Below are 56431 nucleotides of genomic sequence, written 5' to 3'. Positions count from 1 at the left end.
GGAGCTGCCCCTGTTGCCAATTCCCCTCTACTTTCGTTCCATCTGCATATAGATAAGAACCTTGCCCGTGTTTTTGCCCGTTGAGGAATTCACCTTGATAGCGATCGCCATTGGCGTAAATGCAAGTACCTTTGCCCTTGAACTGACCCTCGCTAAATTCGCCTTCGCAGCGATCGCCATTCTTAAAAACGTAAACTCCTTTCCCGCTCATCTTACCCTTGACAAAAGTGCCTTTATAGCTATCTCCATTGGCGAATTCACGGACACCTTCACCACTAAATTCTCCATTGTCAAACGGCCCTTGATAACGTCCCCCTTCTTTAAAAGTAAAGAACCCCTGACCTTGAGTGTTGCCCTTGACAAACTCTCCTTCATAGCGGTTGCCGTTCGGATATTCGCGAACCCCTTTACCGTGAAACTGCCCTTCACTAAATTGCCCCTCATAACGACCTCCTTCAGCAAAGGTATAAATTCCCTGTCCGTGAGGTAGATTATTCAGCAACTCTCCTTCGTAGCGGTTCTTATTAGCATATTGACAGACGCCTTTGCCGTTAACTTTTCCTTCTTTAATATCTCCTTCGCAACGAGTGCCATTACTGAACGTAAAAGCCCCGCGACCGCTGGGGGAACTATTTGTAAAAGAGCCTTCGTAACGAATGCCGTTAGTTGAGGTAAAAGTTCCTGTACCATCGAACTCACCGTTTTTAAAACTGCCTTCGTAGCGGTTGCCGTTAGCAAATTCGCGGACACCTTGACCGTTGAATTCACCCAAAGCAAATTCTCCTTGGTATCGACCTTCTTCTTTAAAGGTATAGATGCCTTGACCGTGAGGTTTGCCGTTGAAAAATTGGCCTTCGTAGCGATCGCCGTTGGCATATTGACAGATGCCGGGGCCGCTGAGTTTTCCCTCACTCAATTCTCCCTCGCAACGTCCGCCGTCGGGTAAAGTAATTACTCCTGCCATTGCGCTGTGAGGGTTGGCAAACAACAAAGCAATTCCCAAGTTGGAACCAAGTAAGAGAGCGAGTCCCACTCGCTGAAGTTTACTTAATATTGCTGACGACATTCCCAAATTCATAATTCACAAAAAATTCAACTTTTAACTTTGCTATTCCTTGGACGGTGCTATAGAATTCCCAGCCAAATTGCTAGAGTCTCAAAAAAATCCCTAGTCATTGAGCTGGAAGGTAATGGATGCTGTTTTTCCTTGAATGCCACTCTCTGATGTGGCAAATTTCCATTTTTCTACTGTTTTAATCGCTGCGCTATCGAAGTCGTCGTGCTTGCTCGAAGTCAAGATCGTGATGTTGAATGCCTTACCGTTGGGGTCAACGTCAAACATGACTTCCACTCGGCCTTGCCGCCCTTCTTTTCTGGCTGCGCTCGGATATTCAGGTTTACCGCAGCTAATGCAAGTGCCGGGAGGCGGGCCGGAAGGGCGCGAAGGACTCCCCCCTCTTCCTGGATTTGTCGGTTTTGGCACTGGCCCCGAACCGCTACCAAATGGCCCTGACGAACCCCCGCCACCATTTCCACCTCCACCGGGTGATGAGTTCGACGCACTTCCGACTGGGCTTCCGCCTCCCGGGCCTCCACTTCCAGGGCTACCAGAGGAGGCGAGGTTTCCTAAACCTCCGCTCCCATTTCCCGAATTTCCGCCACCTCCTGGCCTGGTGGCCGTGACTGGCGAGCCCGCCGCAGGCGATCGGGCCGATCGCCCCGAACCAGCCGCAAATGGCTCATCAGAAGGTATGTCGCCATTTTCGCTGGCACCGGATGGTGAGTTCGACGCACTTCCTCCGGGGCTACCAGAGGAGGGGAGGTTTCCTACATCCCCGATCGCATTTCCAGAATTGCCGCCACCTCCTGGCCTAGTAGCTGTGACTGGCGACCCAGCCCCGGGCGATCGCTGTATGGGCCCGGAAGAAGGATTTAATGGCTCTGAGGAAGGCTCCCCGCTACCCGCCGAAGCAGATGACGAGAGCGGGCTATTTTTTTCAGGGCTGTCTGAGGAGTTGGGATTTCCAGCATCTTTTGTAAAGTCTGGGAGACTCGCAGCACCCTTGGGGCGGGAAGCGGTAACGGGTGGTTCGCTTTTTGGAGGATCGGGCGAGGGGGTTTCGGGTTCCTTGGCGATCGGGGCTTTAGGAGTTTCTGGGGAATTGAAATCCTGTTGAGGTGGGGGGGAAGGCTCGATCGGAGTTGGTGGCGAAGTTTCCGTTAATGGCAGCTCTTTCTTAATCTCTGGTGGTGGCGTTACCGCTACCGGGGGCTCCTCTGGAATCGGTGGTGGCGTTACCGCTACCGGGGGCTCCTCTGGAATCGGTGGTGGCGTTACCGCTACCGGTGGCTCCTCTGGAATCGGCGGTGGAGTTACCGCTACCGGCTGCTCCTCTGGAATCGACGGTGGAGTTACCGCTACCGGTGACTCCTCTGGGGGAGTTGGTTCTGGTGGCGGTTCGGGTTTGAACGTCTCAGGTGGGGGAGATACCTTTTCTGGAATAGCTAGCTCTGGCTTGGTTTCCTCTACTTTAGGCTCATCAAGCACAACAAATTCAATAGAATCCTCTGCAAATTCAGCAGGTTTGACCAAGTTGAGGCTCAACGGCAGCGCGACACCATGCAGGAAGGTTGAGCCTAACAGACTGAGCGCCAGAACTTTTTTGAGAGCTTCTTCTTGTTGTTGTCTTTGCGTCGCCGAAACATTTGAAAAACTCATGCCTTATCAATCTCCTTTATGGATGACAACATCCTCGCTGGCTCCCCGACATAACCCGAAACAAGCTACCAACAGCCTGTTGAGCTTGCTATCAATGATGAACCTACCCATCCTATAAGAACACTGTCACCCTGTTCAAGACTCTTGCAATTAATTTTCATTATTTAATTTTGAGATAGCCACTAGACGCTACCAATCAGCATTTCCTTTGGGGGCGTCTACGTCGCTCTCGTGGGTGCTGTCAATGTTCGGATTCTGGCAGGGCAAGGTTCAAAAATGCCTTAACTGCAATACTCTAGCCCGTAATATACCAACAAATTTCCACATTCTCAAGCTTTTCATAAAATTTTTTTAATAAGTAAACTTAATTTTATTTTTTTATTTAATAGGTAATTTTTATTTAAAAAGATGGATCAGGACTTGACAAACCCTGAATTTTGTGGAAACCTAGTTGAGAATCTTTGAAATTATTGAAGATTATTGTCAAGTCCTAACGCAAATCTTTAGCAAAGAAGCACTGGCAGAACAATCTGTCGCGATCTCGGTCGGGATCACAGTAGGAGCATTTTGGGTACAGACGAAGATAGTCACATACAGGTAGTGCGTTTGTGCGATCGCGATCGCGATCGCGCTTGAGTGAAACAATTCGCCACCTGAATCACTTGTGCCGACTTGACGCAGAAACTCTACCAGCCTTCGATCGGGCTAATTGCACCATTAGGCAGCTTGCGATCATTCAACAGAGCTAGCGAGAGTACAAATCAATGGATGCTTTCATTTACATTTTTCGCGCCGCAGGCATTGTTGCTTGGCCGCTATTGGCCTCCTCAATCGCAGCAGTCGCGCTGATCATAGAGCGTCTTGCCTTTTGGTTTAGGGTAAATCGGCGGCAGCGGCGAGTTGTGCGGGAAGTGCTACAGCTTTACAGTCAAAACCCCGATTCCGCCATCAAAAAGTTACAAGTAAACAGCGATTTGCCCCTAGCCCGGATTTTTTTAGAAGCTTTAGAATTAGACTCCCCCAACATCGAAGAATTTCGTTTGGCCTTAGAGAGTGGCGCTCAGGCAGAAATCCCCATCCTGAAGCGATTCAATACAATATTTGACACCATTATCAGCCTTTCCCCACTATTTGGGTTGCTCGGAACAGTTTTGGGGTTAATTACTACCTTTAGTTCTCTCAAACTGGGGAATGCCACGGGCACCAATGCCGCAGGCGTTACTTCTGGGATTAGCGAAGCCCTCGTTTCTACGGCAATAGGGTTAGTTGTGGCAATCTTTACACTCTTATTTGCCAATATGTTTCGCGGGTTTTACTTACAGCAGATTGCTTTTATTCAGGAAGCCGGAGGCCAACTAGAGTTATTGTACCGTCACCGCTACGAAAAACTACCAAGAGAATCTAATTATGCGCCTACCCGATGAACCGGATAGTATTCCCCAGATTAACATCGTGCCAATGATTGATGTGGTCTTCGCCATATTAACGTTTTTAATTGTTTCCTCTCTGTCTTTATCCAAATCCGAGGGTCTACCCGTAAATTTACCGAAAGCATCAACCTCTCAAGTTCAGGACTCACCTGCTAAAATTACCGTCACGATCGATGATCAGGGAAAATTAATGGTTGATAAAAAGTTAGTCAACTTAGACCAGATTGAGAGTACGGTGCGACAGGCGATGGGGTCAAATCAGAACTCATTAATTGTGTTGAATGCGGATAAAAGCGTCAATCACGGAAATGTTGTGGAAGTTATGGATCGATTACGCCGAATTAAGGGAGCTAAGTTAGGGATTGCTACCGCAAAGTAGAGAGTTCCTATAATTACTAATTTGTAATTCCCTCACACCATTAACCTGAAATTACCCGGTGCAGATTTACTAAAAAAGCCTGTAAGCCTTATTAAAAGCGACTCCTGAATAGTCTGTATGATTCAGGACTTTACTTGATATTGTTTCTGCTGGGATGGGAATGATCGAGGCTCGGTCAATAATTCCATATTCCCCCACTCCCCATCATGTATAAGTGCAACCGGAATTGATATGACTCGTCGCCAAATCGGGTAGAAACTAGGTTTCTCGCCCCCTGTATCAGCCCTGATCAAGAGGTTTTTAAGCCGGATTGGGTAGCAGTTAAAAATTAAAGTCCTTACTGCCAACAAACAGCAAGGACTTTAATTATTTATTTCTGAGTTTTAAGGACGAATGTCCTTACTACACACGTTAAATACTTGCCATCACTTCACGCGCTGCAGCCAAAGTTCGATCGATATCTTCGTCAGTATGAGCCAAAGAAGTAAATCCCGCCTCAAACTGCGAAGGAGCAAGATAAATTCCGTGCTCCAACATTCCCCGGTGAAAGCGGCTGAACTTCGTCAAATCCGACTTCTTCGCATCCTCGTAATTGTGAACCGGGCCAGCCGCAAAAAACAAGCCAAACATCCCGCTAATTTGCCCGCCCCAAACCGCGTGTCCGGCTTCCTTAGCAATTTTTAGCAATCCGTCAGACAGTTTTTTGGTAATCTTATCCAACTGTTCGTAAGTGCCGGGTTTTTGCAGCAATTCCAAAGTCTTAATCCCAGCAGTCATCGCCAAAGGATTTCCCGAAAGCGTACCCGCTTGATACATCGGCCCAGCAGGAGCCACCATCCCCATAATATCCCGCCTTCCCCCGTAAGCTCCCACCGGCAAACCGCCACCGATAACTTTACCCAAGGTAGTCAAATCCGGGGTAACGCCGAATCTTTCCTGAGCTCCGCCGTAGGCGATGCGGAAACCGGTCATTACTTCATCAAAAACTAACAAAGCACCGTTATCTTTAGTAATTTCCCGCAAACCTTCGAGAAAACCTGCATCCGGGGTAATAAAACCGGCATTCCCCACCACTGGTTCGAGAATTACGCCTGCTATCTCGCCGGGATTTTCGGCAAATAAAGCTTTGACTGCTTCTAAGTCATTGTAGGGAGCGTTGAGGGTATTGGCGGTAACGGATTTCGGGACGCCTGGGGAGTCGGGAAGGCCCAGAGTTGCCACGCCGGAACCGGCTTTTACCAAGAACATATCGGCGTGCCCGTGATAGCAGCCTTCAAATTTAATCAGTTTATCGCGTCCGGTGAAAGCTCGCATCAGCCGCAAAACGGCCATACAGGCTTCGGTGCCGGAGTTGACAAATCGCACCATTTCAATGCTGGGAACGGCATCGATGACCATTTCGGCGAGTACGTTTTCCAACAGCGATGGTGCGCCGAAACTCGTACCTTTTTCTAAAGATTCGTGCAGGGCTTTGATGACTTCCGGGTGGGCGTGGCCACAGATAGCCGGGCCCCAAGTGCCTACATAGTCAATGTATTGGTTTTCGTCAACATCCCAAATGTAGGCTCCTTTTACCCTGTCAAAGACGATGGGCTGTCCGCCTACGGATTTGAAGGCGCGCACGGGGGAACTGACGCCACCTGGCATCAACTTCTGGGCTGCAGCGAAAATTTCTTCTGATTTGGTCGTTTTCAAGGTTGTGGAAACCAATGTTTTCTCCTTAGTGAAGGTCTGTTGTTGGTAGAATAATTTTATAGCCAGTTCAACATAAAGGTTAGGTCGATTCAAGGAAACTATTCTAGTAGATTTTAGGGTATCAACCAATGAGTAGCAATACTAGCTTAGGTTTTTTAAGCTTTGTCGCACTAGCACCGTGAAGCGAAGCTATCCCGTAGGGAATCGCCCTAAGATGTAATTTTTTGTAAAATAGTTCTTGACAATTTAGCCATCACTTGCTCAATCTTCTCTCTTCCTCTGCCTCCTCTGCGTTCTCTGCGGTTAATAAAAAAACAATCTCCGACAGGAAAGCGTTAATCTATATTACAAAGTTGAAATAAAATTATGTCTACTACTGATTTATCGAGTTTGAGCCGATCGATCCCAATTGAAAAGATTCGTTACGACGATCGCGGTTTAGTGCCTGCGATCGTCCAAGATTATTTGGACGGTACGGTGTTAATGATGGCCTGGATGAATCGGGAGTCGCTGCAAAAAACGCTCTCTACCGGGCAAACTTGGTTCTGGAGTCGATCGCGCGCTGAATTGTGGCCCAAAGGGGCGACTTCGGGACACATTCAAAATGTCAAAGGGCTGCGTTACGACTGCGATAGTGATGCTTTGCTGGTAACAGTCGAACAAGTCGGAGATATTGCTTGTCACACAGGAGAAAGAAGTTGTTTTCACCAAGTTGATGGGGAAATTTCACCGCCGCCAGGGGATATGTTATCTCAATTATTTGCGGTAATTTGCGATCGCCGCGACCATCCTAACGAAAGTTCTTATACTTGCAAGTTGTTCGAGGGCGGCGACAACAAGATTCTCAAAAAGATTGGCGAAGAGTCGGCGGAAGTTGTGATGGCTTGCAAAGATGACGACAAAGAGGGGATTGCTGGGGAAGTTGCGGATTTATTTTATCACGCTTTGGTTGCTTTGGCTCACCATCAAGTTGATTTAAGAGAAGTTTACCGCAAATTGGGCGATCGACGAAAATAAATTAGTTAGTTGACGGTTAACTGTTGACTGTTGACTGTTAATGCTAACAACTACAGTCTTGGACGCACGCAGGGTCACCAACCCGGTTTCTCCGAAAAATCGTGGTATCGAACCGAGAGATATTGACGCAGAAACCGGGTTTTTTGGTCTTAGTCCTAAACGAACAACTGAATATTAGATTCTACTTTTCAACATTCGATCGAGCTTTTGTAAAATAAAAATAGCCACGCCAACACTCAAAGCCAAACCCAACCAAAAATTATCCGCCGCCCATTTACCTCTATCCAAAGCCAAACCGCCCAGCGGCGGCCCGATTAAATAGCCGATCGCCCAACACTGAGAATTAACTGCTAAATACACGCCGCGCAAAGACTCTGGCGCTAAATCCACCACCAAAGCCGAAGCAAAAGGCGTATAAGCAACAGTCGCAACCGACAAAAAGCTTAAGCCTAAAACAGCTAAAAATAGATTGCCAGTGGCAGCCATTCCCGTCCAGCCGATCGCAATAAATCCCATTCCCCACAGCAGCGCCGAAATCATCAAAGCTTTCGGGTGGGAAAACCGCCTCAAAGCTTTAACAACCGGCAGTTGCAAAGCCACAGTTAAAAACGTGCTAAAAGCAAACAAAACGGTAATTGTACCTGTTGAAAAGCCTTTTCCCGATGTTCCCACCGCGACAAACTTGCTAAAGTACAGCGGCATTGTGGTTTGGATTTGGGAAATATATAATGTGAACAGAGTATTTACTAAAGCATAAACTAGAAGACTTCGATCGCTCAGCGCCACCATCCAGCCATTTTTCCCACCTTTTTTGCCTCTATCCGCTGAATTAGCTGGTTTGTAGGTTTCGGCGATCGCGATCGCAACTACTGCAAACAGCACTAAAAACGAGATACCATCAATAATAAAGAGCGATCGATAATTCCCCGTTACAGCAATCAACAAACCGCCCAAAATAATCCCAACTTGCAAACCCAAATTATCAGCAAGCCGCGTCAAAGCAAAAGCCTCCTGTCGCTGTTCGCCCTCAGTTAAATCCGCCACCATCGTCTCGGTTGGAGGCCAATACAAACCCACGCCAAAACCCATCAGTAAATTGCCCGCAATTAAGCCGGGAAAATCATTAGTCCCCGCCAGTATAAAAGAAGCGGCAGCCGAAATAATTGTCGCCAGCAATAAAGTTCGCCGTCTTCCCCAAAATTTGGAATCGCAAAAAGAACCGCCCAAAATTCTGCCGAATATTCCTGAAACCGAACCGCTACCCAAACCAATCCCAACAGCAGTAGCAGATAAACCGACGCGATCGACAAAAAATATCGGCGCGTAAAATAAAGTAAAACCGGTGCCGCTTTGGGAAAGGAATCTGCCTGCAGCAAGAATCCAGACTTGAGGGGGGAGACGGGGCAACCAAGAGGATAATTGAAATTTAGGCATATACAGTTAAATTAGGAGTTATTTCTGGACGCAGAAACCTGGTTTTTTATAAAAAATACGTTACGGTGTTTAATCAGGGTCAAAAACAGATGCCTTTGGTCGCAGTGCATAAGTCCTGTGAGTAATTATTAATTTATTCCGTACTTTTTCCGAATTAGTATTAGTTAGCCGAGGTGATGACAAACATAAGTGAGCTTAATAATTCTTCAGGGTCTGTTACACAAAAGTTACCATTAATTTAAAAATACTTAACACGATTTGAGAAAAAAGTTAGTTAAACTCTAGAAAAGGCAGAAGAAAATTTTAGAGGGTCTAATTATATGACAGCTATTACAACATCAAGAGTGGAATCAATCAAACCGCGCTGGCAAGCAATTGTCATGGTGGCCCTAATTTTCTGGCTCAGCGGTAGCCTGATTTTGGATCTAGTAATTATGCCCAGTCTCTACGTATCTGGCATGATGACATCTCCCGAGTTTGCAACGGCCGGGAATTTAATGTTCTGGGGATTCAACCGCGTTGAGTTAATCTGTTCGGGCTTGGTGGCAACGGGTTTGATGGTTTTGAGCAATTTAGTCGGTGACTTCGGCAAGCGCAGCCGCACAGCAATCTTATTATCATTGGTACTTCTGGCGATCGCCCTGATTGACACCTACGCCCTGACACCACAAATGAGCGCCCTAGGAATCCAGCTAAATCTGTTCGCTGACGCAGCAGAAGTGCCCACCGGGATGAATCTACTGCACCAAGGCTATTTTGGATTGGAAGCGCTGAAGTTGGCTGTCGCCGGTACGCTGCTGGGCTGGTGCTACCAAAACCAAGTTTAATCGACAGAATGCTCAGATGTTGAGTGGAGAAAAAAGACTCAACCTCCAGCGGGGGGCGTGAATTCACGCCCCCCGCTAATTTTTTAAATTTTAACGCGCGCGATCGAAAACGAGGCTTGAATTGCAGCCATTCTGTATTCATCGGCGTTAATCTGTGTTTATCTGCCCTCATCTGCGGTTAAAAAAAGAGAATGTATTAACTAACCGCAGATGACAATGGATTGACCCTGATTCACGCAGATGAAGAGAATAGAGAGATGAACAATCTCCGATGCTAACAGATTTGATATAACTATATTTTCAAGTTTCCTGACCAGCCCAAAAACGGATACAAGCCCCCAAATCCTGTGGTTGAGAAATCAAAATTTTAGACTCTTGTTCAAACTCCCAGATTCATCTGTGGAGTAAATCTAAAATCTAAAATCTAAAATCTAAAATCGACTGACGCCACGCCCTACTCGGATGCTTCCGGTAAATCTGCTTTCGGCCACAGCAAGCGCAAGCCCATCACCGCAAATCCGATCGCTGCGAGCCCCTTTACCAGTCGTTCCGGCAACACCTCTGCCGTGCTGAAGCCAATGCCCACGCCGATTAAACTCGCCAGCAGCAGCGCCGACGCGGTGCCGAAAAATACAGCCCGCGGCGAGTTACAACTACTGCCCAAGGCTATCACAGCTAATTGACTTTTGTCTCCCAATTCTGACAAAAACACTGTAATAAAACTGATTCCCAAAAGTTGCCAGTCCATGTTTTTTTAGTTCTTAATTAGCTATTGTAGAAATCTACGACTTACCGACAGGCAGACAATTAACCCAGCACTTCCCACAGCAGAACCGCCGAAATCGCCAGTAAAATCCCTCCGGCTGCTCTCTCCAAAGTTCTCGGAGCAATCCGACTAGCCAGCCACCTTCCCAACAAAACTCCCAGCAAACTGGTTGCTATCAAAGCCGAACCCGCACCGGCAAACACAATCCAAGGATTCCGAGATTCAGCCGTCATCAGCAAAATCGCGAGCTGAGTTTTGTCTCCTATTTCAGCTAAAAAAATAGTTGCAAAAGTCGAAGCAAAAATTGCCCAGTGTTTCGACTTCAGTTTCTTTTGTTCCTGACAAATATCGGGATTTACAGTCACTGAGAGTTCAGCGGGCTCCGGGGTTAAAGCAGCACAAATATCAGTAACCTCTTTTATTTGTAGTTGTACCTGTTGTGGCAAATCATAATGGGGGTTTACTGAGTCAGAAGCAGACAAGCTTGGCGGAACAGAATCAAGTTTCACGGGCAATGAGTGCTAAAAGCTATTTATTTTTGACTTGTACTTTTGATTCTAACTCTCTCGGTGCCTGCTTTTACCAAACCAGGGTCATCTTTTTCGCAGAAGATTTCAGTAACTGATTCGTCAAACAACTTACCGCACCCAAAAAGGGATACAAGCCCCCACATTTATCTGTCGAGTCAATCTAAGATCTACAATCTAAAATTGACTGACTCGCTGGTTCATGTGCCGTAAGTTCGATCGCCCGCATCTCCCAAACCAGGTACAATAAAGCCCTGTTCGTTGACTATTTCGTCGATCGTTGCCGTGTAAATAATCAAACTCGGGTACTCTGCACTCAGCCTCTTCAAAGCCGGAGGAGCAGCCACCACAGAGATAATCCGAATCAAGCTCGGGTCAATTCCCCGCTTCGTCAATTCCTGCATTGTCGCCACAATCGTGCCGCCAGTCGCCAGCATCGGCTCGCTAATTATCACCCGCGTTTGCGGGATAAACTGCGCCGGCAATTTGTTCAAATAACAAGTCGGTTGCAGCGTCTCCTCATTTCTTGCCATGCCGAGGTGGTAAACCGAAGCCAGCGGCACAACCGTCTGAATTCCTTCCAGCAGTGACAAACCCGCCCGCAAAATCGGTACCACAACTAACGGAGCTTCCGGGTTGATAAAAGTCGCCGGACATTCTGCCAAAGGCGTCTGCACCGTTGTTTCCACTGTCGGCAGCCATTCTCGAATCGCCTCGTAAGCCAGCCACCTTCCCAATTCTGTCATCGCAGAACGAAAAAGTACCGAGGGGGTGGCGGCGTCGCGGGCAACAGCCAGCCAGTGTTTAATTAACGGATGCGGAGGAACGTAAACGCGCAGTTGCAGGGACATTAGGAAATTGGGGAGATTGCTAGGTTTGAGGGATTTTATGCGGTGCGATCGATCTTCTTCGAGGGCTTCGCCAACGGGCGATCTATCGCTCTGTGCAACTTATCACATCCTTGAGGGCGCATACAAGCCAGAGATTGAGTTAGAACCCATTGGCCGATCAACCTCCATCAGCTTATTGAAATATTTTTCTAATAGTATTGACATTAATTAGCAACAAGGCTATAGTAATTTTTAGTGTTCTCCTCTCAAAGGATCGGCAGACGGGGGCAGTCGGCAATGGTAGACTGTTCCCGCATTTTTTTTTGGAAAGCAGGGGCATCGGGCATTGGATATTGGGCATTGGGCATTGCCGAACTTCGGTCTCCCTGACATCCGTTACATCCGCTACATAATCCGTTGCCGAACTTCTTGCTTCGGGAGCGATCGACTGTAATATTATAAAAATATTAAGATTTTTAACCTAATGTCAGCTCCTACCCAATCCCAATTATTTTCTCCCAACTCCCGCCCTACACAGCAAGAGTTTGATGTGATTGTCATCGGTTCCGGCATTGGCGGACTCGTGACTGCAACCCAGCTAGCCGCTAAGAAAGCCAAAGTTTTAGTGATCGAAAGCTATACAATTCCGGGAGGTAGCGCTGGATATTTCGATCGAGAAGGCTACAGATTTGATGTCGGCGCCTCCATGATTTTTGGCTTCGGACAGCGTGGCACCACCAACCTCCTCACCCGCGCCCTGAAAGCAGTCAACGTCACCTTAGAAACTATTCCCGACCCCGTACAACTTCACTATCACTTACCCAGCGGCTTGGAACTTGAAGTGCCCCAGGCTTATGACAAATACTTGCAAGAATTAACAGACAGGTTCCCTCACGAACGCGAAGGAATCCACAAATTTTACGGCGAATGCTGGAACGTCTTTAACTGCCTCAACGGCATGGAATTGCTATCCCTAGAAGAACCCGGATATCTGGTTCGAGTCTTTTTTCAGAATCCTTTAGCCTGTTTGGGATTAGTAAAATATCTGCCTCAAAATACTGGCGACATTGCGCGGCGCTACATAAAAGACCCTACTTTGCTGAAATTTATCGACATGGAATGCTACTACTGGTCTGTAGTACCCGCCGACTTGACGCCGATGATTAATGCCGGAATGGTATTTTCGGATAGACATTACGGTGGCATAAATTACCCCAAAGGCGGAGTCGGTCAAATCGCCCAAAAATTAGTAGAAGGATTAGAAAAATGCGGCGGGAAAATTCAATACAAAGCTAAGGCGAAAAAAATTATTACAGAAAAGGGTCGCGCTGTCGGAGTCGAGCTAGCAACCGGCGAAGTTTACCGGGCCAAGCGCATAGTTTCTAACGCCACGCGGTGGGATACTTTTGAGAAATTGCTGCCCCCAGAAGAGATGCCCGCTAGCGAAAAGAAATGGCAGAAGCGCTATCAAAAAGCCCCCAGTTTCTTGAGTTTGCATTTGGGAGTGGAAGCAAGCGTAATCCCTGCGGGTAGTGCCTGCCACCACATTTTGTTAGAAGATTGGGACAAAATGGAAGCGCCTGAGGGAACAGTTTTGGTGTCAATTCCGACCGTACTCGACCCGGATTTAGCTCCCGCAGGATATCACATCGTTCACGCTTTTACTTCGAGTTGGATGGAAGAGTGGGAAGGACTTTCGCAGCAGGAATACGAGGATAAAAAGGAAGAGGCTGCAGGGAGAATTATTGAAAGATTAGAAAAGATTTTTCCCGGTTTAGATGCCGGTTTGGATTATATGGAAGTTGGGACAGCGCGTTCTCACCGTCGCTTTTTGGGGCGCGAAGACGGAACTTATGGGCCGATTCCGCGACAGAAGTTAATGGGTTTGCTGGGAATGCCGTTTAATCGAACTTCTATGCCTGGTTTGTATTGTGTGGGTGACAGTACGTTTCCCGGACAGGGTTTAAATGCGGTGGCGTTTTCTGGGTTTGCTTGCGCGCACCGAATTGCGGTTGATTTGGGTTTTTAGTGGTAATGGTAGGGTGCGTCAGATTGTTCGCTTGAAATACGACATAAAATGTGAGGCTCCGGGGCAGCCTACAAAAAGACTAAAAACCCGGTTTCTGGGGAGAAACCGGGTTTTTAACCTCAAAATTGGTGTTTTCCATTCTTTTAACGAGTTTACTGGTCGTAGCTGCCGCCGACGCCGATTTGGGTATTGTAGATTTTCGCATCAGTGATGGTCATATCTTCCATTGATGCGCCGGATACGTCAGCGGTGTTAATGATAGCAGCGGTCAGATTTGCCCGATCGAGGTCTGCGTCATTTAAACTGGCATTAGTCAGAAAAACTGCGGTTAAGTTAGCACTCGTTAAGTTAGCACCCGTCAAGTCAGCACCTTCGAGGTTGGCATGAGATAGGTTTGCTCCTCGTAAATTTGCTTCTCTCAAATCAGCACCAATTAAATGAGCTCCCGTTAAATCTGCTCCTGACAAGTCGCACTTAAAACATTGCCCGGTTGACAATAACTGTTTGACGTGAACGGGATTTTCAGCGCGAGCCGGGCCAGCCAACAGTAGGGGAGTAATTAAAAAAGTAGCGGCTAATAGATTGCGTTTCATAATCTCTTTTCCTCACAGACTCTGTATTCAAGTTCTTGTCTTGATATCTACAATCTTACCACCGTTGTTTTCGCAAGTTGCGATCTAATTCACACATTGGCTGTGATATCGATTGCCCTCAACAACGCATACATGGTCTCGATCAGCTTGCAAAACTTTATTTCGCAAAACTTAACACTGCCGAACTTAATACAGTGCCTTTTTGTAGTAACCTTTTCTAGGTTAGCCCGGATAGGCAACAGATGCGTCTTTCTGAAGATGGAGATGATTCGCAATGCTGTGGATGATTTTAGCTGCGATCTTATCGCAAAAAGCTTACAAAAAATACTTTGTTTTTAATAAAAGTGTCACGAGACAGAAAATTTAATTTAAAATAAAGATAAGCTTATAACTTTATAGGTAGAGGAAAAGCAGTCACTGGCTTGATCCCCAGTCCAAGCTCGGCTGCATTTTTAACAATAAATTTTAATTAGGTCTCAGCAGCGCAGTAAAAATCCACCTAGTGCTTGGAAATCAGCACTTTTTTGGAATGTCGCAGAGTCCACGCGATCGCAAAACTCAATTAAATATGCTCAAAAACGATTCATCCAAGTATTTGCCAACCTTAGCTCAAGTAATTGACCGCTACCCCTTGACAGTGGCGCCCGATACCCCACTAGCAGAAGTAATTACCCTGATGGGCCAACGGCGCGGAAGTTGCTCTCTAAACGCAGCCATTCCACCAACGGATATCTATCAGCAACTAACAGAAATCGCAAATCCCCCCACCTCAAGCGCATTCAGAGACGCGACAGGTATCTGCGTCTTTGTCGTGGAAAAATCACTCTTAAAATTATCTTCGCACTCTGCTCCACCTTCTCAATTGCAAGGAATCTTCACCGAGAGGGATCTTGTCGATTTGATTGCCTCGGGCAAAAACTTAAAAGGTGTCACCATCGCAGAAGTCATGAAGCAGCCGGCAGCAACTCTGACCAAATCCGAGACTCAAGACATTTTCAGCGCCCTAATTTTGCTGGGCCAGCGAAGAATTAAGCATTTGCCAATATTGGACACTGACGGTCAACTATTAGGAGTAATTACGCCGGAAAGCATTCGCCAAGTCATGCTGAAACCGGCAAATATCTTAAAAATGCGCTGCGTGAAAGAAGTAATGACCGTACAAGTCATTCAAGCACCTCGCTCCGCGTCAGTTAGGAGTTTAGCCGAGTTGATGGCGCAGCACCGCGTTAGCTGCGTAGTAATTACCGAATCAACAGAATTATCGATGGATTTACCGTTCCCCATTCCAGTAGGTATAGTCACAGAACGGGATATTGTCGAATTTCAAGCTTTAGATATAGATTTGTCGCAAACGATCGCCGAAACTGTGATGAGTACCCCTTTATTTAGCCTCAAGCAAGAAGACTCGCTGTGGGTAGCTCATCAGGAAATGCACGAGCGTTTAGTCCGCAGGTTGGTAGTAACGGGGGAACGCGGAGAACTCCTGGGAATAGTTACTCAAACCAACATACTGCGCGTACTTGACCCGATGGAAATGTCCGGGGCGATCGATGTTCTGCACGATTCAGTGGCAGAAAGGACTAAGGAATTGCAAAAAGCGATCGCATCGCTCAGCTTGACTAACGCCAGACTACAAAGCGAAATTGCTACCCGCGTGCGGGCCGAGGCCAGGCTCCACCTTTTAGAATCTGCTGTAGTGAACGCTAACGACGCAATCGTGATTATGGATGCGGGAGACAGCGATATCTCCGACCCCACCATCATCTACGCCAACGAAGCTTTTACCCAAATGACGGGCTACCTACCCGAAGAAATCATCGGACAAACCCCCAGTTGCTTGCGCGGCCCAGAAAGCGACCCAACCCAAGTCGCTAAAATTCGCCGTACTTTCTCTCGCCGAGAACCCCTACGCCTGGAATTGATTAACTACCGCAAAGACGGTTCAACATATTGGGTGGAACTCAACAGCGTACCCATTACCGACACCTCCGGGAACGTTACCCACTGGGTGTCGGTGCAGCGAGATATTACTGATCGCAAGCGCATGGAACAAGCATTTTTTGAAGAAAAAGAACTCGCTCAGGTTACTCTACAATCGATCGGCGATGGCGTCATCACTACTGACGCCGACGGCTACATTTCCACCCTTAATCCAGTTGCTGAACAACTCACGGGTTGGTCTACCTCGGAAGCTAAGGGTTTGCCCCTCGCCAGCGTGCTGAGAATAGTTGACGAAACTACCAGGCGGCCGACCGAAAATATCGCCGACATCGCTTTGTGCGAAGGTCGGATTGTTGACCAAGGACACAACAGCTTGCTGATTGACCGCAACAACACCGAATTTGCGATCGACCACTGCGTCGCCCCCATCCACGCTAGCAGCGGCGAAATTGTCGGCGCCGTGGTTGTGTTCCGAGATGTCACGCAAGTGCGAACTCAAGCGCGGCAACTCACCTGGCAGGCAACTCATGACCCCCTGACGCAATTAGTCAACCGCCGGGAATTTGAGTACCAGCTAGAGCACGCCCTGCACAGCGCTCAAGGTTACGGGCAAGAACACGTGATGCTTTACCTGGATCTTGATCGCTTCAAAATAGTTAACGATACATCCGGTCATGCTGCCGGGGACGAACTGCTGCGCCAAGTCAGCCAGCTATTTAAAAGTCATATCCGCAAAACCGATATTTTGGCACGTCTGGGTGGCGATGAGTTTGCCGTACTCCTGTACCATTGTCCCGTCGAACGAGGATTGAATGTTGCAGAAGCGCTGCTGCGAAGCATTCAGGGATTCCGGTTTGGGTGGCAGGACAAAACTTTTTCGATCGGCGTCAGTATCGGTTTGGTAGCAATCAATCCCAACACAGCATCGACATCGGCGATTTTGAGCGCGGTCGATATGGCCTGCTACGCTGCTAAAAATAAAGGTCGCAACCGGGTACAGGTTTATCAAGCCGGCGATCAAGAATTAATTAAACAGCACGGCGAAACGCAGTGGGTGGTGCAAATTAATCAAGCTTTAGAAGAGAATCGCTTTTGCTTGTACTCTCAGCCGATCGTACCTTTGCTTAACTCTCCAACCACCGGAACCCACTGCGAAATCCTACTCCGCCTCCAGCTTGAAACTGGTCAGGTGGTGTCGCCGATGGCGTTTATTCCGGCGGCCGAACGCTACAACTTGATGCACGCGATCGACCGCTGGGTGATTCGTACTTTATTTAGCAATTTATCTAAAATTTTCACGGCCAATTTATTTGTCCAAAACCCCGATGTAGACAGCGATAAAATAGTTAGCTTCCCTGCTTGCTCTCTTTTGTCTGATCTGCAATCGTCATTTGGCAAATATCCCAACCTTTATTCAATCAACCTTTCTGGGGACAGCCTCAACGAAGAAAAGTTTATCGAGTTTATTCAGGAACAGTTTTCCATCCATCAAATACCGCCACAAATAATTTGTTTTGAAATTACCGAAACCGTGGCGATCGGTAATCTCAGCAAGGCAGCCAGCTTGATTTGGCAACTCAAGGAACTAGGCTGCCAGTTTGCCTTGGACGACTTCGGCAGCGGGATGTCTTCCTTTGCTTACCTGAAAAACTTGCCGGTTGATTATCTCAAAATAGACGGCAATTTTATTAAGAATATTGTCGATAATCCTATTGATATTGCCATGGTGGAAGCTATTACAAAAATCGCTCACGTCATGGGAATTCAAACTATTGCCGAGTATGTTGAAAATCAAACAATTATGGATAAACTCAATGAACTTGGGGTAGATTACGCTCAAGGTTATCATTTGGGAAAGCCTCAACCTTGTAACTTCACATCTCCTATTTTAGAGGAAGTTTTGGGGGAGTTTCCTGTTAATTCTTTGGCTTTTGAAGCTAAGCTGGCTTGTTGAAGAAGGAAGTTTGGCAACGAGCAAGCAATGGGATTTAACGGATTTAACGGAGGGATGTTGAGGGAACAAGGAAAAGGGAGATTTTAAGTTCTCAGATCGTTTACTGTTGTTTCGGAATGATTTAACCGCAGAGACCGCAGAGGGCGCTGAGTCTCCAGAAGAGAGAGATGAATAATTCCGATACCAACGGATTTGATATCAGATCAATTCTCCATTCCCATTCCCCATTCCCCATTACCCATTACCTTCTACATTAGTTTCCGCCGCTTCAATGTACTGACTGTCTAACAAAAAAGCACCTTTTTCAAAGCGAATTCCCCAATAATTGCCGGGACGCCGATCGATCACAACACCTTCAGCGCCGATCGCAATTAAATTCGCAGGCCGCAGCATCGGCATCGGTTCGGCAGTTTTGATGTAAGGCGGCATCGCCACAACTCGGACTTTTTGACCGACAGTGAAATCTTTTTCCATGAGCTTTATTCTCTCAAAAAAAACGGCGATAAAGGAATTTTAACAAGGAATGTTTCTGTTTGATTGATTAATAGATTAGGGATGGATAAGAAAAGGGGTAATTATGAAGCGTAATTAAGGAAATCAGCCGCAAAATTATTGATATTTTAGGCTTCCATCTTCGTTGTTATATTCAAGTTCATGATATTTTCCCCCTAACCCTAAGTCATGAAGACATCGTTGGTAGTTTTTGGCTCCCATATCGAAAGGGTTAGTCCTGTTCAATCTGGCCCATTCAGCTATCTTTAGCTGGTTAGTTACCCCTGAAGCATCGGCTACGGTTTTGACAATCCAATCAAACATTTTTTTCCTCTAAGCTGTATCTCACTCTACCTCTCTACATTAGCTATATATTCACCTATAGGCAATCCAACATTTTTTTTCCTCTAAGCTGTATCTCACCCCTAACTCGGACGATCGCCCGTAACACCCCTGACCGATCGCGCTACAATTATCGATCTGGATAAAAACGGCTGATTAGGAAAGTAGAGGAGTAGGTGCTATGGCTACAAGTCGTCGAATTGAGCGTGTAGCTTCAATGATTAAACGGGAAGTCAGCCTGATGTTGCTGAATGGAATCAAGGACGACCGGGTAGGTGCGGGTATGGTTAGCGTTACCGACGTAATTGTTTCGGGAGACCTTCAGCATACAAAAATTTTTGTCAGCATCTACGGTACTGATGAGGCGAAGGCTGAAACTATGGAAGGTTTGAAATCTGCTACTAGCTACGTCCGCAACCAGTTGGGCCAACGGGTGCAACTGCGCCGGACGCCGGAAGTAGTATTTCTCGAAGACCGTTCTTTGGAACGGGGCGATAAAATGCTGATACTCCTGAATCAGCTTTCTGCCGATCGCAAACCGGGTATGTTTGATGACGAAGAATTGGCCGATGGCAATGAAAATGATGATGATGATGATGATGATCATGATTTAGAAGCAGACGAGGATTAGTGTCTGAAGGTAGTCAACAGCCCAAAGTCAACAGTCAACAGTCAACAGTCAACAGTCAACAGTCAACAAACAATTCCTAATTTCCCATGATTGACAATCTTTCCTTACCCGAACTGGTGGCCCAGATGTTCGTGGTGCGCGCTTCTGGCTGCTTGTTCGACCACCAAATTCGCTATCCCGAATGGGAACCAACTGCCAGCAAACTCCGCTATTATCTGGAAAAGTTGGGCGTCGGCGGTGTGATTTTGGTCGGGGGAAGTGCTGCGGAGTTGGCAGTTCGATCGCACCAATTGCAGTCTTGGGCCAAGTTTCCGCTACTGCTGGCGGCTGATATTGAGGAAGGTGTCGGCCAGCGGTTCGGGGGGGCGACTTGGTTCGGGCCGCCGATGGCAATTGCCGAAGTGGCGCGACAGGATGCAGGTAAAGCCGATCGATATGCTGAACAAATGGGCGCTGTGACTGCGATCGAAGCTAGGGCGATCGGTCTAAATTGGATTCTCGCACCAGTAGTTGATGTTAACAACAATCCCGACAATCCTGTGATTAACGTCCGCGCTTTTGGCGAGACACCGGAAATTGTCGGGAAATTGGCCGCTGCGTTTATTCGAGGTGCAGGTGATCACCCGGTTTTGACTACAGCTAAGCATTTTCCCGGCCACGGAGACACGGCGGTTGATTCTCACTTGGAATTGCCGGTTTTGCCGCATTCGCCAGCGAGATTGGCCCAGGTTGAGTTACCTCCTTTTGTCGAGGCGATGGCTGCTGGGGTCGATGCTGTGATGAGTGCTCACTTGCTGATTCCGGCTTGGGATGCGGAGTTTCCTGCTACTCTTTCTCGCAAAATTTTGATCGGGAAGCTGCGAGAAGAGTTGGGATTTGAAGGTTTGATTGTGACGGATGCTTTGGTGATGGGTGCGATCGCCAATAAGTACGGGGCTAATGAAGCTGCTGTTTTGGCGGCTGAGGCTGGTGCTGATGTTTTGCTGATGCCGCTTGACCCGGAAGGGGCGATTCTCGCTGTCTGCGAAGCGGTCACTCAAGGGCGGCTCTTTTTATCACAAATCAAGGAATCTGTCAAGCGAATTTGGAAAGCGAAAATAAAGGTGGGCTTGCCGATTTCTGACCCCCCCCAACCCCCCCTTGCTAAGGGGGGGAGCAAGAATTTAGCATCGATCGAGTCGATCGACTTAAATTTGCTCGCAAATCCCCAGGCAAGGGCAACTGCTGCCGATATTTTGCGAGATTCTTTGAAATTTGGGGGAAATCTACCTTTGCAGGTTCCAAAGCCCCCAGAAAACCAGCTTTTGCGGAATTTGATTGTTGTAGATGATGTTTTGGGGTGCGAGTTTTTGGGAAACCACACTCCGGCGATCGCCCTTCCCGAACAGTTTGGTTACAAATTGCAACTGATTGACGATCGCACAGGGACGATCGCTGATAATACAGGTGCAGAGCATTTTTCTCCGACACTGCTGCAAATTTTCATTCGCGGCAATTGCTTCCGAGGCAGTGCTGGTTTGACCGAAGCAGCTCAAGATTGGTTTAAGAAATTATTAAAAACGGGAGAACTGCAAGCTGTGTTAATTTACGGCAGTCCCTACGTTTTAGAGCAATTTTTGCCACACTTGCCTCCGAATATTCCTTATGTATTTTGTTTTGGGCAGATGCCGACAGCGCAATCTATCGTTCTAGAAGTGCTGTTCGGCATTGACGCAAAGGGCAATGCTTGATCTGTCGGACTCCTAAATCTTTCCTTTGCTGCTGCGTCAGGACTTAAATTCATCAACCCGGTTTCTCGCCAGAAATTTTGCCTTTGGTGGCAAAGCATCCAGAAACCGGGAATTGGACGCGGGTTCCTAAGTTCTGAATTGAGCTTTCCAGCCGATCCGCCTGCTAGTCGGGAAAATGTGCTGCGTGTCACCATCCTAAGACAGATCCCATCACTTACTGATTATTCGTATAATTTATTTTTATTTACGGCAGTGAATTGTATAGCTGTATACGGACAAAATTTAACTTACATATTCGTAAGTTTGGACTATATTATTACCAGGGCCATAAAATTTTTTAGTAAAACATTGAGGGCGCATTATGATTCACTCCACTATTCCCCAAATCCAATACTCTTTAGATGTGATCCAAGATGAAGCGCGTCACCTCGTGCATGAGGGCGTACTCAGCCGCCAACAGCCCATCTATACCCTCTGCCAATTCATTCCGCCCCGGGAATGGGCCTGTGTAGAGTGCGAATTAGAAAAATGCGACTTCTTGCTGCGCGATCGCATCGCCGACCTGATCGGTTCTGAAAAATGGGACAATGACTAAAGTTTGGTTCTCTTAAATAAGTTTGCAAGTAATTTTGCAAGTAATTTTCCAAGTAAACTCCGGCTGTGTTAAAGACTATTGATTCTTTAATGCTGGGAATTTTCGGCGCGCAAATTTTCCAACTCGGCCCTCAGCGCTGCCATGTGTGCAGTTAATTCTTGAATCTCTAGCTTTACGTTAGGCTGTACAACCGAATCGGGAGGAGCATCAGTCGCTGCATCTGATTGCTTGGGCGAGACAGATTCACTGTCTGCATTCTCCCGATCGCCCGGTTGAGAGAAAATAGTATCTACAAAATTCCGCGCTTCTCGATCGGTCATTTCTCCTTTTTCCAGCAGCTCATCGGCTAGCTGGCCAAAATCTGACTTAAGTTTGTCAAGATTTTCTTCTCGCTTCAAAGGATCTTGCAATGTCTCAATTAAAAAGGAAGTTGCACCTAAAGTTAGGTGAAATCCTGTTTGCAGCATTTGAGGCAGGTTGTCGGGATTCATCTAAAAATGCCGCTAGAACGTTTTTCTGAGTTTTTGCTTCGCTAGTTGCTCCCAAGTCGGGGGTAAAGCCGCTTTTTAGCGGGAAGATGCGAAGTTGTCGATAGCGATCGCCCCGAGTCAGGAAAGATCAGCTTTTGGGGTGGACGTTTTTCCGTTGTGCCAATACTAATCGTATCATTACTTCGTAAATTAATAAATGTCAAGTGTAAACTTTTGTAGCTACGAATCGAGACTTGCCCACTGGAAGGCTCAGTCTATTTGAGATGTGAGATGTGAGATGTGAGATTGAACAGGACTTACCCACTGCGACTAAAAAAACCTGGTTGTTGGCCAACCGTGCGTAAGTCCTGTTCCATCCAGTTAAGGATACAGCGCTTCACCGGTGGAGGGGTCAAATATAAATAGTCGATCGAAGTCAAGCTGTACCGTCAGTCGATCGCCCGATCGCAAGCGAACACTCGCAGGTATTTGTAACTGTACAGTAGTTTCAGCACTCAACAAAGGCAAACTCGCCCGAATTAAAGTTTCTCGCCCCAGAGGTTCCACTACTTTTACCTCTACATCAAGAGGGACTTTTTCTAAGGCCCAAACATCGGCTTTCAAATCATCTTCTTCTGCGTTTTGTGGCGTAAACATTTCTATATTTTCTGGACGGATGCCCAAATCAAATCCTTGTCCTTCTCTCGCCTGCAATTTTTTCTGAATCGAGGGCGGACAGGCTAAAGATTGATTTCCTACTTGAAAGGATTCGTTAGTATAAATTACAGGCAAAATGTTCATGGCGGGATTGCCTAAAAATGTGGCAACCATGCGGTTAGCTGGTTTGGCATAAATGCTTTGCGGGTCTCCAATTTGTTGAATTTTTCCTCCATTTAAGACTACAATCTTATCAGCTAAAGTCATCGCCTCCACTTGGTCGTGGGTGACGTAAATTGTGGTAATTCCCAGCCGTTGATGCAGTTGTTTGAGTTCGGCTCTCGTGTCGTCTCGCAGTTGAGCATCGAGGTTAGAAAGCGGTTCATCTAAAAGAAATACTTTCGGTTCGCGGGCGATCGCCCTTCCGAGTGCTACCCGCTGCTGCTGGCCGCCTGATAGCTGTTTGGGCTTACGCTTGAGGAGGTGGTCGATGGAGAGCGATCGGGCTACTGTTTCGATTCGTTCTTGAATTTTAGTCGGGTCAACATTCCGCATCCGTAATCCAAAAGCCAGGTTTTCGCCGACAGTCATGTGCGGATAAAGCGCGTAATTTTGAAACACCATTGCTACATCGCGCTGTCTGGCAGGAATGTTGTTAACTAAATTATCTCCGATGTAAAGATTGCCGGAAGTTGCGGTTTCTAAACCTGCAATTGTCCGCATAATTGTGGATTTCCCGCAGCCGGATGGGCCGACTAATACCCAAAATTCCCCGTCCGGGATTTTGAAGCTGATGTTTTCGATCGCGGTGACGTTTTGGTAGCGTCGGGTAATATTTTCTAAGCGAACATTGGCCATTTTTTGACTGTAATTGGTAATTGATAATTAGTGCTTTTTACCTTCAGCCTTCAGCTTTCAGAAAGCTGTTCCAATTCTAAAACTGTGCGGTCTAATTCTTCAACTATAGGCGTTAACTCAGCTTTGCGGAATGCTTCTACCACAGAACGATAATACCAGAGAGAACCGTCTTTGCCGCCTTTGAAGCGTTCCCAAATAGTATCTCCTAATTGACGGTAATCTTTCACGATCGATCGAACATTATAAAGTTTATCAGCAGCCGAGACTAATCTCACTGAGCCAGAAGCTGTAGAAATGCGATCGATATAAGCTTGTTTTCGCTGACGCCAAGGGGGTTTCGGCGTTGCGTCACTGTCGGTACAGCCGTCTACAATTGCTGTGACGGTATCCCCAAAGCGGCGGCAGATGGCTTCGCGGGTGGTTGCGCCGCCTTGATCTTCGATCGCATCGTGAAGCAAAGCTGCGATCGCCTCATCTTCATTTGCCCCATATTCTAAAGCTATACTAGCAGTGCCCAACAAATGGGCAATGTAGGGAACCCCGGAACCTTTGCGAACTTGGGTAGCGTGCAATTCGGCCGCATAGGTGAGGGCTTCAGAAAAACGGTTTGAGAGAATCATGAAAGTCACCTTTCTTAATTGCTATGATATATAAATTGTCGGGCTAAGTTGGAAAGACAAAATCTACCAAGTTCAATAAGATCATAAATATGCGATCGAGAGCGATCGCTTGTAAACTTAGAATCGTTAAACAGAGGTTGCGAGCATGACAGCTACTATAATTATACCAAAAAAAGCCGACAAAAACTCAGAGCCAGAATTACCGCAAAAATCAGAAAATATAGCAGAAGTTTCGCCAGAATCTGAGCCTAAAAAAGTCATCTCTCTTGAAGATTTTTTAGTCAGACCTGCTGATAGAATGGAATGGGTTGACGGCAACTTAGTGGAGAAAACAGGAATGACATTCAAGCACGGTCTCGCTCAAGTTAATCTAGCTACTTCCTGGAAAACTTACAAAAATTCCAGCGGACAGGGAGGAGAAGTTGTTACAGAAGTCCTTTGTCGCACTAGCAAGCAGGGTCGCCGTCCCGATGTTGCTTACATTACTCCTGAACTGCTGCCACAATCAGGCAATTTTACAGCATTTTCCCAAAGTTTTCCTTTGATAGCGGAAGTTGCTTCCCCCGAAGATAGCGGGGAAGAGTTATTTGCCAAAGCTCAGGAATATTTGGAATCGGGATGTTTAGAAGTTTGGTTGCTGTTTCCTGAAGCTAGATTAATATTTGTGAATGCAGGGCAAAGCTGGCGGTTGTTTAATGCGGATGAAGTTGTTAACACTCAAAGTGTGCTTGCAGGTTTTAGCGTAGCCGTCAGTGAATTGTTGGCTTGAGGAATTTGTTAAACGAATTTATTAAAATCCTAAAAAGAGAAACTCCAGGTGAGAAACTTTAGCTTAAGACTGGGTTGAATGAGAATGTGGGAACGCTCAAATTGAGTTTAAGATCGACCTACAGGTAACTTTAAAGTATTGATACAATTAACATCTGATTAGGGGACTGTGGCGTAGACTGAAAAGGACTGACCCTAAAGGGTAAGCAGATTCGTCCCACGAGTAGAAGCGATGGGCTTTATCTGCGATTTTCTGTAAGCGGTAGTCTTCGATTGGGATGGGGTTGAGAGATTTTTGGTGGAGTGCGATCGCCTTTAAATTTGAGCCAGAACGATCGCCTCATCTACTAAAAAAAACAGTCGGCTAACAGATCAAAGCTGATAACCGCCTCCGGGCAACTTCACCAACCAACCGCAAATCAACCAACTCAGCCATTGTCGATCTCCGTGAAAAAGAGAAAGCAACTCGCAACTTGCTAATGCGACTGGTCGTGGGAGGTAGGACATTAATTGTTAGCGTCGGTGCCTATTTCAGCTATCAAGTGGTGCGGGATTTGACGCTAGAAAACTTTAACCGCAATGCTTTTTTAGAAGTCCAACCGAAGCCGATATTTTTCCTGTTTATTGCAGATAAAATCTGGTGCCTCTAAACCAAGTTTGGGAACTCTCAGGCCTGTACCCTATCTTTACTGTTTTGAACGCTATGCTGTCGAAGTCCACAATTGCTGCTGCTAAAGGCTTTAGTAAGGTTCCCCTGCGAACCGGTTTGGTTGTTCCATTCATCCTGCAAATCTTCGCGGCCGTAGGATTAACAGGGTATCTGTCGCTGCGAAATGGACAAAAAGCAGTGAATGAACTAGCGACTAACTTGCAAACGGAGGTGAGTAACCGTGTGGATCAGCACCTCGACAGCTATGCCGCTGCAACCCGCTATTTGACCCAAATCAACGGCGAGCAAATTGACCTGGGATTGTTGAACTTACAGGATGCCGATCGCCTAGCTCAATTCTTTGCCAAGCAGGTAAAAACCTACAACGTTGGCTATATCCTCTACGGCTCTAAAACGGGGAACTTTATCGCATCGGGGTATTACCGAGAGTCAACCATTCCGAACCACGGCAACCCTGACATTAGCCTGGTGCTACCGAAGCGGTACGGCAATCCTGATTTGTACAACTACATTACGAATGACCAAAGCCAGCCAACTAAAATGTTTGAAATCACCAAAGCGTATCAGTTCCAGAAGGAAGGCTGGTACGCCAAAGGTGTCGAGACGGGCAAGCCCGGGTGGAGCGAGATATATCAATGGGAGACTAATAACTACCCGTTGTCGATCGCCACGAGTCGCCCCATCTATGGCAAGAATGGTCAGTTGATCGGCAGCGTGGGGGTAGAGCAGCGCCTTTCGCAAATTAGTGACTTTTTACGTGAAATTAAGGTTAGTCCATCCAGCAAGGTGTTCATTCTTGAGCGCAACGGATTAATCGTTGCCAGCTCTAGCGATGCGCCCGTGTTTTCAGTGACCAACGGCAAACCTCAGCGACTGCGGGGCTTTGAGAGTAAGGACGCTCTAATTCAAGCCACGTCCAAGTATCTCCGCGATCGCTTCGGCGATCTGAAAACGATTCAAACCATCCAGCGCCTAGACTTTCAGCTCCAGGATGAGCGGGAGTTTGTTCAAGTAACTCCCTGGCAGGACGAATGGGGATTGGACTGGCTCGTAGTCGTCGCCATGCCGGAATCAGATTTCATGGGACGAATTAATGCCAATACAGTCAACACGATTTGGCTGTGTTTAGGCGCATTAGGACTGGCAACCGTTTTGGGTATCTACACCTCGCGCTGGATTGCTCGACCCATTTTGCTGCTCAGTCACGCATCGGAAGCGATCGCCGAAGGAAAACTCGACCAAAACGTCGAAGCCTCTGGCGTTAAAGAACTGGGTGTACTTGCTCAATCCTTTAACCGAATGGCGCAGCAGTTGCGCGATTCCTTCACCGCCCTAGAGCAAACTAACCAGCAGCTTGAACAGCGAGTTGAAAAACGCACCGCCGAACTCAAGTATGCAAAGGAAGCTGCGGACAATGCCAACAAAGCAAAAAGCGAATTTCTCGCCAACATGAGCCACGAACTTCGCACTCCCCTCAACGGTATTTTGGGCTATGCTCAAATCCTCAACCGCAGCAGCGCATTGCCAGCGAAAGAACGTCATGGGGTAGAAATCATTCACCAGTGCGGTTCTCATTTGCTGACGCTGATTAACGATGTGTTGGACTTGTCCAAAATTGAAGCCGGCAAATTAGAACTCGCACCTAAAGCAATTCACTTTCCCTCATTCCTCCAAGGTGTCGCTGAAATCTGCGGCATTCGTGCCGACCAAAAAGGCATTGACTTCCTTTACAATCCCGATCCGCAGTTGCCTGAAGGGATTTTTGCCGATGAAAAACGGCTGCGTCAAGTGTTACTCAACTTGGTGGGAAATGCGATTAAATTCACCGACAAAGGTTCTGTCACGCTCAAGGTTGCGGTAGTTGAGAATCATTCCAATCCGTCCACTCGCTCTTTCAAATTTCAAGTTGAAGATACGGGGGTAGGAATTGCGCCCGATCAATTGGATAAAATTTTTCAGGCTTTTGAACAAGTGGGCGATCGCCAGCGCCAAGCCGAGGGCACGGGTTTAGGACTCGCGATCAGCCAAAGGATTGTCCAACTTATGAACGGACAAATCCAAGTTAAAAGCCAACCCGGAGTCGGCAGTGAGTTCTTTTTTGAGGTGGAAATGGCGATCGCCACCGATTGGGCCGAGCAAAACTCCCTCACAACTGGAAAACAAATTATTGGTTACGAAGGACAACGACGCAGCATTCTTGTTGTAGACGATCGTTGGGAAAACCGAGCAGTTCTCGTCAACTTGTTATATCCACTAGGATTCCAAGTTAGTGAGGCCGAAAATGGACAAGAAGGATTGGAAAAAATACGACAGTCTCAACCTGACTTAGTGATTACAGACTTGGCAATGCCAGTCATGGATGGCTTTGAACTGCTCAAACAGGTTCGCAGTGCAAATGATTTGGAACACCAGAAGATCCTTGTCTCTTCTGCATCAGTATCACAAGCCTATCAACAGATGAGTTTAGATGCAGGGGGAAATGATTTCCTGGCCAAGCCAGTGGAAGTCAGTGAATTATTTAACCTCTTAGCCACTCATTTAGAATTAAAATGGAAATATGAAATTACAGCCTCCAACGAGTCGGGTTCATCCATTCCAACGACTGCATTAGAAAACCCAGAAGGGAGTATTATTCCTTCCCCGGTCGAGTTAAAGACGTTACTAGAAATGGCACAAAAAAGCAACTTAAAACGGCTACGAGAACACACAGAGCATATTGCTAACTCTAACCCTGGCTACGCTGAGTTTGCCTCACAAATTCTTCAGTTGGCCAAGCAATTTAAAGCCGAAGAGATTGAAGAGTTGCTACAACACCACCTCACAGAGAAAAAAGCCGATGTCTAGTCCTGAATTAATTCTGGTGGTGGATGATACCCCTGCGAATTTAGAAGTGGTTTGTGAAACTTTAAGTGATGCGGGATACGAAGTAGCAACCGCAATCAACGGCGATCGCGCTCTTAAGAGAGTCCAAGCTTATCCTCCCGATCTGATCTTGCTGGATGTTCAAATGCCAGGAATTGACGGCTTTGAAACCTGCAAACGTCTGAAGGCAGATCCCGCCACAGCCAGCATTCCGATCATTTTTATGACTGCTCTCTCCGATGCCGACAGTAAGGTGAAAGGATTTGTCCTGGGTGCTGTGGACTACATCACCAAACCCTTTCAAGAACAGGAGGTTCTTGCACGGGTGAAAACTCATTTGCAGCTACGGCAGTTAACTAAAAATCTGGAACAGCGTGTTGCTGAGAAAACAGCTAATTTAGAAGCGACACTGACACAACTGCAACAGTCTCAGCTTCAGTTAGTCCACAGCGAAAAGATGTCTGCTTTGGGCAATTTAGTGGCGGGTGTCGCGCACGAAATTAATAACCCGCTTGGCTTTATTTCTGGTAATCTTAAACCTGCTCAGCACTATATTAAAGACCTCTTTGAACTGATCGCTCTCTACCAAAAAGAACTCCCTTATCCAAGTGCCACGCTGCAGGCTTTCGTAGAGGAAATAGACTTGGAATACTTACAAGAGGATTTACCCAAGTTAATCGATTCGATGCAAGAAGGAGTCGATCGCATTCACACAATCAGCATTAGTTTAAGAACCTTCTCGCGTTCTGATTGCGATCGCCCCATTCATTACAATATCCACGACGGCATTGACAGCACCATCTTGATTCTCAAGCATCGCCTCAAAGCCAACCAATGTCGCCCGGAAATTCAAGTCATCACAGACTATGGCGATTTGCCACAGGTAGAATGCTTTGCGGGACAGTTGAATCAGGTATTTATGAATGTGCTGGCAAATGCGATCGATGCCCTTGAGGAATCAAATAAAGGACGCAGTTTTGCTCAGATCAAAGCCAACCCCAACCAGATTACTGTCAAAACCCAATTGTCGGAATCTCAGGCAGTGATCCGAATTCAGGATAATGGGATTGGGATGACGGATGCGGTGAAGCCAAAAATTTTTGAGCATCTGTTTACCACCAAAGGCGTGGGGCAAGGAACAGGCCTAGGATTGGCGATCGCTCATCAAATCGTAGTCCAGAAACACTCTGGAACTTTAGAAGTCAACTCAACTTTAGGTCAAGGTACAGAGTTTGTGGTGTCAATTCCGCTGAAGGCGATCGCGGTAAAAGACACTCAGGCAAAGATTTGCTTTGACGCAGCATAACAAATAGTTGTAGCGGTGCCATAAAGATGATTGATAGCGCCCCTTCAAACCATCCAAACTATTGATATAGTAGTACGCGGTGCAAAAAACGGTAAACCATGACAGCTACAAATCTCGTCAAAAAATTTGAGTACAAACCCCTATACAAACCAAATCAATTAATTTGCGGAACGGGGCAGACAGCCATTGTCAGCGGCTGGACAGTCAAAAGTGCGATCGGCAAACATTTACAAGCTCAAGAATATGCTGCGATCGGACAACTATACTCTCCTACTCGCGGCATCAACTTCTTAATTAGAAACTTGCTGTGCAATCCCCACGTCCGCTTCCTAGTAATTCTCAACGCTACGAAAGAAGACCGCAACTCGGGGGCGGCCGCGTGCTTGCTTGACTTTTTTCGCAACGGCTTTGAAGCCGGCAAAAGCGATACTGGCAGAGATTGTTGGCTAATTAAATCTTCAATATTTGGCTACATCGATATTGAAATAGCAGCAGAAGCCTTAGAACTATTGCGGGATTCTATCGAATGTAAACAAGCCACTAATATAGCAGAAACAGTGACATTTGTCAAGTGTTTTGCCCAAAAAGAATCTGTTGAACCTTGGGGAGAAGCCGTAACTTTTCCGCTAGTCGAAATTGTCCCGACTGTACTCCCCGGTCAGAAATACGGACACAGAATTGAAGGCAAAACTATTGCCGAAACTTGGGTAAAAATCATCCACCGAATTAAGACCACTGGCACCTTACGGCCGACTGGTTACGACGGACAGTGGCAAGAATTAATCGACTTAATGGCAGTGATTACAGATGAACCTGCGGAGTTCTATTTTCCAGAACCGAATTACTTACCAATCGACCGCGATTTCCTCGAACAGTACAAACCCCAAATGCTCGAAGATGCCCCGTATAACGAAGGCATTAAATATACCTACGCACAGCGGATGAGGTCGTGGTTTGGACGCGATCAAATTGAAGAAGTTATTGCCAAACTAATTAAGGAAATTGACGCAGCAAGTGCTGTAATTAGTTTGTGGGATGCGGGGGGAAATATTAACAGAAGACCTGACGGGTCCTCAGACCACCAGCACAGCGGCAGTCCTTGTTTAAATCACATTTGGGTGCGAGTTGTAGACGATGAAATATCGCTAACTGCAACTCTCCGCAGCAACGATATGTTTGCGGCGTGGCCGGCCAATGCAATGGGTTTGCGGGCTTTGCAGCAGCACATTCGAGATGAAATTGCGAGGCGTTCCGATTATAATTTGACGATGGGCCCATTGGTAACGCTGAGTCAATCGGCTCACTTGTATGACGATACCTTTGAAAATGCCGATCGACTAATTCAAACCCAATATGCTAAAATCTGCGAAGATCGAGACTTTTTCGATGCAGCAGGCAATTTTTTAGTTGAAGTAGCCGACAATCAAATAGTAGTCACGCAAACCACCCCCGGCAGCGGCGAAGTTGTCACCTGTTATTCTGGAAAAAACCCTCTCAAGTTAGTGCGAGAAATTTGTGCGGCTTCCCCGGCTATCAAAGGCGAGCATATTGGTTATTTGGGAATAGAATTGCAGAAGGCTGCCGAGTGTCTGAAAACGAGCAAGCAATACATCCAGGATAGACGATGAATTTAGAAGAAGAAAGACCGAGTTGGGACGAATACTTCTTAATGTTAGCAAAATTGGCCGCTACTCGATCGACTTGTCTGGCTTTTCCTGTAGGCGCGGTGATAACTAAAAACAGGCAAGTTTTAGCAACGGGTTATAACGGTTCGCCGTCAGGTTCGGCACACTGTACTACTCAAGGCTTCTGCTATCCTGGTTTGAGCAGTTGCGACGCCAGTAAAACTTTGCCATCAAGGGCGGTTCACGCGGAAGCAAATGCGATCGCCAAAGCTGCTAAACACGGTATATCTACTGCTGGGGCTAGTATTTACGTCACTTTAGAACCCTGCATCTATTGTTTGAAATTAGTCATTGCGGCGGGCATTAGAGAAGTGTTTTACGAAACGAGTTTTAACAGCGGAGAAAAAGCTGCTTTGAGAGATACTTTTATCAGTGAAGGTATTGTTGAGTTAAAACAAATTCAGCTATCTGAAGATACAGCAAAAAAAGCGGCTTTGTTTTTGTTGAATCCTACGTCTGTGTCCCAAAATTTAGTATAGGAGGAATCCTCCCCGTGGTTGTCGCCGCCACAGGAAACAACGGTGTTGTGTTCCTATAAAGGATATTGATTTGGTGGCAATTTGTAGGGATACGGCAGTGCCTTATCCTGCATCCCGCGCGATACAAACGATATTTATTTTACGCTTTGTAAAGACACAGCACTGCCGTGTCTTTACAACAAATAGAGATGGCAATTAACCAAAAAACTGCCTTACAAATTGTGAATACCGTGTAGTTCAATCAATCAAACTCATTCACCGCTTGCAAATAGTCGATCGCCGCATCTATCCTCGAAGAATACCTAAAAGCAAACTGATCGAACCAATATCCCTCATCGGAATTTTTATCCAACTTTTTCAGCCAAACCTGAGCTTGCCTAACTTTCTGTCTGTGCGTTTGTACGTCCAACTGTGGCCCCGCGACTTTTTCTGCTGGCCGCGGTTCCAGTGAAGCTACTTCCTGAGCTTGATTTGGCGCTTCGTGCTCAGCCTTAAGCGGTTGCTGTGAAGCCACTTCCTGAGCTTGATTTTGCCCTTCGTACTCAGCCTTAATTTGAGCTAAATCCTTATCCAAAGAACCAGCATACAAATTTATATCTGATGTTTTAAATGTTTGATTTGACGGCACTGCTGCTTGTGGCAAAGGCGCTTGTGCTTGCACCGGTGCCTGACTTTTCAACTCAGCATTTTTTTGAGACGCTTGATACTCTGCCTTAAGTTCACCTAACAGGCGATCGATCGATTCCATAACTTAAACCCCCTAAAAAATGCTGCTGGGTCAACTGGCCCAAATATAATCGCGTGAACTTCGCCCGCCTCCTCAATCAGTTATTGCATTCAGCAATACCTCCGTCAGGGTCATTCCTTCAATATCATCCATCGTCACAGTATCAACGATATCGAATTTAGCCCCGGCGCTTTGCAGTTCGTCATCCAATATCTTGAGAAACTTAGTAGCTTCCGGCGCATTCCCTACTTGAATGAAAGAAATCGCCAACTCTTCATCTCGATCGAGCTTCCGGGAAGCCTCTATAATGGTTTTCATCACTTCTTTGCGATCGTCCGGTTCTCCGTCCGTCACCACTAATATTGTTTCCCCATTTTGCTTGGTCTTACCGGATGCTTTGCGCTGAAAATAACTGTTCAGAGCGTCTTGGAGAACAGCAGCTAAATTCGTAGTCCCCGAAGGTTCGTTTTCTTGGAAAATTTGCACGACTTTAGCGGCTGTTACGTTGTCGTAGCGCTTGAAGCGACCGGAAAACACATAAGCTGTTATGCCATCAGGATCGAGTTCTTCGCATTTATTCGCCAGTGCGATCGTCGATTCTTGCATGAGCGCCCACCGACTTTTACCGCCCATGTCGTCTTTCGTGTACATACTGCCACTTTTGTCAATAATGATGGTATAATCGCGGTTCTGAAGCATAGGATTTTTCCTGTTAATTAAGTTTTTCTCAAAAATATCAAAACCAGCGAGCAGAAGCTGTTGAGCTTTAGTTGCTCGCTGCGTTTTTTAGTTGATTTGCGATCGCAAATACCGGAATTTAAGCAGTAACTAAAGCATCTTTAAGTGGCTTCCAGCTAAAAGCTCGATCGCCCCCCATCTCCACTGCTATTTTAACTCGCGGTTCTAACGTCGGCAAAACAGTCAAATACTCAATTTCCTGATTCGACAAAATGTGCCCTTCAATAATCCACAGCACCAGTCCTTTTGCTTTCGGTGGCAAATTGTCTAATTGAGTTTGCAAAATCGGCGGCACGTAGTACGTATAACCCACAGCCGATTCATTGCCAGTAGTTTTTTTGCCCAAATGCGGCGGCCGCACCCCGTGAACTCCCGTCAAATACATCGCCAAATCACCCAAACCCCGCGCCGAAATCGTGTGAGCACCGTAACCCGCAGCCCTGAGCCGCCGCAGGTAGCGCCCCTCAAATCCTCCCTCTAAAGGAACGTACAGGGCCAGCGACCCCGACTTTTCCAAATCCCGAATCACATCCGAGCCCGTCGTAATCAGTCCCATAAATTTGTGTTTCCTGCTGTATCAAAATTTGGTCGATCGCTGCTTGCGAGCTGGAAATATTATAAATCCTAAAGTTGAGCCGAAAAATTCTCATCCCGGCCTTGACAAACGGCAAACACTTCATGTACTATTGTGAATTGTCGCCGTAAAGGATACTGAGTGGTTTGCTGCTCAAGTCCTGGCACAAACAAGCAAGACCGAGACAAAACTCGGAGATAAAGCCGGTAAAAAGCCGCGAATCTCAACCCTTGCAAGACTTCCACAAGCTCGCTCCCAAATTTAAAACTCAAATTTTAAACACCGAGGAAGGCTGTTGGTTGATAACAGTTAATTGCAGGAACACTGAAATAAATGTTTCTGCACAAGAGCAAGCGGATTGACGTAAATTTCGCAATCCGAAACCTCTTGCGTAAATAAAAGGAAGAAAATCCGTGTCTGTAGGCATTCTTGGCACTAAACTAGGCATGACTCAAGTGTTTGACGCCGAAGGGAGAGCCATCCCCGTCACCGTCATACAAGCAGGGCCTTGTACAGTAACTCAAATCAAAACAAAACAAACTGACGGCTACGGTGCCGTTCAAGTTGGATACAACGAAGTCAAACCAAAGGCTCTCAACAAGCCAGAACTAGGACACCTTGCCAAGTCGGGGGCGAATCCATTGCGCCACTTGCAGGAATACCGCTTGGAAGACACCAGTTCATTTGAATTAGGTCAACAACTAAAAGCAGATACCTTTACACCGGGACAAATAGTAGATGTCATCGGTACCAGCATCGGTAAAGGTTTTGCAGGTTTTCAAAAGCGCCACAACTTTAAACGAGGCCCCATGTCTCACGGTTCCAAGAACCACCGCGAGCCTGGATCGATCGGGCCTGGAACGACTCCTGGTCGCGTTTATCCCGGCAAAAGAATGGCAGGACGTATGGGCAACGTTCAAGTCACCGTCCGCAAGTTAACAATTGTCCGGGTGGATACAGAGCAGAATTTGCTGCTAATTAAGGGAGCAGTTCCCGGCAAAGCTGGCGCCTTAGTCAATGTTGTGCCTGAGAAAAAAGTAGGACGTTAGTCAGTAGTAAGTAGTCAGTAGTCAGCAGTCAGTAGATAGTGGTTGGCCGTTAGTAGCAAGCAATAACTAAGAACTAAAAGCTGAAAACTAAGAGCTGAAAACTAAGAACTGAGAACAGACAACAGACGACAGACAACAGACAACAGACAACTAACAACAGACAACTAACAACAGACAAAGGACAAAAGATATGGTTAATTGTGTAGTCCGAAATTGGCAAGGCGAAGAAGTTGGGGAAACAACTTTAGAACTGCGCGTAGCCAAAGAAGAAAATGCGTCTCACATCGTTCACAGAGCATTGACGCGGCAAATGAATAACGCCCGTCAAGGAAATGCTTCCACCAAAACTCGATCGGAAGTCAGAGGCGGTGGCCGCAAACCCTGGCGTCAAAAAGGCACCGGCCGAGCCAGAGCAGGTTCAATCCGTTCTCCGCTGTGGCGGGGCGGCGGTGTCATCTTCGGACCAAAACCGAGAGACTTTGAAGTCAAAATGAACAAAAAGGAACGCCGTCTCGCTTTGCGGACAGCATTCCAAAGTCGCACCGAAGACATCATTGTGGTTGAAGAATTTGCAGAGCAATTTCCGAGACCGAAAAGCAAAGAATTGCTGAGTGCGATCGCCCGCTGGGGCATCGAACCCGATACAAAAGTTCTGTTAATCTTGCCAGAACCGCAACCCAACGTCTACTTATCAGGACGCAACATCGAATTAGTAAACGTTATCTTGGCAACCTCCCTGAATGTTTACGACGTTCTCGCGGCTGACAAAATTATCGTCACATCTACAGCCATAGCTAAAATTCAGGAGATTTACGGTGAGTAAAATCGACCCCCGCGACTACGCAGATTTGATCCAGCGTCCGATTCTCACCGAGAAAGCTACCCGAATGATGGAATTAAATCAATTCACATTCGATGTAGCCCCCAAAGCGACCAAGCCTCAAATCAAAGCTGCAATCGAAGAACTCTTTAAGGTGAAAGTCATCGGCGTCAACACCCAAAACCCGCCGCGCAAAAAGCGTCGAGTTGGCAAATTCGTCGGCTTTAAACCTTGTTACAAGCGAGCTACCGTAACTCTGACCGACGGAGACTCGATCCGCAAACTCCTATTCCCAGAAGTTTAGCCAATTTTGGATTTTAGATTTTAGATTTTAGATTGCGGTTAACAGGTGAAAATACCAAACCAAGAAAGCTAGCAAGTTAACTGATAATCCCAAATCTAAAATCCAAAACCGCCAAGTCCTTGCATCCCAAATCTAAAATTTAAAATCTAAAATCGATTATGGGCATCCGTTCTTACCGACCTTATACCTCCAGCACCCGGGAACAGACCGTCTCGGACTTCGCTGAAATTACCAGATCAGAACCCGAAAAGTCTCTAACCAGCAATAAGCACACCAAACAAGGTCGCAACAACCGAGGCGTCATCACCTGTCGCCACCGGGGAGGCGGTCACAAACGGCTGTATAGAGACATCGACTTCCGCCGCGACAAACACAGCATTCCCGCTACCGTCAAGGCGATCGAATATGACCCCAATCGCAACGCCCGCATCGCCCTCCTGTTCTACAAAGACGGCGAAAAACGGTACATCCTTCACCCGCTCAACTTAAACGTCGGTACAGTAATTGTCTCAGGTCCAGACGCACCGATCGAAATCGGTAACGCCCTCCCCCTGAAGAACATTCCCCTTGGTACCAGCATCCACAACGTCGAGCTAGTACCCGGAAAAGGCGGACAAATCGTTCGTTCCGCGGGCTCCAGCGCTCAGCTAATGGCAAAAGAAGGTAGCTACGTCACCCTCAAACTGCCATCCGGGGAACAGCGCAAAGTCCGCGCCGACTGCTACGCCACCATCGGTCAAGTCGGCAACACAGACGCCAGAAACCTCAGCCTGGGTAAAGCCGGCCGCACCCGCTGGAAAGGTCGCAGACCCACCGTTCGCGGTAGCGTCATGAACCCGGTAGACCACCCGCACGGCGGTGGCGAAGGCAGAGCTCCCATCGGACGTCCGGGACCGGTCACTCCTTGGGGTAAACCAGCATTGGGTGCAAAAACTCGACGCAAAAACAAGCGCAGCGACGATTTAATCGTCCGGCGCCGCCGCAAATCTTCCAAGCGCGGCAAGGGCGGCAGACAAAGTTAGTCATCAGTCAGGAGTCTTCAGTCTGCCGTTGTTAACTGCTAACTAATGACTGAGGACTGATGACCAATGACTGCTGAATCCTGACTAATGACTCCTGAATCACTAAAAAAATCATGTCTCGATCTCTAAAAAAAGGCCCGTTTGTCGCAGATAATCTGATGACAAAAATCGAAAAACTGAACGCCGCTGGCCAAAAACAAGTAATTAAAACTTGGTCGCGATCTTCCACAATCCTGCCCCAAATGGTAGGTCACACGATCGCCGTTCACAACGGAAGACAGCACGTACCAGTCTACCTCACAGACCAAATGGTAGGCCACAAACTCGGAGAATTTTCCCCCACTCGTACCTTTAGAGGTCACGCTAAAAGTGGTGATAAAAAGGCAAAAAGATAGCCTAATTAGGTGACAGGTAATACGTAGTAGGAAAAAATACCAATTACCCATTACCTTTTCCCCAATTACCAATTACCAATTACCAAAATCGAAATGGTTATAGATACCACATCCGAAATTAAGGCGATCGCCCGTTACATCCGGACATCCCCCTTCAAAGTGCGCCGAGTCCTCGACCAAATTCGCGGCAAAAGCTACCAAGAAGCGCTGATTTTACTCGAATTCATGCCCTACCGCGCCTGCGAACCAATTGTCAAAGTTTTGCGATCGGCAGTAGCCAACGCCGAACACAACGCAGGATTGGATAAATCCAAGCTAGTAGTGTCTCAAGCTTACGCAGACCAAGGCCCAGTCCTCAAACGCTTTAGACCCCGCGCTCAAGGTCGCGCCTACCAAATCCGCAAGCCAACCTGTCACATTACCGTAGTAGTAGCTCCGCTCCTAGAAAACTAAACCAGGGAAAAACGTAATAGGTAATAAACAGCTTAAAGTTGAAAAAAATGGGTAATCACCAATTACCAATTACCAGTTACCAATTACCAATTACCAATTAACTCATCAACTATTATGGGCCAAAAAATACATCCAATTGGTTTTCGCCTCGGCATTACCCAAGAGCACCGCTCTCGCTGGTTTGCTGACCCCAAAAACTATCCAGAACTCTTGCAAGAAGACTATAAAATTCGCAAGTACGTTCGTAAAACCCTCAGCAATGCTGGCATTTCCTCGGTCAAAATTGAGCGGAAAGCCGATCAAATCGATCTAGAAGTGTTCACCGCCAGACCAGGAGTTGTCGTAGGCCGCGGCGGAGCAGGCATCGAAACTCTGCGCGTCGGTTTGCAGCAGCAACTCGGTAGCAACCGCCAAATCCGCATCAACGTCGTCGAAGTCCAGCGAGTAGACGCCGATGCCACACTGATCGCAGAATACATCGCTCAGCAACTAGAACGGCGCGTATCCTTCCGCCGAGTCGTCCGCCAAGCAATCACCCGCGCTCAAAAAGTCGGCATCCAAGGCATCAAAATTCAAGTCAGCGGACGCCTCAACGGCGCAGAAATCGCGCGTACCGAATGGACACGCGAAGGAAGAGTCCCCTTGCACACGCTGCGGGCAGACATCGACTACTCCTACTGCACTGCTCAAACCATCTACGGTATTCTCGGCATTAAAGTTTGGGTTTTCAAAGGCGAAATTATTCCCGGACAAGAACAAGAAGCTGCACCAAATGCCGCAGTGCCCCGCACCAAACAAAAGCGCCGTCGCCAGAACTTTGAAGATCGATCGAACGAAGGCTAACTAATTGTTAACTGTTAGTTGTCACTTGTTAAGTGTCAGTTGTTCCAAACCAATTAGCAATTAGCAATTACCAACTACCAATTACCAATTACCAATTACCCAACTCCCAAAGCCATGTTAAGCCCTAAAAGAACCAAATTCCGCAAACAACAGCGCGGGCGAATGAGCGGTATTGCCACCCGCGGCAACACAGTTAGCTTTGGCGACTTCGCGCTCCAAGCCATCGAACCCGCCTGGATCACTTCCCGCCAAATAGAAGCCGGACGCCGCGCCATGACCCGCTATATCCGCCGGGGCGGCAAAATCTGGATTCGCATTTTTCCCGACAAACCAGTCACCCAGCGCGCAGCCGAAACCCGGATGGGTTCTGGTAAAGGCGCACCAGAGTTTTGGGTTGCCGTGGTCAAACCGGGCCGGGTAATGTTTGAAATTGGCGGCGTAAGTGAAGAAACTGCCCGTGAAGCAATGCGTTTGGCATCTTTCAAATTACCAATTAAAACCAAGTTCATCACTCGCGAAGAAGACCAGTCATAGCGAAGAGCGAAGGTAGAATTAGGTGGGTATTAGTCAGGATTTTAAACGGCTACAGCAATTTAAAATCTGGTCTTCATAACTTTTCTTTCCTTCGACCTTCACCCTAAGAGACAATTCAGTCTTCTGTCATACCGCTCGCTAACGAGAAAGCACACAATTATGTCTTTGACCAAGATTAAAGAAGCTAGAGAATTAAGCGATGCTGCAGTAGCAGAGCAAATTTTAGCCGTCAAGCGCCAACTAATGGAATTGCGGCTTCAGCAAGCTACCGGCCGCATGGAAAAGCCTCACCTGTTCAAGCACGCCAAACACCGGCTAGCTCAATTGATGACAGTTGAACGCGAGCGCCAAATCGTTGCTGAGAAAGAAGCAGCAGCAGCAAAATTAGCCGCATCTAAACAGGTAGCACAGCCTGCTGCAACCGCAGCAGTCAGCCAAGAGTCTGAAGCAGCCGAGCCGACGATCGCACAGTAGCTAAAAAAAGTCAATTGCACAACAAAAATAGGTAGCTATGGCAATTAAAGAACGAGTTGGCGTAGTAGTCAGCGACAAGATGGATAAAACCGTCGTGGTAGCAATCGAAAACCGCTCCTCCCACACCAAATACGGCAAAATCGTAGTCCGCACCAAGCGGTACAAAGCTCACGACGAAGAAAATCAGTGCAAATCCGGCGATCGTGTTCGCATCACTGAAACTCGCCCACTGAGCAAAACCAAACGTTGGACGGTTGCTGAGATTTTCGGGACAAAAAACGGCTAACAGTTAATTGCGACATCGCGATCTCCCGATCAAAAATTAACAATCAACTAGCAGTCAACAGTCAACAGTCAACAGTTAACAGTTAACAGTCAACAGTTAACACTCAACAATCACCATGATTCAACCCCAGACATACCTCAATGTCGCCGACAATAGCGGAGCCCGCAAACTGATGTGCATCCGCGTATTGGGAGGCGGCAACCGTCGCTACGGCGGAGTCGGCGATGTCATCATTGCCGTCGTCAAAGACGCCATCCCCAATATGGCCGTCAAAAAATCAGATGTCGTTCGGGCCGTCATTGTCAGAACCCGCAAAGGTCTGCGCCGCGACAGTGGCATGAGCATTCGTTTTGACGATAACGCCGCCGTTATTATCAACGTAGACGGCAACCCCAAAGGCACTCGCGTCTTCGGCCCCGTCGCCCGCGAATTGCGCGACAAAAACTTTACTAAAATCGTTTCCTTAGCCCCGGAGGTACTTTAAAATGTACGGAAAAAAGGGTAAACCAACTAGCGAATCGCAGCGCTACAGAATGCACGTCAAAGCAGGCGACACCGTGCAAATAATTACTGGCAAAGAGAAAGGAAAAGTCGGAGAAATCTTAAAGACATATCCTAAAGTCAGCAAAGTAGTTGTTAAAGGTGTAAACATCAGAACCAAGCACGTCAAGCCCCAGCAAGAGGGAGAGTCCGGGAAAATACTCACGTTTGAGGCTCCCATTCACAGCTCAAATGTCATGCACTATTCCGAAAAAGAAAAAATAGCTAGCCGCGTTTGCTATACATTTAGCGAAGACGGCCGGAAACTGCGACAGCTCAAAAAAACTGGAGAAATCATCGATTAATAGTGATTTGTTATCAGTCATCGGTCATTAGTCCGCCTTCAGACCAGTGACTTTTCAACTCATAACTAACAGCTAGCATCGGTGGGACGGACAATCGACAAATTCCCTGACCAAGCCCAGGGACAGTTAACGAAACACAAAAACTATGCCGGACAAACTCAAGGTTCTTTATCAAGGAAAAATCGTTCCCACACTGATGGATCAGTTTAAATATACTAATATCCATCAGGTTCCCAAACTCGTCAAAGTCACAGTGAACCGCGGTTTGGGAGAAGCATCTCAAAACGCTAAGGCACTGGATTCGTCGATCAACGAAATTGGCCTCATCACCGGGCAAAAACCGGTGGTGACGCGGGCGAAAAAAGCGATTGCAGGCTTCAAAATCCGCAAAGGAGTACCCGTCGGCGTTATGGTGACGCTGCGCGGCGATCGGATGTACGATTTTCTCGATCGGCTGATCAACCTCGCACTCCCCCGAATCCGCGACTTCCGCGGCATCAGCCCCAAAAGCTTTGACGGGCGCGGCAACTACAGCTTGGGTCTGAGAGAACAGCTAATTTTTCCAGAAATAGAATATGACCGCATCGATCAAATTCGAGGCATGGACATTTCAATTATCACCACAGCAAACACCGACGAAGAAGGACGCGCCTTGCTTAAAGAAATGGGAATGCCGTTCCGGGACAACTAAGCACTAGAGTAAGAAGCAAAAGATGGCAGCTAACGATACCATAGCAGATATGTTGACGCGCATTCGCAATTCTTGCATGGCGCGCCACCAAACAACGCAAATTCCAGCTACAAAAATGACCCGCAGCATCGCCCAAGTCCTCAAAAGTGAAGGCTTTATCAGCGAAATTGAAGAAGCAGAACCAGAAGGGATCAAGCGACATTTAGTGCTTTCTCTAAAGTACAAAGGTAAAACTCGCAAGCCCATTATCACGGCACTTAAGCGAGTCAGCAAACCAGGACTGCGCGTTTACTCGAACCGTAAAGAATTGCCCAGAGTATTAGGCGGAATTGGCATAGCCATTATTTCTACCTCCAGCGGCATTATGACCGATCGAGAAGCTCGACGCCAAGGTTTGGGCGGTGAAGTGCTTTGTTATGTTTGGTAGTCATTAGTCATTAGTCATTAGTCACTGGTCGTTGGCAAGAGACTCAAAAATCAATAACTAAGGACTAATAACTAAAGATTAATCATCAAGGACTAATAACTAAAAACAAAGGACAAAAAACTATGTCGCGAATTGGCAAGCGTCCGATTAGCATTCCCACGAAAGTCACCATCACCCTAGACGGTCAAAAAGTAGCCGTCAAAGGCCCTAAAGGTGAACTTTCCCGAGTAATCCCAGCCGAAATCCTCATGGGAATTGAAGGCGAGACTTTACTCGTTACCCGCCGAGACGAATCTCGCGTCGCCAGACAACTGCACGGCTTGTGCCGCACCCTAGTCGCCAACATGGTCGAAGGTGTATCCCAAGGTTTTCAGCGGCGCCTCGAAATTATCGGCACAGGTTATCGGGCACAGGTTCAAGGACGGAACCTGATTTTAAACGTCGGTTACAGCAAACCCGTTGAAATGCCCCCTCCAGAAGGCATCACAATGGCAGTTGAAGGCAACACCAACGTCATTGTCTCCGGCATTGACAAAGAACTCGTAGGCAATACAGCAGCCCGCATCCGCGCGGTGCGTCCGCCTGAAGTGTACAAGGGCAAAGGCATTCGCTACAGTGGCGAAGTTGTCCGTCGCAAAGCTGGTAAAACAGGCAAAACAGGTAAGAAGTAATCATGAAGCTTACTCGCAAAGAATCAGTTCACCGCAGACACCGCCGCGTGCGGCGCAAGGTGTTCGGCACCTCCGAACGTCCCAGATTAGCGGTATTTCGATCAGAGCAGCACATCTACGCCCAAGTAATCGACGACACGACACAGCACACTTTGGCTGCCGCGTCAACCCTCGACCCGGATTTGAAGTCCGTTCTCTCTTCTGGAAGCAACTGCTCCGCGAGCGCCCAAGTCGGTCAGTTGATTGCCAAACGCTGTTCCAGCGCTGGCATAGTCAAAGTCGTATTTGATCGCGGGGGCAACCTCTATCACGGTCGCGTTAAAGCCCTCGCAGAAGCAGCTCGCGAAGCCGGGTTAGACTTTTAGGAAGAAGGAAGAAGGAAGAAGGAAGAAGGAAGAAGGAAAAAAGAATATACAACAAAATTCTTAATTCCTAATTGTTAATTTCTCATTTCCAACTACCAGTTACTAATCCCCAATTCCCAAAAAACAAAACTATGGCAGAACAAAAAGAACAGCGCAACAAGAAAAAAAGCAGCAACAACAAAACGCGCGAAAAAGAATCCGAATGGCAAGAGCGGGTCGTTCAGATCCGGCGCGTTACCAAAGTAGTCAAAGGTGGTAAAAAACTTAGCTTCCGCGCCATAGTCATTATCGGCAACGAACGCGGTCAAGTTGGAGTGGGAGTCGGCAAAGCTAGTGACGTAATCGGTGCCGTTAAAAAAGGCGTCGCTGACGGCAAAAAGCACCTAATTGAAGTCCCCCTCACCAAATCTAACTCGATCCCTCACCCCATCAACGGTGACGGTGGCGGAGCGAAAGTCATGATGCGGCCGGCCGCTCCGGGAACCGGGGTAATTGCAGGGGGAGCAGTGCGAACTGTTCTGGAACTAGCAGGAGTCCGCAACATCTTAGCCAAACAGCTAGGTTCTGGAAATCCCTTAAACAACGCCCGAGCCGCAGTCAATGCCCTCTCGACCCTCCGCACCTTGTCCGAAGTTGCTCAAGAGCGCGGAATTCCAGTAGAAAACCTCTACGGTTAGGGCACGCGAGATTGGGAAACTGTAAGTTTTGAGTGTTAAGTGCTTGTGTGGAAAATAAAAACATCCCCAACTCAAAACTCACGCACTCAAAACTACTGCGTACCCACTCTCTAAATACCAAAGACCAATTACCAATTACTAAAACTATGAGATTGCAAGACGCCCGACCCAAAGCAGGCTCCCAAAAGCGCCCCCGACGCTTGGGCAGAGGTATTTCTGCCGGTCAAGGCGCGAGCTCCGGCAAAGGGATGCGCGGTCAAAAATCTAGAGCCGGTAGCGGCACTAGACCCGGTTTTGAAGGTGGTCAAAACCCTCTTTACCGCCGCCTGCCCAAGCTGAAAAGCTTCCCTTTAGTGAACCGCAAAGAGTACACTACCATTAATGTAAGTAAATTAGCATCCCTGCCAGCAAACACAGAAGTTACTCTCACCTCTTTGATCCAAGCGAAAATTGTCAATACTGACAATGGGCCGCTGAAAATCTTAGGAGATGGCGAACTGAATGTGCCTCTGCAAGTGCGCGCCTCGGCTTTTACCGCAGGTGCTCGCACCAAAATAGAAGCTGCAGGCGGAAGTTGCGAATTAGTTGCGTGAAGATGTGAGGTTTGAGAGTCTGTCCAAATCTCAAATCCTCAAGCTTGCTATCAGAAAATGATTTAGTCGAAAATCCCAAATCTAAAATCCAAAATCGTAACTATGGACGTTAGTAGAGAGAAAGCGCCAACTGCACAAGAGACATTCATGCAGATGGCTCAAGCTGCTGGTTTGCGAGGCCGCATACTCGTAACCATTGGTTTACTGATTTTAGTACGCCTGGGTGTCCACTTGCCAGTCCCTGGCATCGATCGAGTCGCCTTTGCCCAAAACGTCGAAAATAGCCCTTTAATTGGCTTTCTGGATTTGTTCTCAGGAGGCGGCTTGTCAGCTTTGGGGATTTTCGCGCTGGGGATTTTGCCCTACATTAATGCTTCAATTATTGTGCAACTTCTAACTGCGGCTCTGCCAAGCTTAGAAGACTTGCAGAAAAATGAAGGAGAAGCAGGGCGGCGCAAGATTTCTCAAATTACTCGCTACGTTTCTTTGGGCTGGGCCATTCTGCAAAGTATTGGCATTGCGATTTGGGTCAGCCCTTTTGCTCAATCTCCATCGCCTTTATTCATAGCACAAACTGCTTTGGCTCTGACGGCCGGATCAATGTTTGTGATGTGGATATCGGAAGTGGTGACGGAGCGAGGTATCGGGAACGGAGCCTCGCTGCTGATATTTATCAACATTGTGTCGGTTTTGCCACGCTCTTTGGGACAAACTTTTGAATTGGCTCAAAGTGGGGACACGCAAGTTGTCGGCCGTGTAGTTGTTCTGCTGCTGGTCTTTTTGGTGACGATTGTCGGGATTGTTTTTGTTCAGGAAGGTACTCGCCGCATTCCGATTATTTCGGCCCGTCGCCAAGTCGGCCGCAAAGTTTATCGGGAGAGCCGGAGCTATCTGCCCCTGCGCTTGAATCAAGGTGGAGTGATGCCGATTATTTTTGCATCTTCGGTGTTGATTGTGCCTTCTTTCCTCGCTCAGTCTCTCAATAACCCGTTTTTGGTTCAAGTTGCTAATGTTTTGAGGCCGGACGGGCCAGCGCCTTGGGCTTACGCGCTGTTTTATTTGACTTTGATTCTGTTCTTCAGCTATTTCTACGCTTCGTTGATTGTCAACCCCGTAGATATGTCTCAGAACTTGAAGAAAATGGGCGCTAGCATTCCTGGAATTCGTCCGGGTCAGAAAACGAGTGATTATGTGGAGAAGGTTTTGAACCGTTTGACTTTCTTGGGAGCGATTTTTCTCGGTCTGGTGGCCATTGTACCAACTGCTGTAGAAAGCGCGATCGGGGTGCAAACTTTTAGAGGTTTTGGCGCAACTTCCTTACTGATTCTAGTAGGTGTGGCGATCGAAACTGCTAAACAAATTCAAACTTACGTCATCTCCCAGCGATATGAAGGAATGGTGAAGTAATCGTAATGCAATTTATTTTCATGGGACCTCCAGGGGCGGGAAAGGGAACTCAGGCTCAGATATTAGCCGCTCTCTGGAAAATACCCCACATTTCTACGGGCGAAATCCTGCGCGCCTGCGTGGTGGCGAAAACTGCCTTGGGCCTAAAGGCGCAAGCCTACATGGACAAGGGTGAGTTGGTTCCAGACCAATTGCTGATGGATATCGTGCAGGAACGCTTGAATGAAGCGGACGCGAATGCGGGCTGGATTCTCGACGGCTTTCCCCGCACTGTTGCCCAGGCAACTTTTTTAGACAAACTGCTGCACAAGCTTAGCGGTGCCGAGGAGAGTACATCTAACCCGAAATTTGGTGTCAAAGCTGTTAATCTCGACGTGCCTGACGACATTTTGGTGTCTCGCCTGCTGTCGCGGGGCCGGCAGGATGACAATGAGGAGACGATCCGCCGCCGGTTGCAAGTTTATCGCGAGCAAACTGAGCCTTTGATTGATTTTTACAGCGGCCGTCAACAGTTAGTTGCGGTTGATGGTGATCGACCGATGGAATTAGTCACCGCAGAACTGCAGCAAGCTCTCTCTGGCGACTCTTGAACCCTCTCAATACAGCTTGTTACTCACCAGCTTTTGCTAAGATATGTTAACTAGGAGCTTTTTGTGCTATCAGGTTTTGTGAGGGTTGCTAGAAACAGGATTGAACTCAATACTAATTGCTACAACTTTACTCAAGTAAAGCTAAAGCGAGCGGTTGGTTGAGTCCAGAAGTCGATCGAGTCGCCCTAATTATTGCCCCCCGTTCCCGTTTGACTCCTACCAGTAAATAGGTTTTGAGACCAACGCCGGGACACTCCTAGTTAATCAAATGTAGAGTTGAGGTAAATACCAAATTGTCTAAGCAAGATTTAATTGAAATGGAAGGGACAGTGACGGAATCCCTGCCCAATGCGATGTTTCGCGTTGACCTAGATAATGGGTTTAACGTGCTGGCTCACATTTCCGGCAAGATCCGCCGCAACTACATCAAAATTCTGCCTGGCGATCGCGTCAAAGTCGAATTGACTCCCTACGACTTGACCAAAGGCAGGATTACTTATCGCCTTCGGAAAAAATAGGCTTAGATAAAACTTTCTAAAAACTAATTCTAAGTTTAATTTAGAGAGAATTTGGTAAAAAGCTTCAAATTTATGCTATAATGCTACGTTTGTAGTGTTGCCGAGAAGGGCGTCAACAACCCATCGGTGTACCGGGTTAAGTCATTGTTACACCGTAAAAGTATCGCTCACAAACATTTTTGTTTTGTGCAGCCGAACTTTACCCAGCAATGGGAGTGGGTGCAAGCGGGCTCCTTCATGAAACAACCCGCACTTTATACAATTTAATCGAGGAGAGGCCTACACCTTGCCCAGCCTCTCCTCCCACCGCTCTACGGGCAGTCCCAGCGTGCCTGCTCTCCGGTAGAGCGGGGTTCTCCAGGCAGGAAGAAAGATGAAAGTTCGAGCATCTGTCAAAAAAATTTGTGAGAAATGTCGCGTCATCCGCCGTCGCGGTCGAGTGATGGTGATATGCACTAACCCGAAACACAAACAACGCCAAGGTTAGAAAAAAGGAAGATTGGGCAATGCACGCAGGTGCATCCTAATTGAACATTGTAGCCAAACAGGAAAACTAGGGAGACAAAAAGTGTGGCACGGATTGCCGGGGTAGACCTTCCACGCGATAAGCGCGTCGAAATAGGTCTGACATACATTTACGGAATAGGCTTGTCGCGAGCCCAAAAAATTATCGCTGCAACAGGCGTAAATCCTGACACTCGCGTCAAGGATTTAACAGAGGCCGACGTGACAGCTCTGCGGGCTCATGTAGAAACCACATACCAAATCGAAGGAGACCTCCGGCGCTGGGAGTCAATGAACATCAAGCGCCTGATGGACATCGGAACTTATCGCGGTCGGCGTCACCGTTTGGGTCTGCCGGTGCGGGGACAACGAACCCGTACCAACGCCAGAACCCGTCGTGGCGTCCGCCGAACAGTTGCGGGCAAGAAAAAGGCACCTTCCAAGAAGTAACATCTTTTTGGGAAAAATACGCTGGGGGCTGCGGGCTCCTAGCGCTTCGGGACATTAGTTGAGAGAAACGTTAAAGAGACTAATATGGCGCGACAACAAACAGGCAAGAAATCTGGTGCAAAAAAGCAGAAACGGAATGTACCCAATGGGGTAGGCTACATCCAGTCTACCTTTAACAACACGATTGTAACTATTACCGACCTCAACGGCGAAGTGATATCCTGGGCATCGGCAGGTTCCAGTGGTTTTAAAGGAGCTAAAAAGGGGACTCCCTTTGCAGCTCAAACAGCAGCAGAAAGTGCTGCCCGCAGAGCCAACGACCAAGGAATGCGCCAAATAGAAGTAATGGTGAGCGGGCCCGGAGCAGGTCGAGAAACTGCAATTCGGGCGCTGCAAGGGGCGGGACTGGAAATCACCCTGATTAGAGATGTTACCCCAATTCCTCACAACGGCTGTCGCCCTCCCAAGCGGCGTAGAGTCTAAAACGATTTGAGATTTTAGATTTTAGATTTTGGATAATGGCTAACTGCTTAAAGTCAAAAACTAATGGTTCTAACTGTTGCCCCGTCCATCCAAAATCCGAAATCCGTTCAGGGGTATGCTCTGCAATCTAAAATCCAAAATCAAAAATCCAAAGTGGAAAAGGGAGGTCACTCCGTGGCGCAGTTTCAAATTGAATGTATAGAGTCTAACACTGACAAAGACCGCAGTCAGTACGGAAAATTTGTCCTGGAACCGCTCGATCGCGGTCAAGGAACAACTGTTGGGAATGCGCTTCGGCGAGTTCTGCTGTCAAATTTGGAAGGAACAGCAGTAACTTCAGTCCGAATCGCGGGCGTCAATCACGAGTTTGCCACGATCGAAGGGGTACGTGAGGATGTTCTAGAAATTCTCCTGAACATGAAAGAGGTGGTCCTCAAAACTCATTCTCAGCAGCCGCAAATCGGCAGGTTGCGGATTGAGGGGCCTGTCACAGTAACGGCCGATAGATTCGATTTGCCCTCAGAGGTGGAATTGATTGATCGCTCCCAGTACATTGCCACTCTCTCGCCCGGCTCAGTTCTGGAAATGGAATTCAGAATTGAAAAAGGCATCGGATACCGAGCAGTAGACCGCAGTCGCGATGATGGGTCGGCTTTGGATTTTCTCCAAATTGACGCCATCTTTATGCCGATTCGCAGAGTTAACTATAGCGTTGAAGATGCTAGGGTAGGCGGCACGGTCGAGAAAGACCGGCTGATTATGGAAATCTGGACTGATGGCAGCGTGACTCCTCAAGAAGCTTTGAGTCAATCTGCCCACATCCTGGTAGATTTATTTGCACCTCTCAAAGACATCACCCAAGATTCTCTCAAACCAGAGTATCCCGGTGAAGCCGATCCTACCAGCCAAATTCCGATCGAAGAATTGCAGTTGTCCGTCCGGGCTTACAACTGTCTCAAGCGGGCTCAGATCAACTCAGTCGCAGACTTATTGGATTATACCCAAGAAGACTTGCTCGAGATCAAGAATTTCGGGCAGAAGTCCGCAGAAGAAGTGATTGAAGCTTTACAAAAACGCTTGGGCATTACCTTGCCACAGGAAAAATCAGCTAAAAGTTAATCAACGGGTAACGGGTAAAAAAGTTCTGAATTTTAAGTAGGTGAGTTTTTAAGTTAAAGAATTCACCGCTCAAAACTCGCGAACTATCCCGGCGCCCAATTACCAATTACCAATTACCAACTGCCATGCGTCACCGCTGTCGCGTTCCCCAACTCAGCAAACCGGCTGACCAGCGCCGCGCCCTACTGCGCTCGCTGACCACCGAATTAATCCGCCACGGTAAAATCACTACCACTCTAGCCCGCGCCAAAGCGCTGCGCTCAGAGGCGGACAGGATGATTACCCTGGCCAAAGATGGCTCCTTGGCCTCTCGCCGCCAAGCTATGGGCTATATCTACGATAAACAGTTAGTACACGCCTTGTTTGAGGCGGCACAAGAACGGTACGGCTCGCGCAACGGGGGCTACACCCGCGTAGTACGAACTGTCCCCCGTCAAGGAGACAATTCCGAAATGGCGATCGTTGAACTGGTTTAATTCAATTTTGGGTTGGAGATTTGTGATTTATGACTGACAATCCAAAATCCCCAACCGACAATCCCCAATCGATACAGCGCGTTGCTCTGGTGATCCAATACCTCGGCACTAACTTTCACGGTTGGCAGCGACAGCCGAACCAGCGTACAGTACAAGAAGAAATTGAAACAGCAATATCGACTGTTCTGGAACGCCCGGTAACGCTGCACGCTGCCGGGAGAACGGATGCGGGAGTTCACGCCGCTGCTCAAGTAGCCCATTTTGACGCCCTGGGCCCAATTCCGGCTCACCGCTGGGCAAGCGTTCTCAACTCTCGACTGGCAAAAGATATTTTAATTCGAGCTTCGGCAAAGGTGGAACCTACCTGGCACGCTCGGTTCTCAGCCAGTTGGCGGCGCTATCGCTACACCCTTTATACAGACCCGACCCCTAATTTGTTTGTGCGTCCTTTTGCTTGGCACTGCTATCACGCCCCTGTGGATGAATCTTTGATTCAGACAGCATTGACACCGCTAATCGGGCGGCATCACCTGGCTGCTTTCCACCGCGCGGGGTCTGCCCGCCCCCATTCCTGGGTGGACGTACAAGCGGCAGAGTGTCACCGTTCTGGGTCTCTTATCTATATTGAGGTTCAGGCGAGCGGGTTTCTGTACGGGATGATGCGGCTGCTGGTGGGGTTGCTGGTGCAGGTGGGTCGCGGGGAAAGGCCGATCGACAATTTCACAGATATCTGGGTCAACGAACGCCGAGAAATGGTAAAATATGCCGCTCCCGCTCAAGGTTTGTGCCTGCTGCGGGTTGGCTATTCAGAATTTCCCTTTCCCCCAGAGGTCTGGTACGACACGCAGCCAAAATTAGTCATTAGTCATTAGTCATTAGTCATTAGTCATTAGTCATTAGGTAACTACTAATAAAAAACTAAGGACAACTAACAATTAAAAACTGACAACTGACAACTGACAACTGACACCTAACAACAGTTAACAGTTAACAGACAACTAACAACAAACAATGAACAAAACTTACGTCCCTACTCAAGACTCCCTAGAGCACAAGTGGTACGTGGTCGATGCCGCTGACCAACGGCTGGGCCGTCTGGCAACTGAAGTTGCCATGTACCTCCGGGGGAAACACAAACCGACTTACACTCCTTCTATGGATACCGGCGATTTCGTAATTGTCATCAATGCGGACAAAATCGCTGTTACTGGCAAAAAACGCACCCAGAAAATCTACCGCCGCCATTCTGGAAGACCGGGCGGCATGAAAACAGAAACTTTTGCCAAATTGCAAGCACGTTTGCCCGAAAGAATCGTCGAAGAAGCTATACGGGGAATGCTGCCTCACACTTCTCTCGGCAGACAACTGTTTACTAAACTGAAGGTGTACGCTGGCCCCAACCACCCGCACCAAGCTCAAAAACCAGAAGAATTAATTGTTCACACGATTCCGGGAGGAAATGAGTAATGCAAGCAACAGATACATCCGGTCGCGCTGTGTACTGGGGTACCGGCCGCCGCAAGCGTTCCGTAGCGCGGGTGCGCTTGGTTCCCGGCACTGGCATACTGACTGTCAATGGTAAAGAGGGGGATTTGTACCTGCAATTCAACCCTACTTATTTGGCTCTCGCTAAGGCCCCTCTGGAAACTTTGGGTCTGGAAAATGAGTACGACATTTTGGTAAAAGTCGAAGGTGGTGGCTTGACAGGCCAAGCTGATTCAATTCGCTTGGGCGTCGCTAGAGCGCTGTGCCAATTAGACCCGGAGAACCGCAAACCCCTCAAAATTGAAGGCTATTTGACTCGCGACCCGCGGGCAAAAGAACGGAAAAAGTACGGTCTGCGGAAAGCTCGCAAGGCTCCTCAATACTCGAAGCGGTAATCAAGGTTCGGCAGCGGATTGTGTAACGGATGTAACGGAGAGAAGGAAGAAGGAAGAAGGCAAAATTATCCAGATTCTATCTTCCTTTTTTTTTCAAGTCTATTTCCGATTCCCGATCGCTGGTTCCACAAGATATAAGGCTAAATCGCGGCTGTTTTTGGTCCGCAAGTCCTAGGACAGCTAAAATGGTTGTACAGTCAAAAATTAGAGAGTAAAAAACAATGGCAAAAGATGGCATTCACCCTGAGTGGTATCCGGAATCTCAGGTTTATTGCAACGGAGAACTGGTAATGACTGTTGGTTCCACTAGACCAAAGCTTCAAGTTGATGTCTGGTCGGGAAATCATCCTTTTTATACTGGCACTCAGAAGATTATTGATACTGAAGGTCGTGTGGAGCGCTTTATGCGGAAATACGGCATGACCGAGGTAGAAATGCCGAAGGCAGATGCTTCCTCTGGACCGCTGAAAATGGAAGATCCGAAAGCAGATGCTTCTAAGGCTGCTGGTAAAGGCAAAAAGAAGAAGTAGCTGGATTGTCATTTGTCCGCAGTTTGTTGAGAGTAGTTTTTTCTACTGGCAACTTACCGCCCTCGGATTTTAGATTTTAGATTGAAGACTTGCTATGCAGGTAGTTTAGTTCGATCGCGTAGAGTTCGATTGACATTCTATCCTAACTGCTCTTGAGTTCTAAAATCTAAAATCTAAAATCTAACATCTCAAATCGATCCGCCCTCGGATTGGAGAGTTTAGATTGAAGACTTCGCTATGCAGGCAGTTGAGTTTGATCGAGATTCTATCCCCACTGTTCTTCAAATCTAAAATCTAAAATCTAAAATCTAAAATCGATTGAAAAAGGACAACTGACAATGGCTGAATCTTATTTGCTGGATAAATTGAAGTCGGTAGAGCAAACTTTTAATGAGTTGACTCGCCGCATGGCTGACCCGGATGTGGCTAGGGACAATCAAGAGTTTCAACGGGTAGCGAAAGCTCGATCGTCCTTGGAGGAAGTGGTCGATACTTTTGCTCTGTGGAAAACCACTCAGGAAGATTTGGTGGGCGCGCGACAGGTTCTCAAGGAAGCCGCGGGCGATCGAGATATGCAAGAAATGGCTGCGCTGGAAGTTCAGGAACTTGAGGCGAAGCTGGAGAGTTTGGAAAGTCGTTTGAAGGTTTTGCTGCTCCCCCGCGACCCGAACGATGACAAGAATATTATGCTGGAAATTCGGGCCGGTACTGGCGGTGATGAGGCTAGTATTTGGGCGGGAGATTTGCTGCGGCTGTATTCGCGCTACGCTCAAACTCAAGGCTGGCAGGTGAAGTTGGTGAGCGAGTCGCTGGCGGAAATGGGCGGGTTTAAAGAGGTGATTCTGGAAATTACAGGCGACAGCGTTTACAGCAAGCTGAAGTTTGAGGCTGGAGTACACCGGGTGCAGCGAGTGCCGGTAACTGAGGCTGGCGGCCGGGTGCATACTTCGACGGCGACGGTGGCTGTGATGCCGGAGGTGGATGATGTGGAGATTCACATCGATCCGAAGGATATTGAGATGAGTACGGCTCGATCGGGCGGTGCTGGCGGTCAAAACGTGAACAAGGTGGAAACTGCTGCGGATTTGTTTCACAAGCCGACGGGAATTCGGATTTTCTGTACTGAGGAGCGCAGTCAGTTGCAGAATAAGGAGCGGGCGATGCAGATTTTGCGGGCTAAGCTCTATGAGATGAAGTTGCGGGAGCAGCAGGATGAGGTGAAGTCGCGGCGTTTGGCTCAGGTTGGTACTGGTTCGCGATCGGAGAAGATTCGCACTTACAACTATAAGGACAATCGGGCTACCGACCACCGTTTGGGGGAGAATTTCTCGCTCAATAGTGTTTTGGAAGGGGATATTGAGGGGATTATTCAAACTTGCATTTCTCAGGATCAGCAGGAACGTTTGGCTGAGTTGGCTGCTTCTACTAATTGATGGAGTGATGGGGGGCTAGGCGCATTGTTTGCTCAGCCTCAGTTCCCTTGTTACGCGGGAGATATGGTTGAGTAGGGCTTCCCAAATTGCATCGGCGATCGCCACTGGATATTTGAAATGTTCGAGGTCGTATTGTACAATGACTTCTAGGGGTGCTAGGATTTGCTGGTTTCGACAACTGGCAATTGCTGCGATCGCCTCTTGTTGCCATCTGGCAAATAGTCGGTAGCTGAAAAAGGAACTGCATTTTTGTCCTTTCTTGTTCAGGTAAACGACTATTACTTGATGTTGTTTGGGGTAAACTTTCACTATGCGGTTGACGGGCATTCTTAGGGCTTCGGCTGCTTCTATTTTGGAGATTTGCCAGCACTGGGGTTTTAGCCAACCGGAGGCTGTCAGGCTTTGACGGGTGTTGCGTGTCTTGCGAGTCATTTTTACTGCCCCTGATTGGCTACAAATACAATTATGATTTCAAAAGTATTTACACTTTAACTGGTAAACTTTTTGCTGTCAAGCAAGAAAGACAGATTTTTTGGTAGATAAGTAAACTAGGAGTTGTGTTGATCTGGTGACTAATACTGTGGACGCAGAAGCTAGGAAGAAACTGAGCGAAGTTGTTAAGCTAGCCCGTGGCGACCTGAGTTTTAGCGCTTTTGGTAAGCTATTGGGAGTCTCTGGGTCTGCTGTTCAGTATTGGGAAAAGGGTCAGGTACTCCCGGATACGAAAAATTTGACTCAGATTGCGGCAAAAGCGGGCTTTACAATGGAAGAGTTGATGGCTCATCTCGAAGGCAAACCAATGCCGGAACCTGTCAATACCAATGAGCTGCTGAAGAAAATTCAATGTATGCCGATTAGTGACTTAGCAGTGATTGGTAGAGCAGTGATGGATAGGCTCGCTGCTGCTGCTGAGTCTTCTGGGTAAGGACAGTTGATGTAGAGCTATTTAAGGTGCTATTAAAATCCTAGTTGTTAGTGATTGGTATACTTGTAACAGTAGCAGCGATAAGTTTTATTGTCAATAACAAGTGGAAAATTCATCAATTGAGAAGTAAACTGGTTAAGTGTGGTTAAGTGGTCACTGCGATTGTGGATGCAGAAGGTAAGAGAAAACTGATCGAGATTGTTAAGTTAGCGCGTGGCGACCTCAGCCAGCGAGCTTTTGGCAAGCTTTTGGGCGTGTCATCGACTGCTGTACAGTTGTGGGAAAAAGGCCAGAGCATCCCGGATACGGAAAATTTGACTCAGATTGCTATTAGAGCTGGTTTCACGCTAGAAGAACTCATAGGTTATCTCGACGGGAAGCCGATGCGGGAACCGATGGATACGAACGATATGCTTAAAAAAATTCAATGTATGCCGATCGCAGATTTGGCAGTAATTGTCCGAGCCGGCGTGGAGAGGCTGGCTAATGCTGCTGAGTCTTCAGGGAAATATAGCTGAGCGTTGTTTGTGCGATCGCCCTTATGAAAAAACCACTCGCCCTATCCCTGACTCAATATGTCTAAAAACTCTTGGACAATGCGATCGGGTTCTTCTGTGCATCTGTTAGCGTCGCAATAGTGGATGATGCTGATACCGTGAGATGCAACCCACATTCGGCAGATGTGGGTCGGATTTTTTTATCAGTTGTGAAAACTTGGAAGCGAAACGCTTTTGGGCTGCAATTATGCAGTTTTAGCATTACAGAAGCTTGTCAAATTTACCTAAACTAAGTAGGGCTTGCTGAATAATCGATCGCTTTCCCAAGAACAGGAGCGATCCTGGGGGGGTGACAACCCCGTTAGAAGCTAGACAAGGTAAGGCGTTGACCCACTTGTGGTAAAAAAAGATAGGCCCGTTCAAAGTACCGACGACCTATCACAAATTATGTTACCTCTATTTTATCAGACGCATCTCCAGCAACACTTAACTCGTACTCAGTTTTTAGTATTAAGTATCCTGCTCAATCTACTGCAATCGGAAAGACAAGTTAAGTTGGAGCAATTAGCGCGAGTGTTTCCCTACCCGATTACCGCCGAAAGCCGGCGTCGGAAATTACAAAGGTTCTTGGATTTACCTCAATTAACCGGAACGCCAGATTTGGTATCCCCTGATAACTTATTGGTTAACCACCTATTGCCAAGTGGGCCAGACTTTATCAATTGTCATCGATCGCACCCAATGGGGATATATAAACTTGACGAGTGGTAAGCCTGGTTTGGGAGAAGAGAGCTATCCCTTTATCCTGGTCTCTGTTACCCAAGC

General features: G+C 47.4%; 64 protein-coding genes (1 of these 64 cut by a window edge). 48 read left to right on the top strand and 16 right to left on the bottom strand.

What is annotated here, in order from left to right:
* Positions 1–1078, bottom strand: partial view of a hypothetical protein gene (locus QUA70_RS04785; RefSeq protein WP_333410318.1) — the 5' portion only. It extends 8 nt beyond the left edge of the window; the window shows 1078 of its 1086 coding nt (coding positions 1–1078); the start codon lies at positions 1076–1078; its stop codon lies off the left edge, out of view.
* Between the two features lie 90 nt (positions 1079–1168).
* Entirely contained in the window at positions 1169–2719 is a 1551-nt protein-coding gene (locus QUA70_RS04780) for an energy transducer TonB (protein ID WP_333345274.1), read from the bottom strand.
* 764 nt (positions 2720–3483) lie between these two features.
* On the opposite strand from QUA70_RS04780, the gene QUA70_RS04775 reads away from it, so the two are divergent.
* Entirely contained in the window at positions 3484–4143 is a 660-nt protein-coding gene (locus QUA70_RS04775; protein ID WP_333264027.1) for a MotA/TolQ/ExbB proton channel family protein, read from the top strand.
* Positions 4127–4528: a biopolymer transporter ExbD gene (locus QUA70_RS04770; RefSeq protein ID WP_333345272.1), complete on the top strand. Its 402-nt coding sequence runs from the start codon at positions 4127–4129 to the stop codon at positions 4526–4528. Before QUA70_RS04775 ends, QUA70_RS04770 begins: the two co-directional genes overlap by 17 nt.
* 411 nt (positions 4529–4939) lie before the next feature.
* Here QUA70_RS04770 and hemL read toward each other — a convergent pair whose 3' ends face one another.
* Positions 4940–6238 (bottom strand): glutamate-1-semialdehyde 2,1-aminomutase, encoded by a 1299-nt coding sequence (hemL, locus tag QUA70_RS04765; protein ID WP_333283359.1) that lies wholly within the window; start codon positions 6236–6238, stop codon positions 4940–4942.
* A 351-nt stretch (positions 6239–6589) separates the two neighbouring features.
* On the opposite strand from hemL, the gene hisIE reads away from it, so the two are divergent.
* Entirely contained in the window at positions 6590–7240 is a 651-nt protein-coding gene (hisIE, locus tag QUA70_RS04760) for a bifunctional phosphoribosyl-AMP cyclohydrolase/phosphoribosyl-ATP diphosphatase HisIE (protein ID WP_333327659.1), read from the top strand.
* A 174-nt stretch (positions 7241–7414) separates the two neighbouring features.
* Here hisIE and QUA70_RS04755 read toward each other — a convergent pair whose 3' ends face one another.
* Complete coding sequence (locus tag QUA70_RS04755; RefSeq protein ID WP_333345270.1) at positions 7415–8674, bottom strand: MFS transporter; 1260 nt, start codon at positions 8672–8674, stop codon at positions 7415–7417.
* 320 nt (positions 8675–8994) lie between these two features.
* Between QUA70_RS04755 and QUA70_RS04750 the strand changes: the two genes are divergently transcribed.
* A complete protein-coding gene (locus tag QUA70_RS04750; protein WP_333327654.1) occupies positions 8995–9501 on the top strand; it encodes a hypothetical protein in 507 nt (168 codons plus the stop codon).
* Between the two features lie 454 nt (positions 9502–9955).
* Here QUA70_RS04750 and QUA70_RS04745 read toward each other — a convergent pair whose 3' ends face one another.
* From QUA70_RS04745 to upp, 3 genes are all read right to left on the bottom strand, one after another.
* Positions 9956–10249 carry a TMEM165/GDT1 family protein gene (locus tag QUA70_RS04745; protein WP_333327651.1) on the bottom strand — a complete coding sequence of 98 codons (294 nt, stop codon included), beginning with the start codon at positions 10247–10249 and terminating at the stop codon, positions 9956–9958.
* Between the two features lie 59 nt (positions 10250–10308).
* Positions 10309–10776: a TMEM165/GDT1 family protein gene (locus QUA70_RS04740; RefSeq protein ID WP_333327648.1), complete on the bottom strand. Its 468-nt coding sequence runs from the start codon at positions 10774–10776 to the stop codon at positions 10309–10311.
* A gap of 218 nt (positions 10777–10994) precedes the next feature.
* Positions 10995–11645, bottom strand: a complete 651-nt coding sequence (gene upp / locus QUA70_RS04735; protein WP_333345269.1) for a uracil phosphoribosyltransferase — start codon at positions 11643–11645, stop codon at positions 10995–10997.
* Between the two features lie 463 nt (positions 11646–12108).
* On the opposite strand from upp, the gene crtH reads away from it, so the two are divergent.
* Positions 12109–13653 (top strand): carotenoid isomerase, encoded by a 1545-nt coding sequence (crtH, locus tag QUA70_RS04730; RefSeq protein ID WP_333345267.1) that lies wholly within the window; start codon positions 12109–12111, stop codon positions 13651–13653.
* A 152-nt stretch (positions 13654–13805) separates the two neighbouring features.
* On the opposite strand, the gene QUA70_RS04725 is transcribed toward crtH, so the two are convergent.
* Entirely contained in the window at positions 13806–14246 is a 441-nt protein-coding gene (locus QUA70_RS04725; RefSeq protein ID WP_333327639.1) for a pentapeptide repeat-containing protein, read from the bottom strand.
* A 529-nt stretch (positions 14247–14775) separates the two neighbouring features.
* On the opposite strand from QUA70_RS04725, the gene QUA70_RS04720 reads away from it, so the two are divergent.
* Positions 14776–18141, top strand: coding sequence for an EAL domain-containing protein (locus QUA70_RS04720; protein WP_333345265.1), 3366 nt, complete (start codon positions 14776–14778; stop codon positions 18139–18141).
* Positions 18142–18375: 234 nt separating this feature from the next.
* Here the strand turns inward: QUA70_RS04720 and sipA are convergent, their stop codons facing one another.
* Positions 18376–18615, bottom strand: coding sequence for a regulatory protein SipA (gene sipA / locus QUA70_RS04715; RefSeq protein WP_333345263.1), 240 nt, complete (start codon positions 18613–18615; stop codon positions 18376–18378).
* Positions 18616–19156: 541 nt separating this feature from the next.
* Between sipA and rbfA the strand changes: the two genes are divergently transcribed.
* The 3 genes from rbfA (at position 19157) to QUA70_RS04700 (ending at position 21931) form a co-directional block, all read left to right on the top strand.
* Positions 19157–19606 carry a 30S ribosome-binding factor RbfA gene (gene rbfA, locus QUA70_RS04710; RefSeq protein WP_333345261.1) on the top strand — a complete coding sequence of 150 codons (450 nt, stop codon included), beginning with the start codon at positions 19157–19159 and terminating at the stop codon, positions 19604–19606.
* A gap of 86 nt (positions 19607–19692) precedes the next feature.
* Complete coding sequence (locus QUA70_RS04705) at positions 19693–21336, top strand: glycoside hydrolase family 3 N-terminal domain-containing protein (RefSeq protein ID WP_333345259.1); 1644 nt, start codon at positions 19693–19695, stop codon at positions 21334–21336.
* 361 nt (positions 21337–21697) lie between these two features.
* Entirely contained in the window at positions 21698–21931 is a 234-nt protein-coding gene (locus QUA70_RS04700) for a DUF4327 family protein (protein WP_333057778.1), read from the top strand.
* A gap of 86 nt (positions 21932–22017) precedes the next feature.
* Here the strand turns inward: QUA70_RS04700 and QUA70_RS04695 are convergent, their stop codons facing one another.
* The 3 genes from QUA70_RS04695 to QUA70_RS04685 form a co-directional block, all read right to left on the bottom strand.
* Positions 22018–22422, bottom strand: a complete 405-nt coding sequence (locus QUA70_RS04695; RefSeq protein ID WP_333290891.1) for a hypothetical protein — start codon at positions 22420–22422, stop codon at positions 22018–22020.
* Positions 22423–22782: 360 nt separating this feature from the next.
* Entirely contained in the window at positions 22783–23916 is a 1134-nt protein-coding gene (locus tag QUA70_RS04690; protein WP_333345257.1) for an ABC transporter ATP-binding protein, read from the bottom strand.
* A 50-nt stretch (positions 23917–23966) separates the two neighbouring features.
* Entirely contained in the window at positions 23967–24536 is a 570-nt protein-coding gene (locus QUA70_RS04685) for an HD domain-containing protein (protein ID WP_333345255.1), read from the bottom strand.
* 145 nt (positions 24537–24681) lie between these two features.
* On the opposite strand from QUA70_RS04685, the gene QUA70_RS04680 reads away from it, so the two are divergent.
* The 6 genes from QUA70_RS04680 (at position 24682) to QUA70_RS04655 (ending at position 32306) form a co-directional block, all read left to right on the top strand.
* Entirely contained in the window at positions 24682–25305 is a 624-nt protein-coding gene (locus QUA70_RS04680) for a Uma2 family endonuclease (protein WP_333345253.1), read from the top strand.
* Between the two features lie 478 nt (positions 25306–25783).
* Positions 25784–25954 (top strand): hypothetical protein, encoded by a 171-nt coding sequence (locus tag QUA70_RS04675; protein WP_333345251.1) that lies wholly within the window; start codon positions 25784–25786, stop codon positions 25952–25954.
* Positions 25955–26007: 53 nt separating this feature from the next.
* Positions 26008–28818 carry an ATP-binding protein gene (locus tag QUA70_RS04670; protein ID WP_333410324.1) on the top strand — a complete coding sequence of 937 codons (2811 nt, stop codon included), beginning with the start codon at positions 26008–26010 and terminating at the stop codon, positions 28816–28818.
* On the top strand, positions 28811–30142 hold the full coding sequence (locus QUA70_RS04665) for a response regulator (RefSeq protein WP_333345247.1): 1332 nt from the start codon (positions 28811–28813) through the stop codon (positions 30140–30142). Before QUA70_RS04670 ends, QUA70_RS04665 begins: the two co-directional genes overlap by 8 nt.
* Positions 30143–30240: 98 nt before the next feature.
* On the top strand, positions 30241–31770 hold the full coding sequence (locus QUA70_RS04660; RefSeq protein ID WP_333345245.1) for a thymidylate synthase: 1530 nt from the start codon (positions 30241–30243) through the stop codon (positions 31768–31770).
* A complete protein-coding gene (locus QUA70_RS04655; RefSeq protein ID WP_333327600.1) occupies positions 31767–32306 on the top strand; it encodes a dCMP deaminase family protein in 540 nt (179 codons plus the stop codon). Before QUA70_RS04660 ends, QUA70_RS04655 begins: the two co-directional genes overlap by 4 nt.
* Positions 32307–32547: 241 nt before the next feature.
* On the opposite strand, the gene QUA70_RS04650 is transcribed toward QUA70_RS04655, so the two are convergent.
* The 3 genes from QUA70_RS04650 to QUA70_RS04640 all read right to left on the bottom strand — a co-directional run bounded on the left by QUA70_RS04650 (position 32548) and on the right by QUA70_RS04640 (position 34327).
* On the bottom strand, positions 32548–33054 hold the full coding sequence (locus QUA70_RS04650) for a salt stress protein, Slr1339 family (RefSeq protein ID WP_333327597.1): 507 nt from the start codon (positions 33052–33054) through the stop codon (positions 32548–32550).
* 72 nt (positions 33055–33126) lie between these two features.
* On the bottom strand, positions 33127–33732 hold the full coding sequence (locus QUA70_RS04645) for a VWA domain-containing protein (RefSeq protein ID WP_333327594.1): 606 nt from the start codon (positions 33730–33732) through the stop codon (positions 33127–33129).
* A 118-nt stretch (positions 33733–33850) separates the two neighbouring features.
* The gene (locus QUA70_RS04640) at positions 33851–34327 is read right to left on the bottom strand and encodes an NAD(P)H-quinone oxidoreductase subunit N (RefSeq protein ID WP_333327591.1); all 477 of its coding nucleotides are present in this window, start codon (positions 34325–34327) and stop codon (positions 33851–33853) included.
* A gap of 431 nt (positions 34328–34758) precedes the next feature.
* On the opposite strand from QUA70_RS04640, the gene rplC reads away from it, so the two are divergent.
* The 31 genes from rplC (at position 34759) to prfA (ending at position 54184) form a co-directional block, all read left to right on the top strand.
* Complete coding sequence (rplC, locus tag QUA70_RS04635) at positions 34759–35394, top strand: 50S ribosomal protein L3 (RefSeq protein WP_333039608.1); 636 nt, start codon at positions 34759–34761, stop codon at positions 35392–35394.
* Between the two features lie 190 nt (positions 35395–35584).
* On the top strand, positions 35585–36217 hold the full coding sequence (gene rplD, locus QUA70_RS04630) for a 50S ribosomal protein L4 (protein WP_333327589.1): 633 nt from the start codon (positions 35585–35587) through the stop codon (positions 36215–36217).
* On the top strand, positions 36210–36518 hold the full coding sequence (locus QUA70_RS04625) for a 50S ribosomal protein L23 (protein WP_006634999.1): 309 nt from the start codon (positions 36210–36212) through the stop codon (positions 36516–36518). Before rplD ends, QUA70_RS04625 begins: the two co-directional genes overlap by 8 nt.
* Before the next feature lie 158 nt (positions 36519–36676).
* Positions 36677–37540 (top strand): 50S ribosomal protein L2, encoded by an 864-nt coding sequence (gene rplB, locus QUA70_RS04620; RefSeq protein WP_333327586.1) that lies wholly within the window; start codon positions 36677–36679, stop codon positions 37538–37540.
* A 113-nt stretch (positions 37541–37653) separates the two neighbouring features.
* Entirely contained in the window at positions 37654–37935 is a 282-nt protein-coding gene (gene rpsS, locus QUA70_RS04615; RefSeq protein ID WP_242719699.1) for a 30S ribosomal protein S19, read from the top strand.
* A 93-nt stretch (positions 37936–38028) separates the two neighbouring features.
* Positions 38029–38388 carry a 50S ribosomal protein L22 gene (rplV, locus tag QUA70_RS04610; RefSeq protein ID WP_333160378.1) on the top strand — a complete coding sequence of 120 codons (360 nt, stop codon included), beginning with the start codon at positions 38029–38031 and terminating at the stop codon, positions 38386–38388.
* 114 nt (positions 38389–38502) lie between these two features.
* Positions 38503–39231, top strand: coding sequence for a 30S ribosomal protein S3 (gene rpsC / locus QUA70_RS04605; protein ID WP_006634995.1), 729 nt, complete (start codon positions 38503–38505; stop codon positions 39229–39231).
* A gap of 114 nt (positions 39232–39345) precedes the next feature.
* Positions 39346–39765 (top strand): 50S ribosomal protein L16, encoded by a 420-nt coding sequence (gene rplP / locus QUA70_RS04600; RefSeq protein ID WP_333045757.1) that lies wholly within the window; start codon positions 39346–39348, stop codon positions 39763–39765.
* 159 nt (positions 39766–39924) lie between these two features.
* Positions 39925–40239 (top strand): 50S ribosomal protein L29, encoded by a 315-nt coding sequence (rpmC, locus tag QUA70_RS04595; protein ID WP_333345243.1) that lies wholly within the window; start codon positions 39925–39927, stop codon positions 40237–40239.
* 37 nt (positions 40240–40276) lie between these two features.
* A complete protein-coding gene (rpsQ, locus tag QUA70_RS04590; protein WP_006634992.1) occupies positions 40277–40525 on the top strand; it encodes a 30S ribosomal protein S17 in 249 nt (82 codons plus the stop codon).
* Positions 40526–40640: 115 nt separating this feature from the next.
* The gene (gene rplN, locus QUA70_RS04585) at positions 40641–41009 is read left to right on the top strand and encodes a 50S ribosomal protein L14 (protein WP_006634991.1); all 369 of its coding nucleotides are present in this window, start codon (positions 40641–40643) and stop codon (positions 41007–41009) included.
* Between the two features lies 1 nt (position 41010).
* Entirely contained in the window at positions 41011–41370 is a 360-nt protein-coding gene (gene rplX, locus QUA70_RS04580) for a 50S ribosomal protein L24 (protein ID WP_333327579.1), read from the top strand.
* Positions 41371–41515: 145 nt separating this feature from the next.
* Positions 41516–42061, top strand: coding sequence for a 50S ribosomal protein L5 (rplE, locus tag QUA70_RS04575; RefSeq protein WP_333251688.1), 546 nt, complete (start codon positions 41516–41518; stop codon positions 42059–42061).
* Positions 42062–42083: 22 nt separating this feature from the next.
* The gene (gene rpsH, locus QUA70_RS04570; RefSeq protein WP_333327576.1) at positions 42084–42488 is read left to right on the top strand and encodes a 30S ribosomal protein S8; all 405 of its coding nucleotides are present in this window, start codon (positions 42084–42086) and stop codon (positions 42486–42488) included.
* Between the two features lie 122 nt (positions 42489–42610).
* Complete coding sequence (rplF, locus tag QUA70_RS04565; RefSeq protein WP_333074731.1) at positions 42611–43159, top strand: 50S ribosomal protein L6; 549 nt, start codon at positions 42611–42613, stop codon at positions 43157–43159.
* A gap of 2 nt (positions 43160–43161) precedes the next feature.
* Positions 43162–43524 (top strand): 50S ribosomal protein L18, encoded by a 363-nt coding sequence (gene rplR / locus QUA70_RS04560; protein WP_333327572.1) that lies wholly within the window; start codon positions 43162–43164, stop codon positions 43522–43524.
* A 131-nt stretch (positions 43525–43655) separates the two neighbouring features.
* Complete coding sequence (rpsE, locus tag QUA70_RS04555) at positions 43656–44201, top strand: 30S ribosomal protein S5 (protein ID WP_006634985.1); 546 nt, start codon at positions 43656–43658, stop codon at positions 44199–44201.
* Positions 44202–44347: 146 nt separating this feature from the next.
* Positions 44348–44794, top strand: coding sequence for a 50S ribosomal protein L15 (gene rplO, locus QUA70_RS04550; RefSeq protein WP_333160383.1), 447 nt, complete (start codon positions 44348–44350; stop codon positions 44792–44794).
* A gap of 102 nt (positions 44795–44896) precedes the next feature.
* Positions 44897–46201: a preprotein translocase subunit SecY gene (secY, locus tag QUA70_RS04545; protein ID WP_333327569.1), complete on the top strand. Its 1305-nt coding sequence runs from the start codon at positions 44897–44899 to the stop codon at positions 46199–46201.
* A gap of 5 nt (positions 46202–46206) precedes the next feature.
* Complete coding sequence (locus QUA70_RS04540) at positions 46207–46791, top strand: adenylate kinase (protein WP_333327565.1); 585 nt, start codon at positions 46207–46209, stop codon at positions 46789–46791.
* Positions 46792–47084: 293 nt separating this feature from the next.
* On the top strand, positions 47085–47309 hold the full coding sequence (gene infA / locus QUA70_RS04535) for a translation initiation factor IF-1 (RefSeq protein ID WP_006276978.1): 225 nt from the start codon (positions 47085–47087) through the stop codon (positions 47307–47309).
* Positions 47310–47682: 373 nt separating this feature from the next.
* On the top strand, positions 47683–47796 hold the full coding sequence (gene rpmJ, locus QUA70_RS04530; RefSeq protein WP_015178722.1) for a 50S ribosomal protein L36: 114 nt from the start codon (positions 47683–47685) through the stop codon (positions 47794–47796).
* Between the two features lie 83 nt (positions 47797–47879).
* Positions 47880–48263: a 30S ribosomal protein S13 gene (gene rpsM / locus QUA70_RS04525; RefSeq protein WP_006634981.1), complete on the top strand. Its 384-nt coding sequence runs from the start codon at positions 47880–47882 to the stop codon at positions 48261–48263.
* A gap of 84 nt (positions 48264–48347) precedes the next feature.
* Positions 48348–48746, top strand: coding sequence for a 30S ribosomal protein S11 (gene rpsK, locus QUA70_RS04520; RefSeq protein ID WP_006634980.1), 399 nt, complete (start codon positions 48348–48350; stop codon positions 48744–48746).
* A 174-nt stretch (positions 48747–48920) separates the two neighbouring features.
* On the top strand, positions 48921–49865 hold the full coding sequence (locus QUA70_RS04515; RefSeq protein WP_332958426.1) for a DNA-directed RNA polymerase subunit alpha: 945 nt from the start codon (positions 48921–48923) through the stop codon (positions 49863–49865).
* Between the two features lie 125 nt (positions 49866–49990).
* Complete coding sequence (gene rplQ, locus QUA70_RS04510) at positions 49991–50341, top strand: 50S ribosomal protein L17 (RefSeq protein WP_006634978.1); 351 nt, start codon at positions 49991–49993, stop codon at positions 50339–50341.
* Between the two features lie 29 nt (positions 50342–50370).
* Positions 50371–51213, top strand: a complete 843-nt coding sequence (gene truA, locus QUA70_RS04505) for a tRNA pseudouridine(38-40) synthase TruA (protein WP_333327562.1) — start codon at positions 50371–50373, stop codon at positions 51211–51213.
* A 139-nt stretch (positions 51214–51352) separates the two neighbouring features.
* Positions 51353–51808 carry a 50S ribosomal protein L13 gene (gene rplM, locus QUA70_RS04500; RefSeq protein ID WP_015178725.1) on the top strand — a complete coding sequence of 152 codons (456 nt, stop codon included), beginning with the start codon at positions 51353–51355 and terminating at the stop codon, positions 51806–51808.
* A complete protein-coding gene (gene rpsI, locus QUA70_RS04495) occupies positions 51808–52221 on the top strand; it encodes a 30S ribosomal protein S9 (protein ID WP_242719727.1) in 414 nt (137 codons plus the stop codon). Before rplM ends, rpsI begins: the two co-directional genes overlap by 1 nt.
* Before the next feature lie 221 nt (positions 52222–52442).
* A complete protein-coding gene (rpmE, locus tag QUA70_RS04490; RefSeq protein ID WP_242719730.1) occupies positions 52443–52751 on the top strand; it encodes a 50S ribosomal protein L31 in 309 nt (102 codons plus the stop codon).
* 338 nt (positions 52752–53089) lie between these two features.
* Positions 53090–54184 carry a peptide chain release factor 1 gene (prfA, locus tag QUA70_RS04485; protein ID WP_333157142.1) on the top strand — a complete coding sequence of 365 codons (1095 nt, stop codon included), beginning with the start codon at positions 53090–53092 and terminating at the stop codon, positions 54182–54184.
* A gap of 15 nt (positions 54185–54199) precedes the next feature.
* On the opposite strand, the gene QUA70_RS04480 is transcribed toward prfA, so the two are convergent.
* On the bottom strand, positions 54200–54616 hold the full coding sequence (locus QUA70_RS04480) for a hypothetical protein (protein WP_333345241.1): 417 nt from the start codon (positions 54614–54616) through the stop codon (positions 54200–54202).
* Between the two features lie 136 nt (positions 54617–54752).
* Between QUA70_RS04480 and QUA70_RS04475 the strand changes: the two genes are divergently transcribed.
* The gene (locus QUA70_RS04475; protein WP_333327552.1) at positions 54753–55109 is read left to right on the top strand and encodes a helix-turn-helix transcriptional regulator; all 357 of its coding nucleotides are present in this window, start codon (positions 54753–54755) and stop codon (positions 55107–55109) included.
* A gap of 149 nt (positions 55110–55258) precedes the next feature.
* The gene (locus QUA70_RS04470) at positions 55259–55627 is read left to right on the top strand and encodes a helix-turn-helix transcriptional regulator (protein ID WP_333345239.1); all 369 of its coding nucleotides are present in this window, start codon (positions 55259–55261) and stop codon (positions 55625–55627) included.
* Positions 55628–56431 lie beyond the last annotated feature (804 nt).

The sequence above is a fragment of the Microcoleus sp. LAD1_D5 genome (genome assembly GCF_036702115.1).
Lineage (GTDB): Bacteria > Cyanobacteriota > Cyanobacteriia > Cyanobacteriales > Microcoleaceae > Microcoleus.
Note: the sequence above shows the minus strand (reverse complement) of the source record. Positions and strands in the feature narration are given on the sequence as shown.

Coding starts and splice junctions, on each gene's coding strand:
- QUA70_RS04780 (WP_333345274.1), bottom strand. CDS start 2,719: ATGAGTTTTTCAAATGTTTCGGCGACGCAAAGACAACAACAAGAAGAA.
- QUA70_RS04775 (WP_333264027.1), top strand. CDS start 3,484: ATGGATGCTTTCATTTACATTTTTCGCGCCGCAGGCATTGTTGCTTGG.
- QUA70_RS04770 (WP_333345272.1), top strand. CDS start 4,127: ATGCGCCTACCCGATGAACCGGATAGTATTCCCCAGATTAACATCGTG.
- hisIE (WP_333327659.1), top strand. CDS start 6,590: ATGTCTACTACTGATTTATCGAGTTTGAGCCGATCGATCCCAATTGAA.
- QUA70_RS04755 (WP_333345270.1), bottom strand. CDS start 8,674: ATGCCTAAATTTCAATTATCCTCTTGGTTGCCCCGTCTCCCCCCTCAA.
- QUA70_RS04750 (WP_333327654.1), top strand. CDS start 8,995: ATGACAGCTATTACAACATCAAGAGTGGAATCAATCAAACCGCGCTGG.
- QUA70_RS04745 (WP_333327651.1), bottom strand. CDS start 10,249: ATGGACTGGCAACTTTTGGGAATCAGTTTTATTACAGTGTTTTTGTCA.
- upp (WP_333345269.1), bottom strand. CDS start 11,645: ATGTCCCTGCAACTGCGCGTTTACGTTCCTCCGCATCCGTTAATTAAA.
- crtH (WP_333345267.1), top strand. CDS start 12,109: ATGTCAGCTCCTACCCAATCCCAATTATTTTCTCCCAACTCCCGCCCT.
- QUA70_RS04725 (WP_333327639.1), bottom strand. CDS start 14,246: ATGAAACGCAATCTATTAGCCGCTACTTTTTTAATTACTCCCCTACTG.
- QUA70_RS04720 (WP_333345265.1), top strand. CDS start 14,776: ATGTCGCAGAGTCCACGCGATCGCAAAACTCAATTAAATATGCTCAAA.
- sipA (WP_333345263.1), bottom strand. CDS start 18,615: ATGGAAAAAGATTTCACTGTCGGTCAAAAAGTCCGAGTTGTGGCGATG.
- rbfA (WP_333345261.1), top strand. CDS start 19,157: ATGGCTACAAGTCGTCGAATTGAGCGTGTAGCTTCAATGATTAAACGG.
- QUA70_RS04705 (WP_333345259.1), top strand. CDS start 19,693: ATGATTGACAATCTTTCCTTACCCGAACTGGTGGCCCAGATGTTCGTG.
- QUA70_RS04700 (WP_333057778.1), top strand. CDS start 21,698: ATGATTCACTCCACTATTCCCCAAATCCAATACTCTTTAGATGTGATC.
- QUA70_RS04695 (WP_333290891.1), bottom strand. CDS start 22,422: ATGAATCCCGACAACCTGCCTCAAATGCTGCAAACAGGATTTCACCTA.
- QUA70_RS04690 (WP_333345257.1), bottom strand. CDS start 23,916: ATGGCCAATGTTCGCTTAGAAAATATTACCCGACGCTACCAAAACGTC.
- QUA70_RS04685 (WP_333345255.1), bottom strand. CDS start 24,536: ATGATTCTCTCAAACCGTTTTTCTGAAGCCCTCACCTATGCGGCCGAA.
- QUA70_RS04680 (WP_333345253.1), top strand. CDS start 24,682: ATGACAGCTACTATAATTATACCAAAAAAAGCCGACAAAAACTCAGAG.
- QUA70_RS04675 (WP_333345251.1), top strand. CDS start 25,784: ATGCGACTGGTCGTGGGAGGTAGGACATTAATTGTTAGCGTCGGTGCC.
- QUA70_RS04670 (WP_333410324.1), top strand. CDS start 26,008: ATGCTGTCGAAGTCCACAATTGCTGCTGCTAAAGGCTTTAGTAAGGTT.
- QUA70_RS04665 (WP_333345247.1), top strand. CDS start 28,811: ATGTCTAGTCCTGAATTAATTCTGGTGGTGGATGATACCCCTGCGAAT.
- QUA70_RS04660 (WP_333345245.1), top strand. CDS start 30,241: ATGACAGCTACAAATCTCGTCAAAAAATTTGAGTACAAACCCCTATAC.
- QUA70_RS04655 (WP_333327600.1), top strand. CDS start 31,767: ATGAATTTAGAAGAAGAAAGACCGAGTTGGGACGAATACTTCTTAATG.
- QUA70_RS04650 (WP_333327597.1), bottom strand. CDS start 33,054: ATGGAATCGATCGATCGCCTGTTAGGTGAACTTAAGGCAGAGTATCAA.
- QUA70_RS04645 (WP_333327594.1), bottom strand. CDS start 33,732: ATGCTTCAGAACCGCGATTATACCATCATTATTGACAAAAGTGGCAGT.
- QUA70_RS04640 (WP_333327591.1), bottom strand. CDS start 34,327: ATGGGACTGATTACGACGGGCTCGGATGTGATTCGGGATTTGGAAAAG.
- rplD (WP_333327589.1), top strand. CDS start 35,585: ATGGTTAATTGTGTAGTCCGAAATTGGCAAGGCGAAGAAGTTGGGGAA.
- rplB (WP_333327586.1), top strand. CDS start 36,677: ATGGGCATCCGTTCTTACCGACCTTATACCTCCAGCACCCGGGAACAG.
- rpsS (WP_242719699.1), top strand. CDS start 37,654: ATGTCTCGATCTCTAAAAAAAGGCCCGTTTGTCGCAGATAATCTGATG.
- rplV (WP_333160378.1), top strand. CDS start 38,029: ATGGTTATAGATACCACATCCGAAATTAAGGCGATCGCCCGTTACATC.
- rpsC (WP_006634995.1), top strand. CDS start 38,503: ATGGGCCAAAAAATACATCCAATTGGTTTTCGCCTCGGCATTACCCAA.
- rplP (WP_333045757.1), top strand. CDS start 39,346: ATGTTAAGCCCTAAAAGAACCAAATTCCGCAAACAACAGCGCGGGCGA.
- rpmC (WP_333345243.1), top strand. CDS start 39,925: ATGTCTTTGACCAAGATTAAAGAAGCTAGAGAATTAAGCGATGCTGCA.
- rpsQ (WP_006634992.1), top strand. CDS start 40,277: ATGGCAATTAAAGAACGAGTTGGCGTAGTAGTCAGCGACAAGATGGAT.
- rplN (WP_006634991.1), top strand. CDS start 40,641: ATGATTCAACCCCAGACATACCTCAATGTCGCCGACAATAGCGGAGCC.
- rplX (WP_333327579.1), top strand. CDS start 41,011: ATGTACGGAAAAAAGGGTAAACCAACTAGCGAATCGCAGCGCTACAGA.
- rplE (WP_333251688.1), top strand. CDS start 41,516: ATGCCGGACAAACTCAAGGTTCTTTATCAAGGAAAAATCGTTCCCACA.
- rpsH (WP_333327576.1), top strand. CDS start 42,084: ATGGCAGCTAACGATACCATAGCAGATATGTTGACGCGCATTCGCAAT.
- rplF (WP_333074731.1), top strand. CDS start 42,611: ATGTCGCGAATTGGCAAGCGTCCGATTAGCATTCCCACGAAAGTCACC.
- rplR (WP_333327572.1), top strand. CDS start 43,162: ATGAAGCTTACTCGCAAAGAATCAGTTCACCGCAGACACCGCCGCGTG.
- rpsE (WP_006634985.1), top strand. CDS start 43,656: ATGGCAGAACAAAAAGAACAGCGCAACAAGAAAAAAAGCAGCAACAAC.
- rplO (WP_333160383.1), top strand. CDS start 44,348: ATGAGATTGCAAGACGCCCGACCCAAAGCAGGCTCCCAAAAGCGCCCC.
- secY (WP_333327569.1), top strand. CDS start 44,897: ATGGACGTTAGTAGAGAGAAAGCGCCAACTGCACAAGAGACATTCATG.
- QUA70_RS04540 (WP_333327565.1), top strand. CDS start 46,207: ATGCAATTTATTTTCATGGGACCTCCAGGGGCGGGAAAGGGAACTCAG.
- rpmJ (WP_015178722.1), top strand. CDS start 47,683: ATGAAAGTTCGAGCATCTGTCAAAAAAATTTGTGAGAAATGTCGCGTC.
- rpsK (WP_006634980.1), top strand. CDS start 48,348: ATGGCGCGACAACAAACAGGCAAGAAATCTGGTGCAAAAAAGCAGAAA.
- rplQ (WP_006634978.1), top strand. CDS start 49,991: ATGCGTCACCGCTGTCGCGTTCCCCAACTCAGCAAACCGGCTGACCAG.
- truA (WP_333327562.1), top strand. CDS start 50,371: ATGACTGACAATCCAAAATCCCCAACCGACAATCCCCAATCGATACAG.
- rplM (WP_015178725.1), top strand. CDS start 51,353: ATGAACAAAACTTACGTCCCTACTCAAGACTCCCTAGAGCACAAGTGG.
- rpsI (WP_242719727.1), top strand. CDS start 51,808: ATGCAAGCAACAGATACATCCGGTCGCGCTGTGTACTGGGGTACCGGC.
- rpmE (WP_242719730.1), top strand. CDS start 52,443: ATGGCAAAAGATGGCATTCACCCTGAGTGGTATCCGGAATCTCAGGTT.
- prfA (WP_333157142.1), top strand. CDS start 53,090: ATGGCTGAATCTTATTTGCTGGATAAATTGAAGTCGGTAGAGCAAACT.
- QUA70_RS04480 (WP_333345241.1), bottom strand. CDS start 54,616: ATGACTCGCAAGACACGCAACACCCGTCAAAGCCTGACAGCCTCCGGT.